This window comes from Cellulophaga sp. RHA19 (assembly GCF_002813425.1).
Classification (GTDB): Bacteria; Bacteroidota; Bacteroidia; order Flavobacteriales; family Flavobacteriaceae; genus Cellulophaga.
Map to the genome: position 1 here is coordinate 1,337,672 of NZ_PHUL01000001.1, position 57,671 is coordinate 1,395,342.

The window sequence follows — 57,671 nt, forward strand, 5'->3', positions numbered from 1 at the left end:
CACTTTCCGGAAAAAACGCATCATTTTTACCCCAAACAATTAACAATGGTGGTTGGTTGTCTCTTAAATATTGTTGCCATTTAGGATATAGTTTTACATTATTTTGATAATCATAAAACAAATCTAAGTTAACAGCATGTGCATTTGGTCTAGATAATCTAAGGTAATCTAAATGCCAGGTATCTGGATTTACATTTTCTGAATTTCTAGTACCGTGCGTGTATTGCCACTCCAAACCTTCTAGAGAAAAAGAAGGTAATAAAGCTTTTTCTGTAGTTTCATTTCTATTAGCCCAAAACTCTTTTGTAGACTTCCAAGCTTCGCCTAAACCTTCTTCGTAAGCATTACCATTTTGGTTAATTATAGCCGTTATTCTATCTGGGTGTGCAGTAGCAATTCTAAATCCAACAGGTGCTCCATAATCTTGTATCATAATGGCATAACTTGTTATAGCTTTTTGCTCTAAAAATGAATTTATAGTTTTAGCAATATTGTCAAAAGTATACTCATATTCTTTTTTAGAAAGAAAATCACTATTTCCAAAACCAGGATAATCTGGAGCTATTAAATGAAACTCATTAGATAGCTGGTTTAACACTTTTCTGTATTGATGAGAAGAAGACGGAAACCCGTGTAATAATACTACTGTTGGGCTGTTGCTGTCTCCTGCTTCTCTATAAGCAATTTTTACACCATTTACATTTTCCGTTTTGTATTTTATATTATTCATACTTTCAGTTGTTTATTACCGAACATTCGGTAAATTATTAATTTAATTTTTTTTATGGTTTTAAGTAACTGTTTTCTATGTTTTGCATTGTGTTTTCAAAAACTGACAAATCACCTAAGCCTTTTGTAACAATTAGGCAGCCTTGTACTTGTATTAATACTTGTAAAGCTTTTTTTTCTGCTTCTTCGGGTGTAAAATTCAGGGCAATACCTATTTCTTTAAAAGCAGACAACCACTGTGTCATACCTTTGTTTATTTGCTCTTCAAACAACTCTATACCAGCTTGCATAGATAGTGCTCTAAATATACAAATGGCTTCTCCACCATCATACAATTCACGTATAGCCAATAATCCTTTTTTTAAACGGACGGCAGGTGTTAAGTTGTCGTCTAAAAGAGTATGAAAAACATTGGTGTTAATCCATTCTTCTAAATGAACTAAAACAGCGTTTGCCATCTCTTGTTTGCCGTTAGGAAACCTATGGTAAAGACTTGCTTTTTTTAAACCAGTAGCATCAGATAATTCTTTTAAACTAGCACCTTCATAACCTCTAGATCTAAAAATTTTAGTTAAGCCGTTTAATATTTCTTTGTCTAATACTTTTTGTGGTCTCATAGGGCAAATATAATATATTTTTTTAATTACCGAACGATTGGTAAAATAATTAACATAGTTTTAAATATCATCAATATGTTTTTTTGCTTTTCTATTCAAGTATTGTTACTAATGATAAGAGCTAAAATTAATTTTATTGATATAATACATACCTTGGAGGTTTTAATCCGTTTAAGCGCATATAAACAAGCATTTGAGCTCTGTGGTGTGTTATGTGGTCAGTAAGTAATAATAAAATTTGTCTTTTGGTTCTGTTAGCACCAAAATAGTCTAATCTTTCATCTAGCTTTTTTATATCAAACTCAGAGATAAATGTACTAGTAACGTCAAATGTATTGCTAATTGTTGCAATCATTTCTTCTTTAGATTTGTTATCTACTTTTAGTTCTGTATCTGTTTCCCAATTTCTGGCATCTCTACCGCCCATTAAAGATTTGCTGTGCCAATCCATAGCCCAAGCAATATGCATTAAATGCTCTGCAAAACTCATAGACTCTGGTGTTGCTTTAAAAGTATATTTGTCTTTAGGCATAGTTTCTGCCACAAGAATTACATACTTTTTAGAAGTTTCTAAACGCTCTAAGTATTCTTTTATAAACGTGTTTTCCTGAGCCATAAGCGGAGTAGAGCATAAAGAAATTAGTAGTACTAAAGTTAGAATTTTACTTTTCTTCATCTTAAAACAAGTTAGTTGTTGTAGATAACAAGTTACTAAATTAATTGGTGTCTGTATATGCTAACACCCAAATTGTTCTTGTTTCCATACATATTATTACATACGTATAATCTATAATAAAGTCTATAAACCATGTATTCCAAGCAGTGGTAGATGTGTAATACCTAACGTAATCATAACTGTATTTTTCATAAAATAACTGAGAGCAAAATAGCTGTGCTTTTTCTTTAATCTGTTTAGGTTCTTTTTTGTACTTAGAGCCATATGCGCCTCCATGAAATAGTAGCGCAGCAAGTTCGCCATCAATTACAAAACCATCTTTAGTATTAAAATTTGGTGCGATATCAATTTTAAAAACCGTTGTGTCAGGGTTATTAGAGTCGCTAAAGGTTTTGAGGACTTTATCAGAAAGTAAAAATTTGTTATTAAAGTCAATTTCATCTAATCTTCCGCGAGAGCAAAACCAATCAAATATATCATTTTCCTGAAACCGAAACCCTTTAAAATAAATATTACCACCAAGGTTAGCTTTTAATAAGTTTATAAACTCAAATTCTTCATCAATAACATCAAAAACCAACTCTTGCCACATTTTTTCTATTTGGCTTTCATTGGGCAAATTTATTTTCCAGTTAACTGTAATTGGTTTCATCTTTTTAATTAAATACTACTTTGTTAATCCGTTTTTATAATCGGTTAGTGTAAAGTAAATTTTATTTTTAAATAATTTTAAATAGGCTTTTTTTGGTTCTAATAACAAGCCTAACTGTAAATGTTTGTAGTGATTAAAGCCCATATATTCCATACCAACAAACCTAACAGATGCATTTTTGTTTTGTTTATTATAGCTTAAAAGAGTAAAACTGTTTGAGCTAAATTTTGTAGAACCTAAGTTGTTTATAGTATCTAAAAAAGTTTTAAAAGAATTTATAGCGTTTAAATCTATTTTATATTCTTGTGTTATTTTTTTTACCCAGTTATCATTTTTAAGTGCTTTAAGAATGCTTTTTTCTGTAAAAATATCTAATATAGAAACTGGTTGTCTATTACTTAAATTTATTGTTTGTATCTCTAAAGAATTTCCTGGCGGACCACAGGCTATGGTGCCAGTTTCACCAGACTCATAACTGTAATAATTACCAACTAAAGAAAGTGGGTTGTAGTAAAATTGATAGTTAACATCACAGTCATCTGTTTTTTCTTGTTTGGTTAATTCTTTAAGGTCTTTAGCTGCATTGTATATTTCAGTGTCTTTATAATAGGCGCTGTCTTTAAATATAGTAACTTTTTGATTTTTAAAAAGAAAGGTATCTTTTTGACAAATTCCTTTTACAGAGAGTAAGCAAATTATAAAAAACAGGCTAATCTTCATTCTAATGTAGTATTTGTTAGTCTATAAGTTTTATTAAAAACAATAATAACTATAATCTAACAAATTTATATAGCTAAGCTTGGTAAAGTATAGTTTGTTGTTTTCTACAAATGGATTTATTTCTTCTATTAGAACCTCACACCTATTAAATAGGCTTTGTTTAGCTAAAGTATTTCCGTCTAAATTTTGTAGTTCTATGTAGGCTAATTTATGACCGTTTTGACTAGAAAAACCAAAGTGACTAAAGTTGTTTTGTACATAAATAACTACCTGTAAGTTTTTACCTCTTATTATTTCTGTTTTGTAATAAGAATAATTTGGTTTTAGCAGAAACCAAGCTGATACAACCGTAATTACAATTGAAAGTAATATATGTATAGTTTTTGATTTCATTTTTAAATTATGATTTTAAGCTTTATCCAGGTAATAAAATTCGTTTTAACTTCTTGCTGTGCATTTTAATAACTTCTTGTTCTATAAATTTTAAAAGCTCAGGACATTCTCTATCAAAATCTTCAGAAATTACTTTTTTTATTTGGTTGTTAAATTTAACCGTAACTGTTAAGTGGCTATTGCAAGTTGTATTGCTAGCATAAAAGTTTTTTAATTTGAAAAAACCATCATTAAGAATCTTTTTTACTAAGTTATTTCTAGTCTGTACGCTAATTACTTTTTCCGAAATTTGATTGTAATTACTGTTGTCTATACCTATACTTTCTTTAGGTGGATAAAAAGTGATTAAAGTGTCTTTAAGCACAAATTTATCATAATGAAAAGCACCACGTTCTACTGTAATTTCTATGCTTGACGAATCTATTTTAGATTGTTGTTCTAACACTACATCAACATTGGAATTGCCTGTATTTTTTTTGTTAGATTTATTGCAGGCAAACAAGCAAAATAACAATAAGAATAAAAGTAATTTAAGTGATTTCATTTCTAATAGTTTTATAAGCGTTACTTTTTTACCCAGCCAACAGTGTAGGAGCCATTTTGTTTAATAAAAACCAAAAGCCAATTGTTTTCTTGGTTTACAACTATTACGGACTCGTTTTTTAGTGTACCAATAGTGTTACCTACAATTTCTTCACCTGTACAAGGATCTTTTTTTATAACATCATCTATTACTGGTGTACTTCTTAAAATTCCGGATACTGTTTTAGCATATAATTTGTCTGATGCTGTAATAGTTGTTTTATCATGAAACGATATTGTATTTTTCTCTACTACAGATAAATTGTTTATGGTTACTTTAACTAAACTAGAATAATAGCTGCAACAGCAACTAGGATTGTAACTATTTATTTCTGTGCCGTTTGTAGTGCTTTTTATGGATAGTATTTTGCCAGGAGCATCATACACAAGCTGAAATCCTTTTTTGCTATTTAAAAATATGGCTGTTTGATGATACGGTTGGCACGGTCCAGTGAATATAAGATCTTTTAAACCATCATTATTTAGGTCTTGTACGTGCCAATTATTGTCTGTTTTGTTAGTGTTACAATAATACGTAGGTACTTGTATTTTAGAAACACCTGTAGAGTCTAACTTAAAATTAGAGGTAGTTTTTAATAAACCAATTCTAGTTTTAATACCACTAAAATCCTGACTAAATAAACTTAGAGACATTAAAAAAAATACGATTGCAATTGCATATTTCATAAAACTAAAATTATTAAGAGTCGTTAATATGTGATAGTGCTTCGGTTTAATTGTTGATAGTTTTATAAATCTATCTCATACAACTTTGGAAACTCTGGGTAATAAGACAGCCACTGTACTGTAGTTGTGCTTCCTTCAAAAGATTTATAAATTCCTATTACGGTTAATTCTTTACCATTAACTGTTTTATCTTCTATACTGTAAGCTAACTGTTCTTTGTCTTCTATTATTTTTTTAATCAATTCATTTTTAGAATTGACTATATAATTTTCAACCTCTAGATAAAGCTTATCTAAATAATCTTGCGTGTAGTTATTTGTATAAGTGTATTTTATTTCCTTTTTATATGCCTCTCTAAAGTTAGCAATTTTACCATTTTTAATTTTTTTAGTAGTAACAATAAAATCAGCAAGTTGTTTTCTGTCATCGTCACCAGCAATATAAACAACACCAGTTTCCCATTCAATTTCAATACTATCTCCTTTTAAATAGCTACGGCCTTCTTCATTATTAATAAAGCCGTAGAAAGATTTTCCTTTTGAGGCTCCTATAACGGGGTAATCAAAATTGTCATTATAATGAAGAAAAATAAACGTATCCTTTTGTTTTGGTTTGGATAAAAAACCACTAAAAACATAGCCGGTAAGCTCTATGTTACTGTCAGACTTACCGGTTACTTTGTACCATTGTCCTTTTATTTTTTTTCCGTCGTCAGTTACTTCAAAAAATAGGTCTGTTTTATGTAATACCGCTAATTTTTCGGCATAATTAAATTTCCCTATTTTTTTAGCATCCAAGCTAGAATTTTCCCTGACGTTTAAGCCACTCTTGGCAGTAACAAACAAATTGTTTTGAGCACAAAGAGATATAATTTGTATAAAAAGTATAAAAGTTAAGGCAATTTTTTTCATGTTTATTCTTCTATTAATTCTCCTTTGTAGTTGTATTTTACTTTACCGTAATCAAAACTATAAATTCTTTTTTTGTTTTCGTCCTCTGTTAAAAAGTCCAAATGATCTTCTTTAATATCTAGTAATACTTTTCCATTTGTGTCAATAAACTTATAAGTGTCATTAAATTCTACTACAGTAATTCCATTTTCAAAGTCTTTAGCATCATTATATTTAAAAGGAATTACCAACTTACCTTTGCTATTTATAAATCCTATTTTAGAGTTGGTATTACTAACCATAATTCTTTCATCAGCCAAGGTTTTATAGACATTATGTATACCAGGTAGTAGAGTGGCGTTAGCATTTTCATCTAACAGGTAGTATTTGTTATCATAAGTAATTCCAAATAACAAATTGCCAACCTCTTTCATTTGCCAGTATAATTTAGAGCCTATTGGTTTGTTATCTTGGGTAACAAGTGTGTAATTGTCACTTTCTTGTTCTGGTAGTATGCCAATAAGGCCATTACTAAAAGCCTCTACACTGTAAACTAAAAGTGTGTCTAATTTTTCTTCAGCTTTATTTAAGTGATAAAAGTGATTGTAATCTTCATAAAAGTTACCTCCAATATTTTCTAAACCTCCAGCTCCTGGTACTGTTATTTTTGGCTCTCCTATATTATTTATAAAAACAATTGCCTCCTCTGTTTGCATAGCAATTAGTGCATCATTTCCTTTAATTGGTTGGTAGTTGTATGCTGTAAATGATGTTTCCTCTGTTTTGGTATCTTTTTTAAAAAATAATTTTATGCTTTTTACAGTGCCATAATAGTAGTATTCCTTGTGAAAAATACCATCATTATCATTAAAAAAATCTACGTTAGATAGGTTGTCTTTTAAATACTCTTGAAGCTCTGGAGTATCTTTAAAATCATCATCGTTTAATTTTTTTTGTATTTTTTTAAAGAACCCTAACATTTCTGTAAGTATATCTTCCTGATCGTCAGGAGATACGCCGTTGTTAGAGTAGCCGCTGCGGTCTAAGACTTTACCTTCTTCATTATGGCCTTGTACTTTTATAGGAGCAGCAATTGTATCACTCAACGTAAAATAAACGTAATTGCCTTCTGCTTTTACAAAGTTAATTTCTCCTCCTTTATATTTTACTGTTGGGTTGTCTGAAGAGATTTCCACTACATCATAGTCTTTTATGTAATCTACTTTAAAAGAAATATCTATGCTGTCTATAGCTTTGGCTTTCCCCCAACTTTCATTAAAATTAAAATCTAACCCATAACCTTCAATACTATCTGTGCGTACTTCGCCATTATGGTAATATATTTTTTTAGGTGTGAATATTTGCGTAACACCTTGGCCAAGATTTATAGGGTCTTCATTATCATTATTAGTACCTATAAATTGCAAATCACTTTTATAGTTGGTATAAGTTTGTGAAAACGTCACATTTTTAAACTGATTAAGAGCTTTGTGTACCCCTGTAGTGTCTACTTTAAAAGGTTCTTCATACTTTTCATCCTCTTTATCAATTGTTTTAACATCATTAGAAAACGAGCCATCAAAGAATTTAGCCATAGACTCAAATTGTTTAATATTGGAGTTTACTTCTTCTTTAATTTCCTCTAACGGTTTATTGTCTAAAGAAGATATAAACTCATTTAACTCTGTCTGGTTTTTTGGTTGTGTTTTGTTACAACTAACAATAGCTAAAAGTGCCGTAATTATATATAATATTTTTTTCATTATCGTATTATTTTTAGCTCGTTAGACCCTTTAGGTTGGTATAAAAAATGATTAAAAGAATCATCGTAATTTTTGCCGGTTAAAATGAGCATATCAGATTTGTCTTTAGCGTAAGTGTAAATTAATTTGCCATCAGCATTAAATTCAACATCAAAATCCTTTGCTAACGTGTACTTATACGTATTTATTAAAATGGTTAAGTAGGCTTCCCACTTTGTACGTGCGGTTTCAAAATTAGTATCAAAATTTAGCTGTTGTACTTCAAAATCTTTTTGATAAAACAAGTCGTTAATAGCTTGCTCATCATATGTTAAAATGGCATTTCCTAGTTTGGTGTATAATGCAATTACTTTTTCTTTTAAATCCTTGCTGTTCCTTAAATCTGTACCATTTGTCCAAGCCTCTGGGTAGTATGGTAATGTGGAGTTAAAGTCTATTTTTAGGTTTACTGGGACATTATTTCTAATACTTGTTTTTTCTATAGTTTTAACAACTTCTTTTGTACTGTTATCTATAATTTGTATTGAAAAACTAGGATCTTCATAATACGTATTTGGTTCTTTTTTTATGGTTTTATCTTCTGTTTTAGCAGTTAATTTTATTGAAGAATTAGGACCAGTAATGTAGTTGTTTAAATTAAAAGAATCTGAGTCTGTACCTTCTGCAATACTAACATCATTTATACTAATATCAAAAACACTGTTGTAAGACTTAATATTTAGTACGTATTTAGGTGCCGTATCAAAAACCTTAACCTTACTGTGTATTTTTGCTAACGGTATGGTGTAAACAGGGTTGTATGTAATAGTTAACTTACCGTAATCTTTATTGCCAAAAGCAGCTAAATGTTTGCCATTTACAAAATTAACTTCCAGTTTTTTAGCTTCAATTTCATCTTTCCATTCAAACTCAACATCATCACTATAGCTGTTATTTAGGTTTGTTAGCCCTTTTTCGGCTTCCAAAACTTCAAGTAATTTTTTAGCAGAAAAATTAACAGTATCAGTTGTAAGTAAAGTATAATTGTCTGTAATTAAAGCACTTTTTATAGGAACGTCTGCGTAGTGCATTCCTTTTAAGTTAAGCTCTATATAACTAGATGTGCTGTCTATATCCTCATCTTTGTTTTCTAATATCATTTTAGCAATTAACGCCTTTGTTTGTGAGCTAGATTTAACTTCTGCGAAGTTGTACCTAGGAGTAGCAACGCTATCACAAGAAACAAATGTGGTATAAATTGATAAAATTAGAATTGTTATTGTGTTTTTCATTACGTGTAATTTTTTAATGGAATAATGTTACTACCAGTTCATCAAATTCTGTAAATAAGCCTTCTTCGGTATTAACTCTAAGCATTAAACTTTTGCTTTCCGTTTTCCACTCGTAATAAGTAGAGCTACTACGTTCGTTAACGTATGGATTACCATACAATTCTGTTAGTTTAGTTTTAAGTTTGTTGTAATCAGTTATTTCGTCAAAAAAATGCATAGTTATTCTTTTACCTCCATAGCTGGTGTTTATTTTTACTTTATCTACAAAAACCCCATAAAAACGTAAAAAACGTTCATCACTAAATTTAATTTCACCATATTCTTCAGTAAATGGTACGCCTTTAAAGTGAGTTTCTATATCGGTCTCGATTGTAATATCTTCTATATTTTTTACAAGTCCTTTATAGTCTACTTGTGCGTATCCAAATAGGCTAACAAGAAGTAGTAGTAAGGTTAGTTTTTTCATAGTAGTTGCATTATTCATTAATTTTTTTGTAAGCTTATTTTACCAGTGTTCTTTTTTAAGAGTTTTTTACCCAGCTACTTTAGGTAAAAATGATAAGTCTACTACATACTTTTTAGGATTATCGCGGTCTATTAAAACATCTATTTTTTCTGTTTTTATAAAATCTGTAGGGTCAAACCAAATATTGTCACTAGTAAAAATATGTAGTTCAGATGTTTTTGGGTTTAACCATTGTGATACCACAACAAAAGGATTTTTACCATTAACAGCAATAGAAGTATTTAGAGTTACGTTTTGAAAATCTGCCTCTACTTTAGTACCGTGTAGTTTTAAGTGGTTGTGCATTTTCTTTTTCTTAATGCCAGCTATTATAATACCAAAACCAATTAATGCAAAAATTAAACCTATACCACCAAGTATAGTTGCGCCTCCCCAAAGAGAGAAAAAACCTTTGATTTTAGCTTTGTTAGGAGATTCTGGATTGTAAATAACGTCTACCTTTTCATTAACACTATAACTAGGTGGGTTACTACTTGTAGATGATGCAAACTGAATTTCTGCTCCAGTTTCATCTGTAAATTCTACTAACGGCTTGTACATTATAGAATTGTCTGATGAGCTGCTAGAACGCGATTCTAGTAGTTCTACCACTACACCTTCAGTCTCCTCAGAATTTTTTATAAACTCACTAGTGCTTTTGTAAAGAAAAAATGCTCCTACTAACATTCCGGCTCCTATAAATGCAAATACGTATTTAATAATATTTATTACTTTCATTTTTGTAGTTTATTTAGTTATCTATGTGTAATTAATTGTTTTTTAGGCTGGTTGTAGCCTAGTAATACAAACATAGTATTAAGTGAAAGAGTTTAAATGTGCAAACCTATATTCGTACAGGTTTAGTATATATTTGAAAATAAGTAAACACTTACATTACATATTTGTAGTTGATAAAAAAGTTTTGTCTTATAAAAAAGTATAGATTAGCTAAGATTTAAGACATTAGAGTATGAAAACCTATAAAATTACAGATCCCAAAAAACTGAAAGAGTTAGCAGGCAAAACCAAGAGGAACACTATTATTTCTACAATAATAACGCTTGTAATAATAGCGTCTATTACTGTTTATTTGATAGTAAGTGGTGATAATAAGGTTCCGGTAGTACCCTTAACTTTAGTAGTGTTGTTATTTGTTGTGCTTTTTTCATTAATAATAAAACAAGTAAACGATTTGCTGTATAAATTAGCAAAGTATAAATATGTTAGGTTAGATAGTGCTTCTGTAACTATAGGTACAAGTGCAGAGTTTAAAGAAGGACTAAATTTTATACAAAAATACTTATTTAGCCGTGTTAATAGGTTTGGTGCTCATAACGATAAAACATTTTATGCCAATAAAATAAAGTCAATACAGGATAAGAAAAATGCAGTACAAATAAAAGTTTCTGGGGTAGTAGGTAATGTTGTTGCAATACCAAAAGAAATAGACAACCTATCTGAAATTAAAGAAGAAATTACAAGGATGATGCGAGCTTAGTGTTTCTGTTTTTATCAAAATTATTTTTCTGTACCTCTAATTTTATCAATCCAAGTAATTAGGTGTTCTGGCGGAATGTCATACCCAACAGCTTTTTTTCCGCTCCAGTTTATACCTACTAGTTGTTTGTGGGGCTTTAATATTTTTAGCCAGTAGTTGTAAAAAGTATTTAAATCTAGTTCTACGGGCTCAAAATCTTTATATGCTTTAACCGTTTTAATAATTATTTCTGCTCTAGATTTACTAGACCAAAATGGCATAGCTCTAATACCGTCTCCGTTTTTTGGCGCAGGAAACCCACCATTATCTTTTATAGTCCACACTTTGCCAGAAGATGCTACATCTTTATAAAATAGTGCGGCTTGTGAAGCAGATTGTGACATAATTAATTTTTGAAAGGTAATTTAAGTAAAAACTAAACTAAATTTTAACGCATTGGGACTATTATACAGGCAAAAACCAGTTTTTACTTTTCTATCCACCACTCAATTCCGTTTTTAAATTCATTTTTAACAAAATCATAAGCAACAAAGAATCCAGATTGTAGTGATGGATGCTCACTTTGCAGGAGTTCTCTTTCCTGATTTTTCATTCGCCAATGGGCATCAAGTCTTTTTAGTTTTTTGAGTTTTAAAATTGGTCTGTAATTTTTGTCTCTTATTGATGCGCAAGACATATCAAGTTCAATTAATTCACTTAAGTCTGTAAAAGGTTTTAGACTATTTAGCATTAAATTTTTTGGAGCAAATGTGTCTCCGCCAAGCTCTAAGGATTTTAACCATTTCATTTTTCCAATTAATTCATAATTAGCAACCTTAAAAGACGCAAGAATTGAAAGACTCTCTAATGATTTTAATTCAATTAATGGAGAAACATCTTTTAGCCGTGAAAAATTGCTGAAAGACAAGGCTCTTAGTTTTGTTAGCTTTTTAATTGAACTGATATCTGTAACGGTAGAAGACCAAATGTTTAAAACTTCTAAATTCTTCATTTTACATATAACATTAAAGTAATCTTGATCAACTTTATGTCTAAGGTCTAGTCTTTTTATATGACTAAGTTGTGGTAGTTTTTCTTTCCATTGTTCATCAATCTCCTTTCTTCTTTTTAAAGAAGTGTTTGGAGAAAAGTCCATAGCCAAAGTAGAGATAAAAATGTTGTTTGTTTCCAATATTTTATCTTCATACACCTGAAAAGCCTGCTCTTTACCCAATTCCTCTATTGTAGGGTAATAGGTATCTGCTATCTGGTCTTTTCCAACAATAGATGTATTCATTTAAAGTTTTTACTAATTTTGATTAACGTGTTTGTATATGGTTAGTGCGGAAATAGAAAATCAGTGAACTTTCGATTAAGCACTTAGCCAAAACTTTTTATTTTGTTTTAATTTTTCTCTTTTAATACCAAATCAAAAGATTTGGCGGACTTGGTTATTAGCTCTAAACTTTGGGTTAAGCACTAAAACTCTTATTAATTATAGCCATTGTTGGGTAGCGTTATTTTGTCATTCCCATTATCATATCGGCTCCTTGCTCTTTCACAGAAACAATTAATTTATTTTCTGATACTGAAATTAGTTTCTGGTCAACTTTTCCATCTAAATCGTCGGTACGTATTATTTTTTTCAGTTTGTCAAATTCCCATTTCCCAATATATTTACGTCCTTCTTCCATTCCTTCTTGTTTTCCATCAGAGTGAAAAATTACCCAGCTATTTTTCTGCATTTCTACAGGTAATTTCATTTTTTGTCCAGCCATTTCAACATATTCAAGATGCCATTTTCCAGATGTAATTAGGTCAAAGTCACTTTTTTTTTGAGCTGAAAGTATTTGAAATGATGTCAATATCAAGAATACTGCAAAAATTATTTTTTTCATATTTTTTATTTTATTAAGGTTTTTTTTAATGATACCCAACGTCTCCGTATATGAAACGTAGCGTGTTAAAAAACACTTTCGTTTCGGATTATACACGAGCCGAATTTTTAAATTTTTCTTTTATCTTTATTTTACTAAAAGCCAAATTTAAAAATTTGGCGGTCTTCACAAATACACAAAAACCTCTCAGAAAGCCTATAATAGCTATGTTTTATATACATTGTTGTGTGCAGTTATTTTAGACGGTTTTTTAATGTTTCGACAACTGTTAGTAACAAATTTTGGACAGGTTCTAATAACATTCTTTGATGTTCTTCAAGATTTTTATATCCGTGTACCAAGTTGCATCTAACATTATATATTACGCTTAATACTGCTTTTGCTCTGATTGAATTATCTTGTTCATTCACTAAATTTTTAGATAGCTGTTTGTCAAATTTTTCTTGACCAATTCCATCTTTTAAATTTATATGAAATATTTCTTTATCTATTAAATCCGAGATTGCCTTAATATCATCAATTCGACTATCTGCTTTTAAATCTTGAATTATTAAATCTGACCCAATAAAATCTCTTACAAAAACCGTTGCTTTTTCATAATCCGAAATTCTATTCAGTCCTTTATTTTTGGCTTTTTCATTTCTAAACGCATCGTTATAAAGTCGATTGTAAATTGGATATAAAGTTTGAAACCTATTAAAAAAATCGGACAGTTCATTTCCGTTGATTTTTTTGAGTTCTTTTTCCCAATTATTTATATAGTCTCTTGTTTCGTCAGTCATTATTTTTCGTCAAGATATTGTTTAAGGTCTTTTGCTAATATATCTCCAGTTATAAGTTTACCTATTAAATCGTCTGGTAATATGAACCAAGTAGAATATCCGTGTGAATTTGGTTCTCCCAAACATATATTTTTTCCGCTAATTTTATCTTTATCGTGAACCTCATTTTCGGTAATATTCCAACGAACACCAATTACGTCATTTCCATTCCATTTGAGTTTAGCCACAGAATATCCGCCTAGAACTGCTCCGCCATTATACAGCACAGTTACGTTTTTTACATTCTTTCTCGGACTTAAAACGGTCGCTGGATTGTTTATTCTATATGGCATTTCTTAAAATTTTAATGGTTAGCAGAATGTTTGTTTTAATTGCACACAACTAGTGAATAAACTCAATTTATTGCGTTTATTCCGCCAATATGGGTGTGTAAACGCACATATAGCTTTTTAGTTGCTAATTTTCCTACAATTTAAAACTATTTTTTATATCATAATTACGGAAATGTGTAATTGGTTCTTTTATTAGTATAATTGGCAATTGTAAACACAAAAATTTGGAGAAATAAGTAGCCTATTAATTTATTGGTTTGGTACTTTAGTGGTTTTGTAGCTAGGTGTACGTGTAAAAAAGGAGCTTGTTTTTTTAGATTACTATAGAGCAGCCTAGAGGTTCTATTTTAATTCAGCTTGTAATTTTTCAAAATTCCATACGGTTGCAAACTCTTCATTCAGATTAGCAAGAGTCGTCAAATGTATAGTTTCAGAATCGTATTTCTCTCCATTAATACCAATTCTATCGAAGGTTGCCGTAGCATCTGAAATCAAGTAAGTTTCATATCCAAAATTCCCAGCCATTCTAGTCGTGGTTGAAACACAGTGATTTGTTGTTATTCCGACAATAACGAGAGTTGTTATTCCTAAATTTTCTAATCTTTCTTTTAAATCTGTTCCAATAAAAGCACTATTTACATTCTTTGTTATTATTGGCTCATTTTCTTTAGGCAAAACATTTTCATTGAATTCAAATCCAGAATTTTTCCTATTTAGTTTTGAATTTGGATGTGTTGAACTATGTCTTATATGAAAAATAGGTAAATTTAATTCTCTCCATTTTTTCAATATTTTTCCACAAATAATTTCGGCATTTTTGTTATTTCTATTCCCTCCCCAATAGTCTTCATCAAGAAAGGCTTTTTGAACATCTACAAGAATTAACGCTGGTTTTTTTTCTCTTAAATTCATTTTAAAGTTAGATTGGTTTTAATAACACACAACGGTCTCGTATAAGATTAGTACGGGAATTAAAAAGCAATTAATTTCCGATTAAGCACTTAGCCAAATCTTTTTATTTTGTTTTAATTTTGGTGTTTTAAAGCCAAATTAAAAAGATTTGGCGGACTTAGTAAATATACCCCAAACTTTGGGTTAAACATTTAAACCCGTATTAACTATAGCCATTGTTAGCAGTAGTACCCTTTCGCAATTTGAGCTATGCTACTTTCAGGGAAATAAAAAAACTTTCAAGATTCGGTCGAATACTATCGATACTTACTTTTGCTATTGGAAGTTCTAAGAAATATGTCGATGACAATAATTCTGAAGGAAGAATTCGCTTAAGTTCATTGGTAGAGTACAAATCTTCTACTGAAAGGTCATTTTCGTCAGCATAGATTTTTAGGTATTTATTTATGTAATCAAAAAGCCATTCTTCTACAGATTCAAGAGAATTTTGATTCCAATCTTTTAGCTTTAAATATTCTTCATTATTAAATATAAATCCTCTAATTACTTTAATACAAAAACCAACACAAGTTGTAATATCGTGTTTCGCATTTAATAAAAAAGATTGTTTTGTGTTTGAGTCATAATATGAATCGTTAAAGACAAAACCATAAGATGGTTTTACTCCTTTATTTTTTAATTTTTCACAATGACCTAAAAATGATACTACATCATCCTCAACAATAATGTCTAAATTTTTAACGTATATTGATTCTAAAGATTCAATATTCTCTGTTATATTTTCTAATTTCACTTCAATTCCAGTAAAATGAAAATAATAAATATCTGTATCAAATGAAATTATTAATCCAGAATGTTTACAGAAACCATCTTCATTTATCTCACAACTGATTGCTACAAAATCATTTTCAAAATCACAATCTTTAACAGATACCAAATTGGCAGGAGTAAATAGTTCTAAATTCTCAGCCATACCTAATATACTTTTCCAATTTTAGTTGATAATAATTGCTCAACTTTATTTAAGATTTCAGAAAGATATTCATCGTTTTTAAATCCTTTAGATATTACCAATATGGTTCTTAAATATGTCGGTAAAGAATATTCGTTAAGAAAAAGTCTTATAAATTTTTTTGCTCCAGAATAATCTTGACTATCATACAACCCTTCTAATTTTTCACTAATAAAATGGAATGGTTCGGTACCAATTTTAGTTTTTAAATCTGAAAAGAAATCTTGAAAATCGATGAAATATTTTTCAGAATCACCAGTATATATATCACAAAATTGATATTCCATACCGTGTTTTTTTGCTTTTGCCCAAGTAGCTATTTTAACATCTTTATAGAGAAATGGATTAACTTTTTGTGCCTCTTTTCTAGAACATTGAATAGTAATTGGTTCGTCATTAGATATTAGGTGAAAATTTGGTTTCCTACCACCATTTAATTCTAAGTAACCAGTTATAAATTGAAGATTAAAGTTATTTTCTATCTTTTCTTTTTTTCTAGTTTTTCTAAACTTTTGACTGAACAAGGGTTTTATACTTTCTTTTGTACCAGTGTTCGAATTGTAATATATTTCCCAATCTTGAATGTCCTCAACGTTATTTCTGATTACATTTAATTGATTTACATAAATATTTTCTCTTGTAGGCTGGCATTCTGAAGCTTGAATTATTTTATTGTAAACGACCTTTAGATTTGTATGAGTACCGATTAACTTATGTGCAGCACTACCTTTTTCTAGACCTATTTTTAAGTTCAAATCTTTTTCATGTTCAGCAATCAAAATTAATGCATCAAGTATTTGTCTCAAAGACTTAGAAGCCTTCAAGGACATGTGATTTAAATTAATTTCATTACCCTCAGAGTCTTTCTTAAGGATTATTTCGATGCTTTCCATTTATAGGTTTTGAAAATCAAAAATAACATTAATTATCAAATTTTACTATTCAGATTGTTTTTTTTGTATTACTGCTAACTAGTGAATAAACTCAATTTATTGCGTTTATTCCGCCTATATGGGTGTGTAAACGCACATATAGCTTTTTAGTTGGTTTATTTTCTTACAATTTAAAACTATTTTTTATATCACAATTACGGAAATGTGTAATTGGTTCTTTTTTTAGTATAATTGGCAATTGTAAACACAAAAAATAGGAGAAATAAGCATCCTATAAATTTATTGGTTTGGTACTTTAGTGGTTTTGTAGCTAGGTGTACGTGTAAAAAAGGAGCTTGTTTTTTAGATTACTATAGAGCTGCCTAGAGGTTCTATTTTAATTCAAGTTTTATTTTGTCTCAAATGTTTGCTGACGTTAAACATATGGCAAGTTTGGCAGAAAATACACTATTACTTTTTAATTAGCTACAAGCCAAATCATAAGATTTGGCGGACTTTATAAATATGCCTAAACTTTGGGTTAAGCACCTAAACCCGTATTAATTTTAGCCATTGTTGCCATTTCGTTGTTTTTTTATTTCAAATTATACTTTACATTTTCTGCGTTTTCAGTAAATACAGTCTAAAAAATGTTAACAACCATAAGACAAGTTGATATTAATATATTTAATTTCTTTAGTACCATTACTATGATGTAACACTATTTTGAAAATAGTATCAGGGATAAAATGCACACAAGGTTTACCATTATAACTCATAGTAGCTGTTGTACCTCCCATTTCTCCTGAGTAATGAACCAATGTGTCTTTTAACTTTAAGTTTAGTTGTCTAGAAACTCCTATTTTTTCATATTCTATTTTTGGAAAGAGAGTCATTTGTCTTGTAAGCGATAGTTTTTTAAATGGGTTATTTCCCTTCCAAGTATAATACTTTTTAGAATTAATATTATCTGTTCCGTATTCCCAAACCTTTTCCTTAAAAGTATAGAACAATTCAACTTTATCTATTTTTGCTTTAGTATCAATATTAATTAATTTATCACTTAAATCATTAAATACACCTTCATAAGTATAAATTGTATCGTTTTTCACAACATTATGACCTTCATAACTATTCTCAGTTTCATAGAAATAAAAAGTAATATTAAAATTTTTAAAACTTAGCGTAGAATTTTCAGTTGTAATTGCGTCAGAAGGATTATAAGGTCTACTTTCATTCTTTAACAAATATCCACTAAACACATAACCTGTTAATACTGATTTTTTATCCCAACTATGGCTCATTCTTTTTACTTTAAGCCAATTTCCATTTATTGTTAAACCATCATCTACAATAGATAAAGATTTTCCTGTATCTTTTATTAGTTCTAAATGTTCTCCAGCAGGAAACTTTCCAGATCTTTCACTGTTAATAGAAGGTGCATTTCTAACTGTAAGTCCATTTTTAGCAGCAACAGTATAATAAGTCTTGCCATTTAATTCATTTTGAGACCATATACAATGATTACTAAAAATAAGGAATAATAGAATTATATACTGTTTTTTCATATTTGATGATTTCATTTCTTAATGAACTAAAGCTTTGCTACGATTTAATTCAATATTTGTAATTAATATATTCAGTTTTTTTAAATTTTGAGTACGTTCCGCCAATGAATGCTAACGACCTTGTGTATGAAACGTAGCGTGCAAAAAGACACTAACTTTTCTCTTTTTTAAAGCCAAATTAAAAATTTTGTGGACTTTCTAAATATACACAAACCTTTCGGCTTAGCACTTAATTAGCTATGTTTTATACACCGTGTTGGCAGTAGTTATTCTTGCACTGTAATTTCAAAATTATATTTGGTATTCAATTCATCGAAATTTGACATTAAGTCATTTAATTCTGATATGGTTTCATTTTCAATCCTTTTTTTGTCTTGATGATATTGTTCGTCACATATAATTGGGTCATAATAAGCTTGAGTTTCCATATTTGAGGCTCCAAATGGATATCCTTTTGGGATTTCTCGTTTATACCTTTTTAGATTATAAAACCTCTTTTCAAACATAGTGTCAAAAAGTTCTTTTTTTATAATCACTATTTTGATAGTCAGTTTTTTGTGTCTGTTGAAATAACTATTAATTCTATTGTCAAAATCAAGTAAACAATTTTTTTTACTATCAAATAAATTCAATGATTTTAAGATATCAAGCTTAAAGTCATCAATTCCATTATTTGCTTTTATTTTGAGTTTTTTTATATCCAAATTTGATATACTATTTTAGTGTGTTTTAATTACTGCCAACTAGTAAATAAACTCAATTTATTGCGTTTATTTCGCCAATATGGGTGTGTAAACGCACATTTAGCTTGCTAGCTGAGTTTTGTTGTTTTATTTTCTTACAATATATATTATTTTTTATACTTCTTAAGTTTGTAATTCATTAAATTAGAAATATAAACAGAAAGAATAAAAGAGAGAATTAAGGTTAATAAAATCTAACGTCTTAATTCCTTTGATCTGTATTTTTTAATACATAAACACCTCCTAAATATGTAATAGTTGAGTAATCTGAAATTATTTTAGCAAAACCAATTTGTTTGTTTTTGTAGTAAACACAAAAACTCAAAGAGTTTTTAATTAATGTTTTCAAAGTATTTAAAAGAATTCCGTTAGCGCAATCAGTTTGGTTAGTAAGAAATTTGTAAATGCTTAAAATATCTAACTTATCCTTATCTGTTTAAATGGTGTAAATAATAAAAAAAGCGGAATATCCAATAATAGATATTCCGCTTTTATAGTTGTTAATTTTAATTTGGTATTTATAGCTTTTTGTAAGTGCTATTTTTTAACAAATAAAGAACGTTTTTTAGATTTTGTACCTGTAATTTCTATAACATATGTTCCTGGTGAAATATCAGAAATATTTAATTTTAGCAACGTGCTATTATCTTGCTGACCAATTAATAGTTTCCCTTGTAAATCATAAACTTTAACAGATACTATTTTTTCATCTTCAGCACTCACAAAAATAGTTTCGTTTAAAGCAGGATTAGGAAAAAGCTTAAAATTAATACTAGAATCATCAGTAATTTTACTTATTTGGTTACTACGCATAACATTACAAATAGGAGCAGTAGTGTTGTTACTAAAGTATAGTGTAAAATTATTAGTTTTAGATACCATCACAAAATTACCGTTATCTGATGTTACCCAGTAATCACCATCAAAATTAGGAATTAAGCTATTGCTAATAGATATTTCTGGATTCGCATTTTTAAACTGGAAGGTGATATTAGATTTTAAATTTATATAATAATCAGGAACACCGTTATTTGTATTTATTGAAAATTGATATAATCCATTGTTTTGCGAATTCCAATTAATAGTAAATGTTTTTAAATTACTTAAAGAGGGTCCGCCAGTCCCTAATACAAAAACGTTAGAAAACTTTTTAATGTCAAAATCTTCTAAACCAGTTTGTGAAGGTGTATTAAAGTTACAATTATCAGACGGACTTTGTTCTGCTATTACAGTTAACGTAAATTGTGTTTCAGTAGAAGCTCCATCGTTATCTGTAGCAACAGCTTTAAACGTATAAGTACCTTCTAAAAGACCATTAAGTTCATCTGTGTTTGGAGATTCTGAATGTCCCCATTTATATGAGGTAGAATTTATTTGTCTCACTAAATTGTTATCTATAAACAGTTTTACATTATCAATAGTTCCATCAGTATCGTTTGCAACAACTTCAACTTGTAAATTATAACCTTCAGTTAAAGTAATATTGTTATCTGGTGATTGGAAACTTACGGTAGGTGCCTCATTGGTATCATCTACAGGATTACAAGGTTCTATATTCCAAACTGGGCAGAATTGATTTACTAGACTTTCTGTACCATCACTTGTTGGAAAATCTAGAGAATTAGGGTTTCTAATATTACCCCAAACGTGAGTTTGCTCTGGAGAGCCTTGCTTTTTACGAGCAGTTGAAATTTCGGAAGCTCTACTACCAAGATTATATATATTTTCAAAAATAGCATTTCTAAAACCTGTATTAAAACCAGTACCTCTATCTAAAAAGTCTACTCCAGTATTTATAACTTCAGAACCATCAACGTTAAACGTGTTTCTGTATACAAAACCATAGGCTCCTTTTAAATCAATAAAAGCATCTGAGCTATTTACTCCTGAAATTCCTTCTGCAGAAAAAATACAGTTTCTTATAATAGTGTTCATTGTACCTTCTTTAACATCTACGCCTTCTGCTGTTACATTAGGTCCAACAGTACAGTTTTCTATAGTATTATCGTTACAAGCTCTTTCATAAGTGTCATGTTGTCCTTTGTCTGAGCCTACATACAAACCTTCTCCAAAACCAGGTTTAGTTCTACCTGTATTGTATATATTACAACCATTTACTGTGTTATTACTAGAACCATCACGCAGGTGTATAGCTTCTTCTCCAATATCATGTACAATAAGGTTTTTTAATGTACTACCATTAGAATTATCTAGAACAATACCTTTAGAGCCTGTTTTAAACTCTATGTTTTCAATATTCCAATAATCTCCTTCAATACTTAAAAGGTAACCATTGTTATAATCTAGTCCTGTAAATACAGGAGGGTTTGTAGCGCTTTCACCTTTTAGTGTAATTGGATTTGCACTGTTACCATTAGCACTACCATAAAGGTAAACACTACGGTTAAAGGCACCTTGTATCTTATCTTGAAAATTGTAGTTTCCAGAAGCAATTATAATTTCATCACCAGCTTGTGCTGTTTCCATTGCAGCCCTAATACATTCTATAGTACTACATTGTGTTGTTTTTGGTCCTGTAGTGGTATCAGTATCCCAATTTTGGATGATGTTTTTTACAATTTCACCAGAGGTAGTAAGTTTGTTGTTAAGTAAGCCAGATACACCTTGCCCTGCCTGAACTACAGATCCTGTTTCAGGAAAAGCTTTATCACTTAAAGACCAATTAGCGTGGCTTATACCTTTTTCTTTTAAAAAGGCCATCCAAGTATTAGTACTTTCTTGGTCTGGTTCTCCTTGTCCTGTATTTAAAATTGTACCCCATTCTGTAACAAATAAAGCAACATTATTATCTAGTGCAGTTTGTGCTACATTTCTTAAGTTATCATGTGGATTATATGCAGCATAAAAATGTAGTGTATATGCCACATTATTATCAGAGATTGGGTTTGCAGAAGCAACATCTACTTGTTGAGAATAATTGCTAGTACCTACTATTATTAAATTATCTGGATCTTTAGAACGTATACCAGCAATTACTTGCTCTGCATAATTTTTAATAACAGGCCAACTTTGGTATGTAGGTTCGTTATAAATTTCATACATCACATTAGGAGTATCTCCATAAAGGTCTGCCATTCTGGTAAAAAAATCAACAGCTTCATCTGTGTATAATTCTGCTTCGTGAGTATGCCAGTCTATTATTACATATATGCCATTGGCAATAGCAGCGTCAATTACTTTTCTAACTTTAGTTTCTTGCTGCTGCGGACTATCAATATAGCCATTTCCGCCATCCCAATTTTCTTTTACGCCCATTGCAATTCTAATAAGTGAGCTATTCCAGTTTTCTGCTAAAAAATCAACAGTTTCTGCATTATAAAAATCGGAGGTATCTCCAGCATTACTCCAAAATAGACTGTTACCAGCTAGACTTGTAATTTCTCCAGACTCATTAAGAATACGGTTTCCGTTAACTTGTAAACGACCATGTTTTTCTACAGGAGATTGCGCTACCGAACTTAAGGAGAAGAGCAAAAAAAATAAAGGTAGATACATTAATTTTTTGAACATTTGTAGGTTTGTTTTCATAATTTATTGTATTTGGGTTTTGTGAGTAATATTACAATATTTATACGATTTTTAATGTTAAATATGTTTTTTCAGCAAAAATTTTACGTTTAAAATCCTATAAGTAGCTAAACTAGTTATGCTTTTTAATTATAAGTTTTAGTAAATTGATTTTTTTATTTTGATGAGGTTTGTATTTTGTATAACCACCTTTTTTAAAGGTTGTTATTAGTTTAAATACAGTGTTTTAGTCTTTAAAAGTTTTATAATTATTAAACCAAAACAATTAAAACAAGTTGCATATAGGAGCTATTTAAAAAAGTCCATACATTTTCCAGATTTGTAAGTAGGTGAGACCAGGCAATAAATTTTATACTTTGAGTATTGCAAATGTTTGTGATACCAAAAAATTCTGCCAAGGTTTTTATGTTCTGTTTTAAATTAAAAAGAATTGTATGTTTTTATTTCCTTTAGGAACTTATCGGCTTCCTTTTCATATCTTTTTGGTACAGGAAATGTTTGTGTTATAGTGTAAACAGAATCTATGTCATCTGTGTTAGGCATTAACTCACTTAATGTAAACACTATTTCTTGTAATACTTTGTCATATTTTATATGAACTAATTTTTTAAGTTTTATATTAAAAGGACAAGTAAATGAATCTGAAACAACAATACCTTCTGTTGAAAAAATTACAACAATATTTTCTGCTTTTAATGCTTGCCTAAAACTATTAAAATCTCTTGTAGACAGCAATATTATAAGAGTAAAAACGGTTAGATCAACAATAACGTCAAAAAATATATCAAGACTGTTTAAACCTGCGGCAAAAAATATAACAAGCATACCTAAAATAAATAAGCCAATGTATTTTACGTTTTTTTTAAAGCCATCCTTTAAGTAATTATTATAATCCTTTCTAAAATTAGAAGATTCATCTTTAGTATATACCCATTTGGCAATATATTTATTTTGGCTTAAAATTATATTTTTTACGCGGTATGTGGCACTATACATTAAAAGTCTATAAAGCCTGAAGAAAAAATAAGAAAAATAGACTGCTAGTAAATAACTAAAAAGGTTAAAAAAACTTTTTTCTTCTAAAAACTGGCAAAATAAGAAACTAGAGTATATGTAAATTATAATACTTAAAAATACCCCAACAACAACTATGCTTACTTTAATGGGGAAGCTTTTTATATTTAATATTCCTTTATAAATAAAATTCATTTATATCCTATGTTAGCTAACTTTTTTATTTCATTTTTTTATTGATGGCTAGCAAATGAATATCCCATTAATAGACCAAAGCAAAGGCTAAAGATTGTAATGTAAATTGGTTTTATATTTTTCATATAAAGCTGAAATTTTAATGTGCAGATTTACAAAAGTAATTACCATCTAATTCATAATTTAAGCTACAAGCAACCGTTTAAAAAAACAAGTCTATTAATAGTATTATTGCAGACAGTGATAGTTTTCTGGTTGTCTGTTTTTCTAAAAATGAAAAATATAATTATGTATTTTTATTAATATACTTTATAACTTTCATCTGTAATTGTATTTAAAGACAAACTACCAAACCTATGTAAATCTGTATGGTTGGTATCTAAAAAATTTGTTAAATGAGTTAAAGCATCATCTAGTAAAACACCCATAGCTGCGGTTTGGTGTTCTTTCACAGATTTTTCTTTAGAACCACCAAAAAACTGACTAAGTTTTGAGGTAGGTACAATGTTAGAAGACATATATTCTAACACCAATTTAATTTGATTGGGTTGTACACTTGGGCTAGGGTATAAGTGAGGATGAATATGCAGAATATATTCTTTTCTGTTTCTTTTAAACGAAACAGAAAAATTCCAAGAATTGTTATCAACTATGTCAGAATCGTTTTGGTTTTCTGGTGTAGCCTTAGTCAGCAAATCATACCAATTAATACTTTTAAATTGTTCTATTACTCCTTTAGATGAAGAAACTGTAGTGTCAATTTTCTTTTCATTAGACATAAAGTTCTCAAAACAAATGATGTATTTTTCCATAATAACTTACTTAAATTTTATTAGTTCATGTAACTGCATTCTACTAGCTTTTGCATTATTGCCCTATTACCAGTTTTCCTTGGTTAAACCAGCAATAATATCCCATTTCCCATATTTTAAAGTAAGGCTCAAAAACATCAAACTTTATTTTTTGTTGGTAAGACGGGTACTGAAAATAATAAGAGAGGTTATAATCACAATTTATTGCGTAATACGCCTCACTTAGCACCTCTATGGTTGCTTCGTAATCTGTATTGTCTATAAACCAATCAGAAATTGATTCATAAACTATTACGTTGGTATTGTTTTTATTTGTTCTAACATCAAGATCTAAAATTTCTACAGTTTTAATTTGAGACATAGTGTCTATAAACTCTTGGTCGCCTGTAATTTTAGAGAACAATGTTAAGTTTGAAATATATTTTTCTCCGTTTAAAATTAATAACTCTTTGTTTTGTGTAGGAGCCGGACAAAAATAAGCAGGTGATTTTCCTTCTGCAGCTAATTGATTAAAGATGCCTTTAGTGGCGTTAAAAATTTTTATCAATCGTTTGTAATAAAGGTCTCCTTCTTTAATAGGTTTAAACACTTTTTCAAGATTAGTTCCGTTGGGCATAAATGCCTGAAAATAACCATAAAATTGATGCCTTAAATCATCAGATTCAACATCTAAATCTATAACTTCACCTATAATATCTCCTAAATACTTTGCGTATTCTTTTTTTGTCATTTTTAATGTAGTTTGGGTTGTATAAATTTAGTTGGCTAATAATTTTATCTCTAGGTTATATTTTTTTTAAAATTAAAGGAATTGGTGTGTTTTTGTGCTAGCAAATATATTTTCACCTAAAAGCAGTTTATATCCGTAAGGTTTAATCTTACTTTTTATAAAAAAAATAGGGTTTACTGCTTATACTTTTCACTAGAAAAATACAAACAAGTAAACCCAAATTATTTTTGTTAAACGCTAAGTAATGCTACTTACGTAGGTTTAGAAATTGCTTTTTGCTAAAATTAGTTTAGTACGTTAGTAGTAACATTAAGTTTAGCTTGTTCTATAACATCGTTAGTAGCCTCATGATTAGCAAATTTTGTGTAAAAAACGGCTGTAGATTTGTATTCGCCTTTTGGTAAATCTTTTATCACTGTTACATTTATATCTGCACTCTCTTTTGGAGCAAGCCCCATTGATGTAAAATTTCTTCTTGCTGTAATAAAATTTAAATCAGAGTTAGGTACTTTATTTTCATAGGTAGTTGCAGACCTAAAGCTTAATACATGATTGCCTACATTTTTCCATGATGTAATACCTCTAAAAGTAGATGAGCTTGCAGTAGATGTAATATCTGGAGTAGTAATATCTGTATTTTTTATTTCTACAGGATTTTTTACATCAACAAAAACATCTACCCATTTTACTCTATTACTTGTGTTGTCTTTTAAAACAATTATAAATCTTTTTGGGTAAGTAAAATCAAAACTAGTTTCTGTACTAGGATATACTGTATTAACATCTACAATAGGCACAGAGGACTCTTGTGTATAAAACACTTCTTCGGCATCAAAAGTAGCGGTTGGTGTTAAGTTAGAAAAATCTGTACCAGTAGGCACAAATAAATAAATTGTTTGTTTGTCTAAATCATCAACTCGTTTTTCTATAGTAACATCGTTGGTCAATTGTGCGTTTTTACTAGCCTCAAACCTAAAATCAGTAATTGTTAAAGTAGTAGGTGTAGGTACAATCTCATGTTTAATATTTACAATATAATGCAATAATTCTTCAGATTCATTTAAAGCATTTACTATGGTATAAATATGGTTTTGTGTTTCGTAATTTAGTAATGATAGGTCATTAGGTAAAATAGAAAATTTACTTAAATTTAGTTCGGTAGATGTAGTAATAGAAGCAATTTCTTTTAACGATACTGTGCTTGGAACTACAATGTTAATTTCGCCAAATACAATTTCTTCATTATCTACAATGGTAGGTTGTTTAATATTTATAGAAACCGGTGTAATACCAACTAAAGGAAAATCGGTTAGTATAGCATCCTCAAGCTTAATTATATGTTCATTAGTGTTATCATCTTTAGTACAGCCAGTAAATATTGTTGTAAATACGGTAAGGATTAGGGCAATTGTTATTCTAGTTTTTGTCATTTTTTAATTGTGGTTCTATAATTATTTTTAAATTTTTAAATTTTCAAATAACGGATAACAGTTTTGTACAACCGTAGGTTGTGTAGTTAAATTAGCGTTAACTTTTAGTGTAATGCAGAGGTTAGCAATTGTAGGTGTATTACTATTATTGTCTTTTAAAAGTATTGTTAAACGCTTATGTTGCTAAACAGGAGTTAAGTAGGTATTATTATTATTATTATTATCTATAGTATTTAATTAGCAAGGCGAATCTTTTAGTTTTATTTAAGTCTTAAAAATATAGATATACATTAACGTAATGTTTTATGTATGGGTTTAAGTATTTTATGGTCTATATAAAATGTGCCAAAAGGAATGATACAAGCAATTAAAACTTTCCAAGTATTTTTTTTAAACTTCCAATTATATTCAGTTCCTACACTAATTGTATTAAATACAAAAAGCAAAAATATAATGCCGTGAGTGGGTCCTAAAATTGAAGTTAACGCAGTAACTCTGTAAAAATATTTTAGCGGAAGAGATACAAAAACTAAAACGAGTAGAGATAGGCCTTCTAAAAATGCCAATAAACGAAGTCTGCCAATATTTGAGTTGAAAAATGAAATCATTTAAAATGTTCTTATAAATGGGCGATTAGTTAAGGGCGAAAAAGGCCAAGGAATAGCTATAAATATGATAAAAAGTGCAATTGAAAAATAAACAAGAATTGTTTTAAATTTATCAGCATCTAATTGTTTTCGTTTTGCTTTGGCAGAGCCTATTGTAATAATAACAATTGCCGTAATCATAAGCACAAAATGAAACAAACCAAAAAAAGATACATCCCAATGACTGACTAAATTTTTAAAGTCTGAAAAAAAATATTTTACAATAGGACTTTTAATATATACAAGCATACCTATTGTAAGTTGAATATGTGCAATAGTTGCAGTCCAATGGCGCACTTTATTGTCAAAGCATGAGAATTTGGTTTGCCGTCTATAGCCATTATATGCTCTAAAAATAGCATAAACTAAAGATAGTAGTACAAGCCACCTAAATATTGAATGAAATACCAGAACAATTGAATACATTAGCCTTAATTTATTGTCTGTACAAAGGTCTAATTTAATACAAAATTGTAGTAGAAATATTTATGCAACAGTTAGGACTTTTCAATCATTTTCCTAAATTCAGTGGGCGATATTTTTTCGCGTTTTTTAAAAAATCGAGTAAAATATGAAGGGTCTAAATAACCCATTTCATAAGAGATTTCACTTATAGATAAGGTAGATTGATAGAGTAAGTATTTGACCTCAATAAGTTTAATCTCTTCAAGAATTTCTGATGCAGATTTTAAAGTAGATACTTTAACAGATTTGTTTAAATGATTTGGGCTAATATTCATCATTCTTGCAAAGTCGGCAACCTTTAAGTTTTCCTTTACCTTTTGGTTTGCTAACATTCTAAATCTAGATGTAATTTGAAAAGAAGCATTTTGAGGTTGAAAATTACTTAGTCCGTACAGTATTTTTAATTCAGTTAGTAATGTGTATATGTATGAATGTATTATATCTGAATTTGGTTTAGTATTACTTTTAAATTCGGTAACTAATCTTTCTAAAATGTTAATAATTTCAGATCTGGACTGTTTGTTTATATTTATAATAGGATAATTACCATTGTTTAAAAACTGAAAATCAGATACAAGTGAGCGGTTTCCAAACTTGCCAATAAGTATATTTGGATGAAAATGACAAGTAAACCCTTTTACATTTTTTGAAACCTGCTCTGTAGAAAATACTGCGCCAGCCTGGAGTATTACAATATTATTAGGTGTAATTATATATTCTTTAAACCCTATTTTAGTTTTAAAAGAGCCTTTTGTTACAAAAATAATTGTGTGACTTTCTTCTCTTGACGGAGTTATAGGTTTAAGAACTTTTTTAGTTAAATCCTCAATTTTTAAACAGAAAAAATCTTCAACACTTTTTTTAAAAAGTTTATCTAGTTTAGGACTTTTGTTAAAGTATTCTTTTCGGAAGTCCTCAGAATTATATGTTTTTATTTTAGACACTTTCCTTTAAGTTTATCAAGAGGTTTCTTTAGCTTGTGGCTAACAGTTTAGTAATTTATTTTTTAATTAAATTCAATTCCAACAGATAAGGAAATAGAACCATTTTTTGTTTTAAAATTATATGAAGATTCAATATCTTTATTTCTTATTGATAATGGTATTACATATCTAAAGTCAGGATTATGTAGGTCAGATATTGATATTTTAAAATCCGAATATGAATAAACTCCTATTCCTTTATTTGGATTATCTCCATACCAAAAAATATCACTTGGTAAAATGATGCCTTTTTTAAATTTCAATTTTTCTGGACTTTCACTTTCAGGAACAACAATTATATCTGGATTTTCATTCAGTATAAATTTAGCCTTTTTTCTGAAAGCCATATTGCAATTCCAAGTAATAATTTTCAATTTAAGTTCTGATTTTTAATGTGTGGCAACGGTCTTGTATATGAAAAGTAGGCGATTTGAAAGCACGAAAATTTCTGTTAAGCATAAAGTTTTGCATGAGCCAAAAGTCCTGATTTTACTTCTGTTTCGCCTATTTTTTATATACATTGTTGTGGTTTGTATTATTTAGTTGCCCCTTCGCAATTATTGAAAGGTCTATCATCTTCCATTAAATAAAAATTTATTGTAATCTCATCTTCTTCAGCTAAATTAATGAAATCAGTTTCTACACTTTTATATCCAATTGAGCCTGTTTTTACAAAAAAAGTTTTAGAAGAGTTGTCTAATATGATTGAATATTTTCCATTAAGTGAAGTCTTAGATTTAAGACACCCAATAATTACTTCGCTATGACTTAACGGCTTTCCGTTTGTTACATCAAAAACTTGCCCAACTATATTTATCTTAGAGGCATTCTGTTTCGTATTAGACAAATTAATATTATACCCTCCTTTATTATAAGTTGGTGTTAAGTTTTTATTAGTAGAACAGCTAATTATTATTAAAAAGCAGCCAAAAATTAATATTATTTTTATTTTCATAATCTAAATTTATTTAACATCCTGCATTTTTCCCTTTTTGGGTTTTGTTATTTATCTTTTCTCGTTTTAAATATACCAACTTTAAAAGTTTGGCGACTTTCCAAAAAAAAACCAAACCATAGTGTTAGCAATGACTTGCGCTATTTTTTATATATATTGTTAGCACGCGTTTTTTATCTCTGTTAAATTAATACCTTACCAATCCTTTAGGTTCATTACTACCTTTTTTGACAAACCAAAATTGACTTTTTTGAATTTGGCCTATTACATTAAGTTCAATAATTGTATCATTTTCATTGCAACTATCCACAAATTCAGATAGAATATTAATTCTTTTGGGAACATCATATTTTTGGATAATATTTAATGGATATTTTTTTTCGCTCTCTATTATAAATTTTTTATTATCATTTAGTAAAGATGAGTATACTTTGTTTTTTGCGTCATAAGTTAACTCTTGGGTTTTCATATATCGTTGCGATAAACTAAACGAAAAGGCAAAAAACAATAAAATAATTACTGAACCAATAATTTTAAATGTAATTCTTTTGAATAGAAAATAATTGGCTAACAATATTATAATGGTAAATATTCCAAACATATGATGTAGTTTTTATTTAACTAGAATTACCGTTTCCAGATTATTTTTATTCAATAACCAAAACTCATAATCATACCAAGCCTTTTCATATTTTATGTAGGTTACTTTTGTATTCGGATTGCAGTTTACGCTTTCATAAAAAAACTTGAAATTATCATTAAACTCTGAAGCCAATTTTTGAGATAAAATGTCAGGTTTACCAAATTCAGAAATAATATCTTTTTTATTATACCCAATATATTCATCGCCAAATTTGTCGGATTTTTTAATTTCTCGTCCAAATTTCCATCCACATATACTTGTAAGAGTAATCAATAATATAAATGCTAAAATCTTTAAAAATATTCTCATAGTTTTTTTCAAATGTGTGGCAAGGGTTCGGCTAAGCGTAGTGCGGGTAGTAAGGAAACTTTTCGTTTCCGTCTGCCGACGCAGCTAAAGCTTATTGTTTTGCTTTTTCTTTTTTTGTTCCAAAGCTAAACTTGAATATTTCGCTGACGCGTAATTTTCAATTTAGCGACAATATAAATATACACAGACCTTTTGATTAAGCCCTAAAGTCCGCATTACGTTTAGGCTTTGTTGTACACAGTTATTTTTCGAGAGTTTGTTTGAATTCCAGCACTTCAGAGATGTAAATTTCGTTCAAATATTCGTTGTAATAATCATCTCGTTTTGAGACTATATTTTTTTCCGCTTTCATAATATTTTCCTTTGCTTTTTCAATTTTCCCTAGTTTTTGGTATGCTCTAGCCATTCCAAAAAAAGATTCAGGTACGCTTTCGTATTGCTTTAATGCTCTTTGAAATTCAATAATTGATTTTTCATAATTCCCAAGTTCATATTCGCAAAGTCCGAGATAGACAAACGAGTGAATATCTGCCCAATCTTCATCTTGGTTTACTATACTTTGATTGAAAGCTTTAATTGCGTTCTGATAGTTTTTGTTACCGTAATGACACTCTCCTCGCAGAAAGTCAATATCTTCTCCCCAAGGCGCGTCGATAACGTTTGGTGTCAAGCTATCAAGTCGGTCAAAGTCCATCAATGCTTTGTCATAATCTCGTATTTTTCTTAATCTTATCCAGCCTCGGTAGCCCAAATGTTTAACTGGTTCAAGTTCTACTGCCTTGTCTAAATATTTAAAACCTTTGTTAAAATCTCCTGATTTATTTATACTAACGGAATAGTCAAAATAGTCTTCGCTAAGATTAGATTCAAAATTGATGACTTTTTCATTTTTCTGCTGAATGCTTTTATTTACCTTTTGGTAGGTGTAATATATGTAACCTAGGTATGCAAAAAAAGATAATAATATAACCCCAAAAATGATTGCTAGTATTTTAAAAAATTTCTTCAATTTTCCCTCCTTTTATTTTAAATCTAATGAGATAAAATGTTTTTGTTTCTGTATCATTTGTCCAACCTAAAAGTCCATTTGAGATACTCTTTAATTTTTTTATCAACTCTCCATTATTGAATTTTGTTGGTTGATACTCATTGTCAATTTCAAAAGATTCTTGATTACAGAAATTTCCATTTTTATCAAGGTGGAGCCTCAGGGTAATATGTCCATTTTTCGGGCTAATTTCTGTTTCGGTATTCATAATTTCTTGAAATGCCTTTCGAATGACTATGTTTTCTCCTTTTATTTTTGTGTTGTGGTGTTTCTCCTTTAAACCAATATCATACGTAAAGCTATAATAGGGTTTTGAATGTTCATCACAATCGGAATCCTTCTCGTTGCATGAGAATAGCAGAAGTATTAAAATGATTGTGAAATGTTTTTTCATAATTGTGTACAACTACATATAAACGCAACTCATTGCGTTTATTCCACCAATATGGTTGTGTAAACGCACATTTGGCTTTATAGTTTATTTTGGTCGTTAAATTTTCCTACAATGTAAAACTATTTTTTGTACTACAATTACGGAAATGTGTAATTGGTCAATTTTTTAGTATTGTTGGTGTTCTTTTTTGGAAGTAAAAGCAGTATTAATTATTGCCATTGTTGTGTGTTCTTTTTATTAACTAATATGTTTCTGGGTTTTTTATAAATTCAAGTCGTTTATTGTAAAAATCAAACAGAAAAGTTCCTTTGTTCTTATGAATTATCCTTGGTAACAATTTGTGTGGGCAAATCATTGTTCCGATTGGCGTTTTAATTGAAGGTAAATTGTAATAATAACTTGATTCGTCATCAATATCTAAGAACCAAGTACTTTCAGGTAGGTTCCTTAATAGTGTTTCAGCATAATAAGATATAGTCGCATCAATTTGCATTTTACATTTTTCATCAGACAACGAGTCTTTAGTGAAATTACTCAAAATATAATCCTCTATTATGATAAGCGAATCAGGCGAATAGTTCAATTTATTTGATAAATCAACTTTAATAGATTTAGACCATTCATCAACTCTGTCCTCAATGAATGTTGTCCACTCTATAAAATTCCCTTTTTTGGTTTCTTTCTCTTCTTCAGTCATTATAGTTTTCTGTTCTCTATTTTATTTCCATCTTCATCATATCCAGGCGGCCACACTCCGTATTTAGATTTAAATTGAGAAGGAGTTTCAGGTTCTCCCATATTCCCATAAAATTTTGACCTTTCCTTTTGATTTATTAACCTATTCCAAGTTTCGTTATCCATTGATTTTTTTCCAAAAGAAGCTAACTTTTCAGTTTTAGAATAATTTAGGTTTTCTATTTTTTTATTAATCCTTACCTTTTGTTCTGAGGTTAACTTTTTTGAGATTTTTTTCCACAAATCAGATATTGGATTTTTAATATTTAAAATAGCTAATTTTTCGACGTCGAGATTGGTCAAGTTTTTTGGAAATTCATCAGGATTAAATTCAATCATTGAATAAAAATTTTAAGCGTAATTTTTAATGAAACACAACGTTCAGTATAAGAAACGTAGGGCAGGTGATAAGCACATTCGTTTCGGTTTATTACTTAGCTAAATGTAAATATTTTGCTTTTATCTTTTCTACTATAAACGCCAAATTTTATATTTAGCGGACTTTATTAATATTCACAGACCTTACGGTTAAACACAAATGCCCTATGTTTTTTATACCTTGTTAGCACCTGGCTATTTTGTACTTGTCACTTAATTTATTAGTTAATTCCTCAATATCTTTTTTTCTTGCAATTTTTCCAATCCATTCTTTAGGTATTGAGTTAATGCCATAAAAAAGTCCAGCTAATCCACCAACTACAGCTCCAGTTGTATCTGTGTCTTCTCCTAGATTTATTGCTTTCAAAACAGCTTCTTTATATGATTTTGTTGTCAATAAACACCAAATTGAAGCCTCAAGTGTATGAATTACATAACCCGAAGATTGAATAGAATTTTCTTGCAATTCGGCTAAATTACCTCCCGTTATTCTATCAAATAATTCTATTTCTTTAGGATTTATATCCAGTTCTTCTGTTAGTTTTAGTAGAGAATGGTTTGCAACTTTGTAAGCGTCTGTTATTGGATATTTAATCTCAGAACTAAGAAAAGAGGCAATTTCAAGGTAATAAAAACAAGCTAAGCAAGACCTAATATGTCCGTGGGTAATACTTGAAACCTTTTTAATTAAATCATATTTTTCTTTTCTACCTTTAATTTCCTGCACTTCAAAAAGTAACGGTAGAATTCTCATTAATGAGCCATTCCCATTTGAATTTTCTTCCCAATTTCCCGCTAGTTCAGCTTTTTCTCCTTTTTTTAACCTAATTATGGCTTCTCTTGTTGAAATTCCAATATCGAATACTTTTCCGTGAGGTGTCCAATGATTTTCATAAAACCATCTAACAAAGCTATTCCCGATTTCTTGAAGGTTTAGTTCTTTTGTTAATTCATCTGCAAGGCAAAATGCCAAAGAACTATCATCAGACCAAGTCCCTTCTGGTTGATTGTAAGTTCCAAACCCAATCATATCGGTTAATGGATTTTGTTTTAGATAATCTCTGCTTTTGAATTCTACAGGAACGCCAAGTGCATCACCAATAACTAAACCCCAAAGTCCATTCTTTACAGGGTTATTTATTTCTCTGTTTGAGAGATATTCAATGTGATTTTTGAAATTGTAAATATTTCTTTCATCATCTGCTTCTTTGTACTTTTCAAGATTTTGTTCAACCCTAAATTCGTTTATTTCACAACCATTTTCATTAAGATTCAGTTTTGCTTTGAAAATTTCGTAACCTGTCCAAGAACGGTTAAAATAGATATTATCATTATTGAAATAAACAAACCATTTATCTTCCATTTGGTTTGGAACTAACCCTAATTTTAGTTTATTTAATTGCTCAAAATTTAAAAATATAGATACATCCAGTCTTTTTGGATTATCCATTGGAATAGTTTTCCATTTGTCTTTAGTTGCTATTTCCATTTTTTTTCTGCTTGCTGCCAACTACATATAAACGCAACTCATTGCGTTTATTCCGCCAATATGGTTGTGTAAACGCACATTTGGCTTTGTAGTTTATTTTGGTCGTTAAATTTTCCTACAATGTAAAACTATTTTTTGTGCTACAATTACAGAAATGTATAATTGGGTAATTTTTTAGTATTGTTGGTGTTCTTTTTTGGAAGTAAAAGCAGTACTAAGGTTTTCTTTTTGTTTTAATTTTCTCTTTTAAAGCCAAACCAGAAGATTGGCGGACTTCGTAAATAAGCACAAACCTTTCAATTCTGCACTTACTAGCTATGTTTTATACACGTTGTTAGGCAACGTTATTTCTTTCTAATAAATTCCCAATCAAATTCACTACATATTCCAATAATTGTTCTCTTATTATCTTCATTTTTATGATTCATCGGTAGCTCATCAAATAAAATAGGTGGTTTTCCAATGACCTCAATTATCAAATGAGAAGAATGTCCTTGCCATAAGTTTGCGTGAAAAATATCTCTATAATTATAAGCGTATTTTACAACTGTCTTTTGTTTCCAAAATCTCTCTTTATTATTTATATCAAAAATAATTTCATAAGATTTTGGTAAATTCATATCAGCATATGATTTATACATTCCAACTGAATATAAATTAGGATTCTTATTTTCTCTAATGAAAGATTCAAACTCTTGTTTAATCAATTCAAATTCTTCATCAGTTTCTGGATAACGATTCCTATTTAACTCATCTACAGATTTCGGAAATTCGAATGAATATAAAGAATCGATTATCAAAAACCGTTCCTCAGATTGGACTAGTTCCTCATTTACGTTTATTATTAAACTCACTATTTAAATTCGTTTGTTATTCGGTTTTTTGTTATGTTGCCTAACGGTTTTGTATAAGATTAGTTGCGTGGTTTAGCAACGAATTTAGCCAATACAAACCGAATAGAAAATCCGATAGGATTTTTGTAAGTAGGCTAGAACTAGCAATTAATTATACACGGCTTAAGTTTGTAATTCATTAAATTAGAGTATTAATCAGAAAAGACAAAAGAGAGGAATAAGGTTATTATATACGGAGAGACTACAGATCTCGTCAACATTGAAAATCCCCTCTCTTTTCTACACAGATTTCGTACAGTTCTATGAGGCAATTAGACCTCGATTTTAAGTCGTTGAAACTCGCGTAGGTTGTCCTTTCAAAAAAAACATTTTCTTATGAATAAAGATATTAAATATTTTGGAATAGACATTAGTCATTTGGTTTTTGATGTCACAGATTCAGATGGTAAATACTATCAGTTTAAAAACACTATTTCAGGCTTTAAAAAGTTCGAAAAATTATTAGATCTCTCGAGCCATTGTGTAATGGAAGCTACAGGATATTATCACTATCAATTAGCTTATTATTTGCTTGAATCTGGTATTAAAGTATCTGTAGAAAATCCATTAGCGGTAAAGCGATTTATACAAATGAAGCTGTCTAAAATAAAGACAGATAAGAGTGATTCTAAACTTATTTGTGAGTATGCCAGTCAGGTAGATTTAAAGTTGTGGAAAGGTAGTTCTAAACATCAAATAGAATGCTTACAAATGACCAGACTCCTTTCTGTGTATACAAAACAAAGCACAATGTTAAAAAACAAGCTACACGGCGAAGCAGTTTTAGGAAACCCAAGTAAAACGGTTTTAGGTTCTTTAAATCGAAGTTTAAAACAGTTAGAAAAAGAAATAAACAACTTAGAAGTTAAATTGTTGTTATTGGTAAAAGAGGCGCACCAAGATGTTTTAACACGATTAAAAACTATACCAGGAATAGGAGCTAAAACAGCCTTAATGTTAGTAGTTTTAACAGACGGTTTTGAGCGTTTTAATAGTGGTGGTGAATTATGCAGTTATGCTGGGTTAACACCCTTGATAAGAAAGAGTGGAACAAGCGTAAATGGACGAAGTAGAATTAGTAAGATAGGAAATCAAAAACTGCGTAATCTCTTATTTATGTGCAGTTTTAATGCCTGTAAATACAATAAAGCTTGTCGTGATATTTATGAGCGTATCGTTGCCAAAGGAAAGAGTAAAAAGTTAGCGCTAATAGCTGTATGTAATAAACTATTAAAGCAAGCTTTTGCTATTGCAAAATCAGGATTAATATATGATGATTCTTATAGAAGTACTTTAGCTAAAAATTAGTGAATTTTTACTTGGTTTTTACCACAGTACTTTGTTGTAAGGCGTTATTTATTCGATTCTTAAATTCAACTTTATTATCCACGTACAAAGCTAAATTTTTATAACTCTTTTTTATACCATAAAGTCCTATTAATTCATTTTCTTCTTTTAAATGAATAATTATATTATGGCTTTCTAACTCTCCTAAAAATGAAAATTTTAGAGTTTCTTTATTTGTTTCAATGTCTTTTGATGAAACTTCTATATTATCAATATTTCTAATGTCAATAGTTGTTTCGTTCATAATCCCATATCGAAGAAATAATTTGTCTTTCTCAATTGTTATTGGTCTTTTAAGCATTGATTTTAAAAATCCAAAAAGTTGAACTCCAGAATAAATACTCACAAAAGTCAAAATCCAAGCTACAAGACTGCTCCATTCTGTTAATAGTATATGTAACACGATTGTTTCAATTGCGATGATAAATATAATTACAACTAGCAATGCTATTGTTCCACTATCTTTATGGTATGAAAATTCGTTTTCTTTTAACTTCCTTTTTTTCCAATAAATGAATCCGTAATACAAAACAGCAATTTCTGTTACTACAGGAATTACAACATTTTTGGGCAGTATCTCATAGCAAGTCTGTTTTAAGGTGGTAAAAAAATCAAAGGAAAATTCTTTTTTTTGCTTATAAGATTTTATTCCTTTTCTAACATTATAAATTACATACGATAAAACTGATATTTCAATAACTGGAAGAATCCAAGTTTTAAAAAGTCTTAAATACTGTTGGTTTTCTGATGGAAGTATTATTGAACAAATTACTATTCCCAAAATTAAAAATGGTAAGACTGTTGTTTTTGGAATTTTGGTTTTTCTTATCAGTAAGAAGTATATAAAGGGAACTGTCAGTAAGAGGTCAAATGTAATTCCAAATGATAAGCTTTCAGGATTAATTGTAAACAATGAAGATTTGGTAATAAAAACCATTAAAGATATGATCAATAAAGGAATTCCAAATATTATTAAGTTTTTCTGAATGTTTATTGTTTTGTTCATAGTTTTTAATGACTTACAACTACATATAAACGCAACTCATTGCGTTTATTCCGCCAAAATGGTTGTGTAAACGCATATTTGGCTTTCTAGTTTTTTTAATTGTTAAATTTTCCTACAATGTAAAACTATTTTTTGTACTACAATTACAGAAATGTGTAATTGGTCAATTTTTTAGTATTGTTGGTGTTCTTTTTTGGAAGTAAAAGCGGTACTAAGGTTTTCTTTTTGTTTTGCCTTATTTTTAAAGCCAAGCCAAAAGATTTAGCGACAATATAAATATACACAGACCTTTTGATTAAGCCCTAAAGTCCGCATTACGTTTAGGTATTGTTGGCAACAATATTTTTATTCATTAATAAACTTTATAGCTCTTTCTAGTATTTGGTCTTTTCCGGCAATAACTCCTTCAATTGTTGGCTTTACTTTAATGTCTATTTTTACTCCTTTTCGTTGCGTTTCTGTCCCATCAGGGTAAAATATACCTACTCCAGATATTTGTGTTTTGTATCCACCCACCATGTTAAATATGACCACATTTCCATCTGCTCCAGAAGTTTGACTACCAATGGTAGTAACATTATCTCCAGTTTGTAGGCACATTGCAGTAAACTCAAGTTGACTTTGACAGCTTTCATCAACTAGCAAAATCACTTTTCCTGTATATTTTAATCTGTCGTTACCACTTTTAAAAGTCTCAGACCAAATATACCTACCTGGATAATCTAAATCAGTTACTATTGCTTTATAAAAGTCTTTTTTTTGCGAAGTAATATAGTTAGCAAAATAGTATGGTGTGGAGGTTTTATATTTTCTAATATCAAAAATAATAGCTTTTGTGTTTTTTAAAGCTTCCATTATTTTAGGGACTTCTTTAACTTCTTTGACCTTGCCAATGTTGATATAGCCTATATTATTTTCTAAAATTTTATATTTATCAGATTTAGATTCGGCTTTATACTTGAAGTCCTTAAACAGGTATCTTTTTATAGATTTTATCGAGGTTTTTCCATTTCTGATAAACTCAATTTTTACTGAGTCAGTTGCCCCATTTAGAGTGTAATAACTAGCATTGAATTTTTTTCTTGAAATATTTGAAGCGTTAATATATTTTTCTTGCTCCTCTAATATTGTTTCAATTTTTTTATCATTTGATTTTGTAATAATATCTCCTAATTGTAAATCATTTAATTTTGCCAGCGAATCGTTATAGAATCCTGTAATTACTGCTTTTTTGTTTATTACCTTGAAATTTACGGGCAGATAGTAGCGACCAAAAAAAGAATATGTTTTTTCGTTAAAATATGTTGCATGACTATCATCGCAACTAACTATTAATTCCAGTATTGCAAGATGTAAATCTAATTCTGTTTGGGGGTTTAAAAATTTTGGCATCATTTTAGCCAAAACAACATCCCAATTCGTATCTGTTTGATATTTTGCAGGAAAGAAATACTCAATTTGGTTCCAGTAACGGAATAATGTCAAAAGTCTTAAATTTTCATTTTGCCAATCAAAGTTTTCATATTCAACCTCATTAGTGAAATCTGGAATTTTAAGTTTATTACTATAATAATTAACATAATGCTTTTTTCCTTGATGCCTGTTTAACTCTATATATTTGAGTTTCTCAGAGAGTTTGGTTGTAAATATTTGCTTGTTATTTATCCAATTTAAGTCGAAGTTTTTATCAAAATATTGAATATCTTTTTCAATATCACATTTTTTGCAGGGTTTAATTTCTCCTAAACTTTTAATCCAGTCAATATAAACCTGTGATAGCTGTATGTTATTTGTTGCTGTTTCAACCTTTGGCAAAACCTTGAATAGTTCTTTATCCCAGTTATATTTTCCGTTGGCTACTTCGGGGTGATAGTATTTTAAAAACCCCCATATTTTAGCTGTAGTTGCTAGCTTTTCAATTTTGCTAAGTTCATTTTGAGCATATATTGAGTTTGTGAAAATCAATAAAAGTATTGGAAAGCATAATATTTTTTTCATATGATTTTTTAGTTGGAGTTGCTATCAAAAGAATATAATATTTAACGATAAGAGTGTTAAATTTTCTCCAATTGGGAAAGTTTTAAATAAATGAACTTGGTTAATCAATATTGTTGGCAACGGTCTCGGCTATGATTTCGTTGTGGAATCATCCGCAGGATTATTCCGCCGAAATCCAGATGTTTGATTAATACTTTTATTTTGGTGTGGCACAAAACCACAATGAATTATAGCCATTGTTGTACACCGTTTTTTATTCAACATTTTTTGATTTTTCGTCATACCAAACATCTTCGTATCCGTTTTTGTCAATTAAAAATCGATATCCAATATCGAGTCCGAAATATTTAATTAATTCAGGTCGGATTTGAAGTAAATGTTCAGCGCACATTGGTTGAAAAAAGTCATCGGATTCTGAATATTCTCCTGTCCAAATGTACCAACCTGTTGTACCTTTTTCCTTTGGATGTCTCAATCCGTGAATTGGGTCAGTATTCAAGTCAGAACCAATTCCGATTTTCAGTTTTTTATTAATTGGATTCCAATTAGATTCATATTTTTCGCAAATCTTTTTTTGTCGGTCTATATGTGCATTCCACAAATTATAATCCGCTAATAAATTCTCGTCAGTCTCCAATTGATGTTTCCAAAGTCGTATGTTTTGTTTGGTAATCGGAAAGTTGATTTCTGGACTGTCCCATTGATAAATAATATCAGATATTACATCATCACCCCAATCAATATGCTCTTCGTTTATTAAATTCCACGCATAAGTTTCAAAATCCTTTTCTTGAATTTCTCCATTCAGATATTGGTCGCATTTTGCGATTAAGTCCGAACGTGATATTTTGATTTCTTGATTCAATTCTGCGTTTTCTTAAATGGTGTACAACGGTCTCGGCTATGTCAAGTAGAGCAGGCAAGGAAACTTTTCGTTTCCGTCTGGTCTGCGAGTCAGAGCTTTTTTTTTGCCTTATTTTTAAAGCCAAACCAAAAGATTTTGTGGACTTTATTATTTAAACAAGCTTTTGATTTTATACCAAAAACTCATATTAATTATAGCTATTGTAGAACCTAGTTTTTTATTTTTATTAATTCAATTTCTGTTTTTAGAATTTTTTGGTTCAATTCTAATTTTACAGGTTCAAATAAGGTCTGCTTTTCATTCATTTTGTTAAACTTTTCTATGTAATCTTCAGATTTCGTTTCCAAAAATGTTGAAAAAGGATTTATTCCAATTTTAAAATTTAAATTCACAATTGAGTCATATTTGTCTATAGTACTGAAATAGGCAAATTGTTGCTGAAAACTTTGTGGTCCATAATATCCAAGAGTGTCATTATTTCTATTTGTAATGTAGCAGTTAAGTTCGTAAGGTCTTTTTTGTAGAAAGTTCCATTCAGGCGCTATAAACTCTGCACATAAAGAGTCTTTCCAAGATATTGAATATCCGCCATTAAAATCTTCTGGAACTATTTCTATTTCCAATTTCATTTGGTTAATATTCAATTTTTTGGGTTTGTCAGCACAACCAATTAAAACTCCAAAAATCAGTATGTATATTATTCTTTTCAAGGATTTTCTAAAATTAGGTAAAAACAGTATTAAGTTATATGCGGTGTTGTTAGAAGTATTTTTTATTCGCAAACATTTTTTCTTCCAACTTTTACAATTTCTTCAATTCCGAATTTGTCAAATTTCTCAAGTAAATCACTTGCGCTATTTTGTTTTTTAAATTCAAGTTCTTCTTTGTAAAGTGGAATTAAAGTATAAATGTCAATTACTTTATTAGTATCAAGTTCAATTTCGGTAAAATCAGCCGATAATTCCATTGAGTTGGCTAACATTACTGAATTAAATCCAATTCCTTCAGCAAGTTCATCATCATCTTCGTGTCCAAAAGTGTGTCCAAAACCTAACCAAGTTTTATTCGGATGTGGTAACATCATCAATTCCTTCATTATTCTAATTGGCCAATAATTTCGTTCGTCACTAAAAGACTCATATTCTAAGTTCCATTCCTTTGGCAACAATATCATAACTTCTGCAAATTCAGATGAGTCAATATCTTCAGGTACTTTCATTGGTAAAGCACTCATTCCACAGCTCAACAAAATGTGATAAGGTCTATCTTCTGTAGCTTTTATTAAGAAAATGTCTCTGTGAATTATTTCAGATTCTATTTCGTCAAATACAACAATGTCTGCATCTTCATCAAAGAATTGGTCTAAATGGCTGTCAACAATTTCAACACTATTAGGTACTTTATCACTCATATTTTTTTCGATATTTTGGGAATACGCAATTGTTGAAACAAAAATCAGAAAGATAGTTTTATAGTTCATTATTTTCATTTGATTTTCTCATATTACTTGGCAACGTTGTTGTATATGGTTTGTTGCGTGGATTAACACGTAATTTAGCAAATAAAAACTGAATAGAAAATCTGCGAGGATTTTCTTAAGTGGGCGAGAACAAGCAATTACTTATAGCCATTGTTGTGCGTAGTTTTTTCTTCTTGCGTTAATATCAATTCTTTTAATTTTTCAAGTTGCGTATCCGATAGCCAAAGAACCTGATTGAGGTCTCTTTCAATTTTTATGTCGGGTTCTGTTCCGTAACCGTCCAAAATTTCCCCATTCTTTTGAAAAGAAACCATTGTACTTATTTTTCCAAATAGTTTTGAGTTTGGCAAGTCAACCCATTCGCTGTTTCCACTTGAGCCGTCTGTTGTTACTCCTGCAATCTTGATGTTAGGTAAGTCCTTGAAAGCAGAAACGAAAACAGATGCTGCACTAAATGTTTTTTCATTGGCTAAAATATAGACAGGTTTGTTATAGTGAAAAGTTGTTTTACCTAACTTCTTTCCATTCAACAATCCAAAATAATATTCGCTGTATTTGTTTTCATCCAATTCATAGATTGGCTTAAAATTTTTTAAAAATTCTGTTGCCTTTTTTTGTTCTTCATCGTCTAATTCGTATAAGGTATATAAAAAACGATTGTTTAAACTTTTTTTATAATCTTCTGGTAATGGAAGCGGACCTCTTTGTTTAGTAGCATTTACAACATATATAGAATCTGGATGTATTAAGTATTTTGAGAATTCATACAATAAATCACGGGTTCCGCCACTGTTGGCTCTTACATCAATAATCAAGGCTTCGCTATCATTTTGGATTGATTGCATAAATGAATTGACTTTATCAAAAAGAAGAGGTGCTTCATCTTTATTAACCATTTCGGGAATTTTGATATATGCGATTTTTTCTTTTATCTTAAAGAGCTTTTCGATTATTACAGGTTTATTATAATCTTCATCTTTTACTCTAAAAAAATCTACCTCAAATCTTTCATCCCAAGGTCTTTGCCTTTGTGACTTATTAATTGGTTTAACAGTCAAAATAGTGTCATTGTTGAAAGTAGAATCTGAAAGTGTCAATTCTATTTCTTTAGAAAGTGTTTTATTGAGAAGTATATAATTTTTTTCAATGTCTCGAATATCTCTTACAGCATATGTAAAATAGGTTTCTTGCGGTGCTTTTATGTCTTCTGGTCGTGTTTTTTGTAGGAAATTATTAATATCAATTCCGTCAATTTTTTTGAGATAAGGAAATTTAGGATTGAGTATTTCTAACTCTTTATTTTGATTTTTATTTAAAACAACAACTCTATCATTTAAAGGAGCGTAAATAAATGGTAAAAACAGCGACTCCTTTAAATCATAACCTCTTATTCCACTTAAGGAAGAATGTCTGTCTCCAATTTTTGCTAAAGTATTGGTAATAAACATTCCAAAGTTCTCAAGTCGGGTGGAATCGCTTAAAGTTTTTAAATAGTTTTCAAAATCGGTATTGAAATCATACTCATTTAGGTAAACATAGGAAGACTTTTCATTTAAAGTCTTTGTCAGAAATTCAATGTCTTCAGTTATCTGTTTTTTACTGAGTAAATTCTGCGCTTGTGAAATGGCGACATTGAGAGTTAATATAATTGTAAAAAGGATTTTTAATTTCATTTATTATGTTTTCTCAAATTACGCACAACGTTTAGTATATGAAAAGTAGGCGTTTTCGAAACACCAAATTTTCGGTTAAGCACAATGTTTGATACGAGGCGAAACCCATGAATTTAGCACTATACTGCCTATTTTTTATATACATTGTTGGCACCTGTTTTTTTCTTTAATTTCTTATATGTCCAATTGAGAATTCTATCGGTCTCACTGTCTTTTTCAAGTTGCTTTTCATCACATTTTATGACTGCTTCTTCAATTTGGTGATATTTCCCATATTTTATTTCAAAGCAATTTCTGATTCGAATAACTGTCGAGGTAAAGTCATCTAAGGCAGTTTTATGACCGAAATAGTCATTGCCGAACACTCTATATTTTTTAGAGTCTATAAAATCTTGTTCTAAGATCTCGTTGGACTGTCCATTTGGGTTTGGAGGTGGTGGCGGGTCAAGTGAGAAGCTATTGATATAAACTGATTCATTTTGGATTGGTAGTTCTCCTTCATTTCCACCACTCATTGAATTTAGTTTACCGTTGTAGTTTTTTAAAAACAGAAATAATCGTTGTCCTACTTTATAATCAGTCCAACGGTGAGCACAAGGCCAATTCTCAAATCGCTGAATTACTAATTCAGTTTCGTCTCCCGTGAGATTTCTTTCCACTTTCAATGTAAAGGTCAAAGAGTCCAATTCAATTATTTCACCGTAAACAATTTTCTCTGCACCCAAAATCATTTCATAAAGGTCAAGCGGTCGGTATTCGGCTCTAAGTCCAATTACCGAAAAAAGTAATATGATTGTCGTTAGTATTGTCTTCATTTTAAATAGGTGCCAACTACATATAAACGCAACTCATTGCGTTTATTCCGCCAAAATGGTTGTGTAAACGCATATTTGGCTTTCTAGTTTTTTTAATTGTTAAATTTTCCTACAATGTAAAACTATTTTTTGTGCTACAATTACGGAAATGTGTAAATGGTCAATTTTTTAGTATTGTTGGTGTTCGTTTGTTTTAATTTAGAAGTAAAAGTAGCGCTAAGGCTTACTTTTTTTTTGCCTTATTTTTAAAGCCAAATCAAAAGATTTGGCGGACTCTATAAAAAAAACACTAAACTTTGGATTAAGCACCAAAACCCGTATTAATTATAGCCATTGTTGTATAGCGTTTTTATATTTCATATTCTATTGTTCCTAGGTACTCAAGAGTAAATCCATTTCCGTTAACCGAATTTGGTTTTTCAATTTGATTTTCATTAATAAATATCAAAGTATTATTTTCGAGTTGGGTTAATTTCGAACATCTTTTTTCGAGTTCTTTTCCCCAGTTATAAGCGTAAGAATATTTGTCAAATTGTATTTTTATGTCCTTGTTTGGTTTTTCAAATCCAGACTCCATAAAGTCGTGGTCAATCCATATTTCTCCTTGAGATTTAGCAAATTTAGAAACAGGGACATCATCATAATCATCCAATTCATATCGACTATCATCTTCTCCAACAAAATCAAAGTATAAATCTTCAGAATCAAATTTACCTATCCAAAAATGGCTTTTTTCTGTTCTCATTATCAGTTTTTTAATGCTATACAACGTTGAGTGTATGGTTAGTGCGGAAATAGAAAGTCAATAGACTTTCAGTTTAGCACTTAGTCAAAGCTTTTTATTTTGTTTTATCTTTTTTTGTTCTAAAGCCAAATCAAAAGATTTGGCGGACTTAGTAAAAGTACACAAAATATTGGCTTAAACACTAAGCCCGCATTAATTATACACATTGTTATGCCTTGTTTTTTACGTCTTTGACTTTTTTTGAAATGATTGTTAATCTTATTCCAAAAGCTATTATTAATAATAAAAGACCAAAGCTATATTTAAAACCTTTCCAGAAATTATCATTGGTTTCAGTTATTAATACGTCTCGCCTTTCAATATTTTTGTTGATTTCAATTAAGCTTCTTTCTATTTCTTTAAAAGCGAACTCTTTCTCTTTTTCAGAAACCAGTAATTCCGGTGTGTTTTCAATTTTGGTGTATCCTTTTTCGGTTGATTCTTTTACCACCAATCCAACTTTTTTAACCCAACAACAAATAGAATCTGAATGAGATTGCTTTCTATCAAATTCTTCTTGTGAAAATAAGCCTGTGTTGTTATATTGAAAGCAATGCATTTGGTTGTTTGTGAAGTTTAGTAACGATTTAGAATCGTTTTTAATCCAGATTTCAACTTTTTCTAATTCACTTTTATTAAATTGTTTTCTATTCTCATCTACTAAAGTTAGGACTCCTAATAGACCAATACCTATCCAAATATATTCTAACCTAGTCCAAGTAACAGCTGTAAGATTTGAAATTTTCACTAGAAGAAATCGAAAAATAATCCAAACTATTAATACACCAAGAAAAGTCCAAAGCGGAATAGTTATTAAATTTCTAAGGAATTCAAACATTGTATTTATCTTGTTTTATTTGTCCACTTTCTTTGGACAAGTTGTTCTTTTTTAACTAATCTTTTCCTCCAAAGAAGGTCAGTCAATAATATCGCAATTGTAAAATTAAATTTACTTCTGTTTGTTCTCTTTATTGAGTCATCAATTGGACCTAACCAATCAAGTTTATTACACTCTTTCTCGATTTTGGTTGACTCAAAATTCACACCTTTCCAACTATGACCAAATTCATTCCTTATTTTTCTTATAATGTTTATTTCCTCGTATTCTTTTTTCTCAATTAGACCAAGAGAATAGGCAACTTTAGTTTTTGCAGAGAATGTCCCTAATGGTGCTCCAAATCCTAATAGCAATTCTTTTGATACCTTATCTTTAATTAAATATGATTCTATAATTTCCAAAAGCCATTCATCCAATATGGAACCAGCTAATAATACTGCTCCTCTGTCACTTTCCTTGTTGAATGAATTTAAAAATTCTCCTAATTCCTTCATTTCAGGTTCGGGTTCTATTCTATCCATAGTTTTTTTTAAATAAGGCATAACTACATATAAACGCAACTCATTGTGTTTATTCCGCCAATATTGTTGTGTAAACGCACATTTAGCTTGCTAGTTGGTTTTTTTGTTGTTAAATTTTCCTATAATTTAAAACTATTTTTTATACTACAATTACAAAAATGTATAATTGGGTAATTTTTAGTATAGTTGGTGTTCTTTTTTGGAAGTAAAAGCAGTATTAATTATTGCCATTGTTGTGTGTCCGTTTTTTAGTCCCACCATAAGAATAGTCGCTTTTCTTCTTTAATGATTCTTTCAAGCTCACTTATTTGGCCAACTCCTTGGTCTACTGAATCTGGGCAAAAGTCGTATACTTCTGCTGCGAAGGCCGCAATATCAATAATGTCTGTATTAAATGTTAAGTCAACCCAGTCATAATCAGCTCCTAATATTTCAATTCCATATTTCTTGTCCCAAACTTTGAGCTTTTCTATAACATCTTTGTTCTCAATACCGAAATTAATTCCATCGGTTTTTTGAGTTTTAAGAATATCAAATTTGTCCATTGATTTAATAACAGAAACGGTTGAAGGACTTTCGTATCCGCTTTCTGATAAAAACAATTGATAACCTTTACTTTTCAATTCCACTCTATTTTCTAGAATAATTTCATACGCCCTATTTTCGGATGTTTTAAATGAAATCCCGTTTAACTTTTCGATTTCAGTTTTACTTTGCGTTCCATTTTTGTCAATAATATATCCAGGTTCGGATATTTCTAATTGAAAAAATTCTTCAGCAGCTGCTTTTTTTAAGTCAGACAAAATCTCTTTGTCAAAGCCTACATTTTCAAATAATAATATTTCAGATTTTGAGAAATTTACTGAAGTCTGTCCGCAACTAAGGAAAGCAAATAATAATAGTCCGTAAATCAGTTGTTTCATAATTTTATCAATGATGTTTTTAAATGGCACACAACGGTCTCGTATAAACGTCAGTTACAGGTAAATTAGCCATAAATTTAGATTAAGCACAGACGTTAGCAATTCCGAGTGGATTCGGCCAAAATCGAATTCGCCGTAATTGCGTTTAAAAATTGTAGGTACTAGTTATTTTTCAATAACATATTTTTCAATCAGTTTGTCTCGTTCTTTTCTTCTTTTCTTTGTTGATTTAAAAAAAGGAATTGAAATGCCTCCGCTAACAATTCCGGTTCCTACAAACATTCCTCCTATAAATCCTTGAATAGCTTTTCCTTCATCATTTCCAGATTTATTAGATAATATCAGAACTCCAAAGCTTGTAGTTAATGCACCTAATGAGGTAAAAATTATTCCAGCAGTTTTATTTTTCCTTCTTTTTCTTTCTTTCTTCAAAATTGTGTTAAGATCAAAATTATAACTTTCATTCATTTGATTGTCTAAATCCAATTCGATTCCAAACGAATTTAATCTTTTAATTTCGAAATGCTTAAAATCTTGTGAAAAGCAGTTTGAAAATACAAATATTACCAATAAAGTTACTAGTGTCTTCATATATTTGCTAACGTGTTTATATAAGGTTAGTACAGAAAATAAAAGTAGTTTATTTCTGGTTAATTATTTAGCGTAACTTTTTATCTTAAGGTTATCTTTTCTCTTTTAAAGCCAAATAAAAAGATTTGGCGGACTCTATAAAAAAAACACTAAACTTTGGATTAAGCACCAAAACCCGTATTAATTATAGCCATTGTTGTGCTTAGTTTTTATTTCGTTTCGTACCAGTTTTTATATTCCAAATGCTTATCAAATTCTTCCTCATTCATTTTAAACAGAATCTTTGAAAAATTCCGACTTTCCGTAATATTTCTCTCTTCAAAGAAATCAGTTATCAGAAAGAGGATATAAGGATTCTCAATATCATCCATTTTTAGAGTTGAATATCTTTTTCGGGATTTAGGATACTGTTTCCAAAACCGCTTGTAATCACTATAAATTCTGTCCGTAACTTTTGAAATTATTTCATTCAGCAATTTCATTGGGATTTGATTGTCAGCAATTCCAATATAATACTCTTTAATTTTCGAGTAAAATTCCCTTTTGGGTTCAATTCTATTTTTAGTTTTCCAGAATAGCATTTATGTCAATTGTAATTCAACATTTTCGTATTCTTTAATTATCTCTATTATTCGGTCAAAGTATTTCAATTCCGATTTGCTTTTTTCACTTCGATGCCATTTTAAAATATATTTTTCGTCCACGTCATGAACTCCAAAACCACCATACAAAACGTCACTAAAAGCGTCTAGATTTCGTCCAATTTTCCAATTTAGACCAGAAGTCATTTTCTTTTCTACTTCTCGATAAAAACCCTTTTGATTTGAGAATTTATTCCCATTTATCTCAATAATTCTCATTTCGGTAAATTAAGCACAACGGTCTTGTGTATGAAACGTAGCGTGTAAAATGACGCTAATTTTTGGGACTAACACAGAGCCGAATTTTTATGTTTTGTTTTTAATTTTTCTATTCTAAAAGCCAAATTTAAAAATTTGGAGGTCTTTGCAAATAAGCACAAATCGTAGGATTTAGCACTTACTAGCTATGTTTTATACACCTTGTTAGGTACAGTCTTTTATCCGCTGTTTTATATATTCAACACTTAAATCCGCAACATAATCCATTTCTATTATTTTCCATTTAGTTTTATCAGATACGTTTTGTATTTCAATAATCTGTTCACGTCTTTTCTTAAATTCCGTTTCCCATTTTTCAATTATTTCCAAGCCATATTTATCAATCAATTGTTTTTCTTTTGGATTTTCAAAATGTTCTTTCATAAATAGATTTGGTTCACGTTGTTTAAAATACCAGATGTTTTCAAACTCAATGTTGTCATTTTTCAAGACTTTTCTTAATCCATCATATTGTTCCAAAGTTCTTGGGTATTCAAGTAGTATTATATCTCCATTGATTGTCTTTAAATTTCTTGAGATAAACCTCCCGATAATTTCCGTTGTAAGTAATTCTCCACCTTCTAACAATTTCATCATTTCTTTCCCCAAATCGTCATTATTCCTCAATTGTTCCTTTAATAATTTAGTTAAATTAAAAACTGAAGAATTCAATTCAGAGGACAATGCACTTTCCGTTAAACTTCTTGAAAGTCTCCAGTCGAGGAAAAGGATATTTAGTTTTCGCATTGTGATTTTTCAGATTATGCCTAACTAGTGTATAAACGCACACTTGCTAGTTGTTTTATTTTTTTTAAAAGCCAAATCAAAAAGATTTGGCGGACATTCTAAATAAACACAGCCCTTAGCTTAAAGCCTAAAAACCGTATAATTATAGCCATTGCTGCCCACAGTTATTTTTCAGGAGTTAGTTTAAATTCAGTTCGTTTATTTCCACCCATTCCCATAAGCGAAAAATTAGTTTCAACGTCCATAATTCCGTCATATGATATCCAATATCCTTTTTCTAAATCAAATTCAGCTATTGCTTTGTGGGACATTCTCATAAATGTTTTTTTATCAGCTTTATTTTTAGAAAACATATTCATAATTCTATTTCCGAAATCTCCAGAAACGAATTCTTCAATATCATATTCGACAACAGCAATCTTTTTTCCATTATCGCTTTTAATGTCTTTAAGTTTTACCACGTTTTTTTTGGAAAGTGTATCCGCTTTAAAGTTTTGGTCCATCGAAATCATATCAACTTTCACTTCCCATTGGTCTCCAATTGAAACTGGTTTAGTCGGAAGTTCAAACAATATCGAAATCAAGTTGTTTTGAGCACTTTTGTAGTAGAAACTCAACAATTCTCCGTCAGGACTTACTTTCCCTCTTAAAACTACATTTCCATTCATTTTAGCCATTCCTGAAAATAAAGTTTTGGTTGTGTCTGCTTTCTCTTTTTTAAGCATCATAGCAATGTCCACATTTCCGTTTTTGTCAGGAAATAGTTTTGTTTCGTATTTCAAGTTAGATAATTGTTCTTGCATTGCTTTAAACATTCCGCTCATTTTTTTTGAAATAGAATCGTTCTCGGTTTGTTCTTCGCTTTTCTCTAGAACTATATTTCGCATTACTGTTTTATAAGTCAGCGTATCGCTTATTTTCCACTTTAAATCCACAGTTTCTTTTTGCTGTGCGTTTAATGATAATGCGATTAGTATAAATGGAAGTAATAGTTTTTTCATAATTATATACAGCGTTTATGTATAAGAATAGTTGCGGGTTTGTATTCTCGAGGATTCTCCGAAAGGAAATAAGACGTTACAAACACGCAACGCCCCTTGATTAAGCACTAAATCGCAATTATTTTTATAAGGTGTTGGCAATAGTTATTTTATTTTCTTTCCGTTTCGATATTCTTTTTTGGTTTCAGTTCCGTCGTCATTCAGGCAGTATTCCGTTCCGTTTTTCTTTCCGTTAATAAATTCACATCGATATGTCATTTTCTCTCCGTTTTCTCCATAACAAAACTGAAGTCCGTGTTTCTTTTTTCCTAAATATTGACAACTATAAGTCAGTTTTCCGTTTTTAAATTGTTCAACAAGGATTTTTATTCCGTCATCATTATAAGTTGTAGTTTCAAAAATTTCGCCATCCAAATGATATTTAATTTCTTTTGAAAGGGCTAATGGTTTATTCGGATTATATATCGTTTTATTGGAAACTCTTATTTCTTTTCCATTATAATATAAATTACTCGACAGAATAACTCCATTTTTATATTCCTCTTCATAAACTAAATGTCCGTTTTTCCGTTTGCTTTGAGCAATTCCAGAAAACAGTTGGTCAGTAGCGTTTTTATAAACCAAATTAATCTCAATGTAGGCTTCTTTCATTCCGATTATTTCTTGCGAAATCAGTTCGTTGAAAGTAAAAAACATTAATAAAATTAGTAGGTTTCTCATTTGGTTTTAATTACTGCTAACGGTTTTGTATATGATTGTTGAGTGGCTAAGCACCTAATTTAGCAAATAAATCACAGATAGAATATTCCGCAAGTCCCGACACGTTGGAGTTCTTAAACAGACAGAAAAAACAAGCCTTTGCTATCGCAAAATCAGGACTAGTATATGACGATACTTACAGAGGTACTTTAGCTTAAAATTAATGGGTTTTTTACCACAGTACTTTGTTGTAGCCAGTACTTCTTATTGCTTAATATTAAAAGTAGTCCCTGACTCAGACTACTTTTTAGTAAGAACTCAGCTATAGAGTTTACTTACACCGTTTGTGTGTGTTGCTATTGCTAGCTGTCAGTTACGGTATAACTTAATATACTTCTTGACTTCTTTTTGCTTGAAGCTCTAGACCAAAATCAAAATCAGTCCATTTGGTAAACCAATATTTTTCTTGTTCAATAAGTGCTACCCTATTCTTGTATATTCCGACTTCTTTCAGAAGCTTTAGTTTATATTCGTATTTGTTGATATTATTATCAAAATTATCTTTGAATGATATAATAGAATTGACAAATTTAGTCTCTAGATTGTAAATATTTTGTCTCTGCCAAATAGATTTTTGTAATTCGTCTACATATTTTTCGTAATTTCCAATAACTCTAAATATAATATTTTTTTCTATTTTATGTAATGATTTATTTGTTTTAAACTGTTCTAAACTTTTTTTCAATGCAAATAAATAATCTTCTTGATTATGCATAGGTAAAATTGCGGAATTATAAACACTAGAAATGTCAGAGTTTAAACTATCTTTTTCTTCTTTATTTAATTTATGATTTAAAAAAGGACAAGCTAATATATCCATTAATAATAAAACTAATTCTGTTTTATCTCTCCATCCTGTTATTTTACAAACTTTATATGTTTCCAGTATTGTTTTTTTTAACTCTTTCAATATAGGTTGATAGACTTTAATATCTCTTATATAGAATAATAGGACTGTAATCGAGAAATAATTTAATTCATTGAGAAATTCCAGTGAATTATTTTTATTAATTTTAATATTTAGATAAGAGCAAAGTACCTTAAAATTTAAGCGATATTCTCTTCCAAGTTGACTTAAAGCAATCAGTAAATAAAGTGTTTCAATTTGTGTTTCTTTTTTTGTTTTGTTCTTTTGAAGTATTAAGTTAATTTCATCTGATATTTTCTTTAAAATATTATGTTTAGAGTTAGAAGTGAAAGGTTCTTTGTATTCGTTTGTTTTATTTTTTTTAAGAAAGCTGGTAGTCTTATCAATTATTAGACAAACTTTTATTGTAGAATTAACTTTAGGTGAAACCGAATAAAGGAAAAATGTTACGTCCAAAATTTCTAAAAACCCTGTCTCGAATTCTTTTTGAATTTTCTTTGAAATTTCTTCTTCTTCCTCTTCAAGCTTTTTGAATTTCTTGATTAATTTATTCGTTTTGTTATCAAGAACAGCTAAAGTATAATTCATTATATCTTTATAATCAACTTCAGATTGTTTTATAATTGATTTAAAGCGTGTAATTACGTTGTTTGAACTGAAATATAAAATTGCTTTTATTTGCTCATCGTCTTCTTGTTTATCCTTTTCTTTTAAGAGTAAATGGTTATTAAACAGGTCATTTATTTGTTGTTTTGCAATACTGATTTCTGTTATAATTGGTTTAGAATATTGAATTGACTTTTTATCATTGAGATACATTTTATATTTCTTTAATGATAATTTGAAAGTTTCCGATATTCTATCTAAATCGGATTCTAAGTTGTAAAAAATAAAATAATCATCTACATATCTAAAAACTTCATAATCAACTTTATGTATTAATTCTTTTCCGTTTTTATCACGTATTTTTAAATTTTCATAAATGTCAATATCAATTTGTTGAAGGATTAATTCAGAGAAGATACGTGAAAATTCAGGACCTATAATTATACCATTTGTTTCATTTGCGTTTAGGTCTTGCATTAAACGGTCAAATTCTCCTCCAAAAGTTGAAAGTGAAGATTCAATGTTTGTTTTTACAATATTTTTATTAAAAACTGCCCAAGATATAGTATGTGTATATATACTGTCAAAGCATTTTGTAACATCAATTTTTAAAAGCTTATTATATTTTTTTTCACTTCTGTGGAATTGATAAGACTCGTAAAACTTATGAATATTGCTATATTTTCTATAACTGAAAAATGATTTTAAGTTTTCGTATTCACTATCATCTTGCTCGATTTGAGAATGTTGTAAATCTTTGTCTTCATTTTTTTTATGAAGAACATCGTTATAAAAAGTAAAATTAGCAACTTTCGAAGGTCTACGAATTGAAAAAGGGCTTAAAGAACAATAGTAAATTATGAGTTCTTTATACTTGTCATAAAATTCAATCATATTCCTTTGATTGGATGGATGAATTACGCACAGTTCTCTAAAGTCATTTTTTTTATGTGTAATGTTAAAACTAAAAGGTGTAGTTTTTTCTTTAACATTGAATAAAATCCACTCTATTTCTGAATAGGCTTTATTGTGTCTATCTTTAAACCTTAAATTAGATTCACTTTTTTTATGTTTTAGTAAATATTTGTAGAAATATCTATTTGAAAATGTTACAGGTGTTTCATAAGGTAAAACATCTGATAATACGACTCTTTCTTTTGAGTATGAAATTGGAACTTTTTTTCGCATAAGTTATAGTTCTTTCCAGATTTTAATCATTTTTCCATTTTTAAAAGAGTCAATATTGAAACGAACAATTCTCTTTGTTCTGAAACCCTTTTCAAATGATAAGGAACCTAGTTTTGCTCGAATTTTTGAATTAGGCGATACAGGTAGAGTAGATATTTTTTGTTTTAAATATTTATCCAATTCTATTAAATCAGGATAGGGTTCAGTTAGGAATTCATTTGAAAAATAAATCCCTATAAATACATTACTCTTTCGTCTAAATAATTGATGGTTTTTGGTTAAAAATTTAAGTCTTTTATATAACAATCTTTCTGTTGTATTTTTCGCACTAGCATATTTTATTATGTCAGAACTATAATCAGAAAAAGATGCGTTTATTTTATTTTTATAACGAGTAAGTTTATCATCAGACATAAACACTTGAAGTTTGTCTTTTGTTATTTTTGTTACGGTTTTATTGTATTTTGTTTCTGTTTTTTTAGTGTAACTCAATTTGAATTTATAACCTAAATATGTTAAGTCATAACTCTGTGAGATTTTCCTTTCTCTATTCTCTTTTGTTAGATTTAAAACTTCAGTTTTGTTCGTGTTAAGTTCTAATTTAGTAGAACTCAATAAAATGTTTTTAATGTTATTTATGTATGATGTTTTACTTCTAATTTCTTTTCTGTGACTTGGCGTAAATATAATAATAATGTCATCTACATATCTTGTATAGTAGGTTACATTGCTCAGAGATTTAATTTTTTTGTCAAAGCCTCTTAAATATAGTTCAGACAAATAGGCACTAAAACCGATTCCTCTTGGTATACCTTGTCGTTCATCTGTTTTTGATTTTGTTCCGTCTGCAATTAAGATATTCCAATATTGATTTAAAACACGTTTAATTATTTTTTTTGAAGGATAACTTAATAAGCTGTTCTCTTCAATTATTGCTAATAGTTCTTTGTGAGGAATAGATTCGTAAAACTTTTTAATATCTGTTCTAATAATTATTTTAGGGAATCCATCATTCAATAAAAGTGATAATTGACCAATAATAGTTTTGCGACTGGCTTGTTTAACTTTAAAAGTCTTATAAATATTTCGCTGTAACTGTTTGGTTACAAAATAATTTTCGGGATTACGCTCAATTTCGTATAGCTGACTTCCCCATTTTATTTGTCCTTTTTTTATTTTGAGTTCATAATCTTCAATATCCGTTTTTTGAGCAATTTCAATTAGTATCTCTTGAAGAATTTTTTCTCTTGTTTTTTTTAGCTCCTGTTTTTCTTCTTTTAGTATGTCTAGTTTGGTGTAATTTCTATTCTTGATGATTTTTATTGAAAATACCTTGAAAGATTCATCCCTAATTTCTTGGTTTTTATCAATGATTAAGTTTGAAATATCTCTTGATTTTTTAAAAAAATCCGAATTAAAAAAGGCTTTATCTTCTAGGTAGCGCCCTTTTCTATTCTCTACATCAAGTAAGATTCTGAAATTTTCGTAAGAGAAGGATTGGTCTAACATTTATTGGTTTTCTGTATGTTGGTTGTATTGGCTACAACTAGTGGATAAACGCAACTCATTGCGTTTATTCCGCCAATATGGTTGTATAAACGCACATTTGGCTTGCCAGTTGTTTTTTTTGGTTGTTAAATTTTCCTACAATGTAAAACTATTTTTTATACCCTAATTACGGAAATGTGTAATTGGGTAATTTTTTAGTATAGTTGGTATTAGTTTTTTTATTTTGGTAGTAAAAGCAGCACTAAGGCTTGTTTTTTGTTAATTTCTTTCTGTACCAACCCTAAAAAAAACCACCAATAAAAACCTATTTTTGTTTTTAGTTATGAAAGTATGTATTGCAGAAAAACCAAGTGTTGCCCGTGAAATTGCCGCCGTATTAGGTGCTAATGCCAAACATGATGGCTATTACCAGGGCAATGGCTATGCAGTTACCTATACTTTTGGCCATTTATGTACCTTGTTTGAGCCTAACGACTACAAACCACACTGGAAAAGTTGGGACCTTAACAACTTGCCAATGCTACCTAATAAGTTTAAAACTAAGGTGGTAGACAATGCCGGAATTCAGAAACAATTTGGCATTGTAAAAAAATTATTTGACAAAGCTAGTGTTGTAATTAACTGTGGTGATGCCGGGCAAGAAGGGGAGCTTATACAACGTTGGGTTATAGACCAGGCAGAGTACAAAGGTGAGGTACAGCGTTTATGGATATCGTCTTTAACTACAGAGGCCATAAAAGAGGGGTTTACTAAATTACAACCCGCTACACAGTATGATAATTTATACTACGCAGGTTTTTCTAGAGCCATTGGGGATTGGCTTTTAGGGATGAACGCCACACGCTTGTACACCGTTAAGCACGGTGGTTACAAACAAATGCTTTCTGTAGGGCGTGTGCAAACGCCTACTTTAGCAATGATTGTAAATAGGTTTAAAGAAATTGAAAATTTTAAACCACAACCATATTGGGAGCTGCAAACCTTGTATAGAGATACCTTGTTTAATTGTGAGGAAGGTAGGTTTTTAAAGAAAGAAGAAGGAGAGGCTTTTGCTAAAAAAGTACAAGAAAACGATTTTGAAATTGCATCTATAACCAAGAAAAAAGGAAAAGAGTATGCGCCTAAGTTGTTTGATCTTACTGGGCTGCAGGTGTATTGCAATACCAAGTTTGGGTTTTCTGCAGATGAGACTTTAAAAATAGTTCAGAAATTATACGAGCAAAAAGTGGTAACATACCCAAGAGTAGATACTACTTTTTTACCTAATGACGTGTACCCAAAAGTAGCCGGAATTTTAAAAAAGCTAACCAAATATCAAAATTTAACAACCACTGTATTAGCGGGTAAAATAAGAAAATCTGCTAAGGTTTTTAACGATAAAAAAGTAACAGACCACCACGCTATTATACCTACAGGTGTAGAAATGAACCTGCAATACAGTCAGCAACAGGTGTATGATATTATTACCAAACGTTTTATTGCTGTTTTTTATCCAGATTGTGA

General features: G+C 29.6%; 63 protein-coding genes (2 of these 63 running past the window's edge). 3 read left to right on the forward strand and 60 right to left on the reverse strand.

Annotated elements, in window-relative coordinates:
- From AX016_RS05840 to AX016_RS05900, 13 genes are all read right to left on the reverse strand, one after another.
- A protein-coding gene (locus AX016_RS05840) for an alpha/beta fold hydrolase (protein ID WP_100894721.1) crosses the window boundary here: on the reverse strand, positions 1-730 show its 5' portion. The gene continues 134 nt to the left of window position 1, outside the view; the window shows 730 of its 864 coding nt (coding positions 1-730); it begins with the start codon at positions 728-730; its stop codon lies off the left edge, out of view.
- Between the two features lie 52 nt (positions 731-782).
- On the reverse strand, positions 783-1,346 hold the full coding sequence (locus AX016_RS05845; RefSeq protein ID WP_100894722.1) for a TetR/AcrR family transcriptional regulator: 564 nt from the start codon (positions 1,344-1,346) through the stop codon (positions 783-785).
- 133 nt (positions 1,347-1,479) lie between these two features.
- Positions 1,480-2,022: a DinB family protein gene (locus AX016_RS05850; RefSeq protein WP_100894723.1), complete on the reverse strand. Its 543-nt coding sequence runs from the start codon at positions 2,020-2,022 to the stop codon at positions 1,480-1,482.
- A 40-nt stretch (positions 2,023-2,062) separates the two neighbouring features.
- On the reverse strand, positions 2,063-2,674 hold the full coding sequence (locus tag AX016_RS05855) for a hypothetical protein (RefSeq protein ID WP_100894724.1): 612 nt from the start codon (positions 2,672-2,674) through the stop codon (positions 2,063-2,065).
- A gap of 15 nt (positions 2,675-2,689) precedes the next feature.
- Positions 2,690-3,394, reverse strand: a complete 705-nt coding sequence (locus AX016_RS05860) for a hypothetical protein (protein WP_100894725.1) — start codon at positions 3,392-3,394, stop codon at positions 2,690-2,692.
- A gap of 33 nt (positions 3,395-3,427) precedes the next feature.
- Positions 3,428-3,787, reverse strand: a complete 360-nt coding sequence (locus AX016_RS05865) for a hypothetical protein (protein WP_100894726.1) — start codon at positions 3,785-3,787, stop codon at positions 3,428-3,430.
- A gap of 22 nt (positions 3,788-3,809) precedes the next feature.
- Entirely contained in the window at positions 3,810-4,331 is a 522-nt protein-coding gene (locus tag AX016_RS05870; protein WP_157811091.1) for a hypothetical protein, read from the reverse strand.
- Positions 4,332-4,351: 20 nt separating this feature from the next.
- Positions 4,352-5,056 (reverse strand): hypothetical protein, encoded by a 705-nt coding sequence (locus tag AX016_RS05875; protein ID WP_157811092.1) that lies wholly within the window; start codon positions 5,054-5,056, stop codon positions 4,352-4,354.
- A 62-nt stretch (positions 5,057-5,118) separates the two neighbouring features.
- Entirely contained in the window at positions 5,119-5,967 is an 849-nt protein-coding gene (locus AX016_RS05880; RefSeq protein WP_100894729.1) for an SH3 domain-containing protein, read from the reverse strand.
- A gap of 2 nt (positions 5,968-5,969) precedes the next feature.
- Positions 5,970-7,709, reverse strand: a complete 1,740-nt coding sequence (locus AX016_RS05885) for a WG repeat-containing protein (protein ID WP_100894730.1) — start codon at positions 7,707-7,709, stop codon at positions 5,970-5,972.
- A complete protein-coding gene (locus AX016_RS05890; protein WP_100894731.1) occupies positions 7,709-8,980 on the reverse strand; it encodes a hypothetical protein in 1,272 nt (423 codons plus the stop codon). The genes AX016_RS05885 and AX016_RS05890 overlap by 1 nt, the downstream gene beginning before the upstream one ends.
- Before the next feature lie 13 nt (positions 8,981-8,993).
- On the reverse strand, positions 8,994-9,446 hold the full coding sequence (locus tag AX016_RS05895; protein ID WP_157811093.1) for a hypothetical protein: 453 nt from the start codon (positions 9,444-9,446) through the stop codon (positions 8,994-8,996).
- Between the two features lie 66 nt (positions 9,447-9,512).
- A complete protein-coding gene (locus AX016_RS05900; protein WP_100894733.1) occupies positions 9,513-10,223 on the reverse strand; it encodes a DUF3592 domain-containing protein in 711 nt (236 codons plus the stop codon).
- 232 nt (positions 10,224-10,455) lie between these two features.
- On the opposite strand from AX016_RS05900, the gene AX016_RS05905 reads away from it, so the two are divergent.
- Positions 10,456-10,983: a hypothetical protein gene (locus AX016_RS05905; RefSeq protein WP_100894734.1), complete on the forward strand. Its 528-nt coding sequence runs from the start codon at positions 10,456-10,458 to the stop codon at positions 10,981-10,983.
- Positions 10,984-11,003: 20 nt separating this feature from the next.
- Here AX016_RS05905 and AX016_RS05910 read toward each other — a convergent pair whose 3' ends face one another.
- The 28 genes from AX016_RS05910 to AX016_RS06050 all read right to left on the reverse strand — a co-directional run bounded on the left by AX016_RS05910 (position 11,004) and on the right by AX016_RS06050 (position 35,711).
- Positions 11,004-11,366 carry a DUF2750 domain-containing protein gene (locus AX016_RS05910; RefSeq protein ID WP_100894735.1) on the reverse strand — a complete coding sequence of 121 codons (363 nt, stop codon included), beginning with the start codon at positions 11,364-11,366 and terminating at the stop codon, positions 11,004-11,006.
- An 83-nt stretch (positions 11,367-11,449) separates the two neighbouring features.
- On the reverse strand, positions 11,450-12,259 hold the full coding sequence (locus AX016_RS05915) for a leucine-rich repeat domain-containing protein (protein WP_100894736.1): 810 nt from the start codon (positions 12,257-12,259) through the stop codon (positions 11,450-11,452).
- A 220-nt stretch (positions 12,260-12,479) separates the two neighbouring features.
- Positions 12,480-12,860 (reverse strand): hypothetical protein, encoded by a 381-nt coding sequence (locus AX016_RS05920; RefSeq protein WP_157811094.1) that lies wholly within the window; start codon positions 12,858-12,860, stop codon positions 12,480-12,482.
- Between the two features lie 233 nt (positions 12,861-13,093).
- The gene (locus AX016_RS05925) at positions 13,094-13,642 is read right to left on the reverse strand and encodes a hypothetical protein (RefSeq protein ID WP_100894738.1); all 549 of its coding nucleotides are present in this window, start codon (positions 13,640-13,642) and stop codon (positions 13,094-13,096) included.
- Entirely contained in the window at positions 13,642-13,908 is a 267-nt protein-coding gene (locus AX016_RS05930) for a hypothetical protein (protein ID WP_157811095.1), read from the reverse strand. Before AX016_RS05930 ends, AX016_RS05925 begins: the two co-directional genes overlap by 1 nt.
- A gap of 408 nt (positions 13,909-14,316) precedes the next feature.
- Complete coding sequence (locus tag AX016_RS05935) at positions 14,317-14,886, reverse strand: cysteine hydrolase family protein (RefSeq protein WP_100894740.1); 570 nt, start codon at positions 14,884-14,886, stop codon at positions 14,317-14,319.
- Between the two features lie 247 nt (positions 14,887-15,133).
- Positions 15,134-15,859, reverse strand: coding sequence for a hypothetical protein (locus AX016_RS05940; RefSeq protein ID WP_100894741.1), 726 nt, complete (start codon positions 15,857-15,859; stop codon positions 15,134-15,136).
- Positions 15,860-15,861: 2 nt separating this feature from the next.
- The gene (locus tag AX016_RS05945; protein WP_100894742.1) at positions 15,862-16,791 is read right to left on the reverse strand and encodes a hypothetical protein; all 930 of its coding nucleotides are present in this window, start codon (positions 16,789-16,791) and stop codon (positions 15,862-15,864) included.
- A gap of 632 nt (positions 16,792-17,423) precedes the next feature.
- Positions 17,424-18,353 (reverse strand): SH3 domain-containing protein, encoded by a 930-nt coding sequence (locus AX016_RS05950; RefSeq protein WP_100894743.1) that lies wholly within the window; start codon positions 18,351-18,353, stop codon positions 17,424-17,426.
- A 251-nt stretch (positions 18,354-18,604) separates the two neighbouring features.
- Positions 18,605-19,042: a hypothetical protein gene (locus AX016_RS05955; protein WP_100894744.1), complete on the reverse strand. Its 438-nt coding sequence runs from the start codon at positions 19,040-19,042 to the stop codon at positions 18,605-18,607.
- A 576-nt stretch (positions 19,043-19,618) separates the two neighbouring features.
- The gene (locus tag AX016_RS05965; RefSeq protein WP_100894745.1) at positions 19,619-22,630 is read right to left on the reverse strand and encodes a cellulase family glycosylhydrolase; all 3,012 of its coding nucleotides are present in this window, start codon (positions 22,628-22,630) and stop codon (positions 19,619-19,621) included.
- Between the two features lie 420 nt (positions 22,631-23,050).
- Complete coding sequence (locus AX016_RS05970) at positions 23,051-23,626, reverse strand: hypothetical protein (RefSeq protein ID WP_157811097.1); 576 nt, start codon at positions 23,624-23,626, stop codon at positions 23,051-23,053.
- A 512-nt stretch (positions 23,627-24,138) separates the two neighbouring features.
- The gene (locus tag AX016_RS05975) at positions 24,139-24,651 is read right to left on the reverse strand and encodes a hypothetical protein (RefSeq protein WP_157811098.1); all 513 of its coding nucleotides are present in this window, start codon (positions 24,649-24,651) and stop codon (positions 24,139-24,141) included.
- Between the two features lie 55 nt (positions 24,652-24,706).
- Entirely contained in the window at positions 24,707-25,381 is a 675-nt protein-coding gene (locus tag AX016_RS05980) for a hypothetical protein (protein ID WP_100894748.1), read from the reverse strand.
- Between the two features lie 284 nt (positions 25,382-25,665).
- Positions 25,666-26,811 carry a hypothetical protein gene (locus AX016_RS05985; protein WP_100894749.1) on the reverse strand — a complete coding sequence of 382 codons (1,146 nt, stop codon included), beginning with the start codon at positions 26,809-26,811 and terminating at the stop codon, positions 25,666-25,668.
- 290 nt (positions 26,812-27,101) lie between these two features.
- Complete coding sequence (locus tag AX016_RS05990; protein ID WP_100894750.1) at positions 27,102-27,419, reverse strand: DUF3817 domain-containing protein; 318 nt, start codon at positions 27,417-27,419, stop codon at positions 27,102-27,104.
- Positions 27,420-27,884 carry a hypothetical protein gene (locus AX016_RS05995; protein WP_100894751.1) on the reverse strand — a complete coding sequence of 155 codons (465 nt, stop codon included), beginning with the start codon at positions 27,882-27,884 and terminating at the stop codon, positions 27,420-27,422.
- A gap of 71 nt (positions 27,885-27,955) precedes the next feature.
- The gene (locus AX016_RS06000) at positions 27,956-28,867 is read right to left on the reverse strand and encodes a helix-turn-helix domain-containing protein (RefSeq protein ID WP_100894752.1); all 912 of its coding nucleotides are present in this window, start codon (positions 28,865-28,867) and stop codon (positions 27,956-27,958) included.
- 62 nt (positions 28,868-28,929) lie between these two features.
- On the reverse strand, positions 28,930-29,280 hold the full coding sequence (locus AX016_RS06005; protein WP_157811099.1) for a hypothetical protein: 351 nt from the start codon (positions 29,278-29,280) through the stop codon (positions 28,930-28,932).
- A 161-nt stretch (positions 29,281-29,441) separates the two neighbouring features.
- A complete protein-coding gene (locus tag AX016_RS06010; protein ID WP_100894754.1) occupies positions 29,442-29,861 on the reverse strand; it encodes a hypothetical protein in 420 nt (139 codons plus the stop codon).
- A gap of 187 nt (positions 29,862-30,048) precedes the next feature.
- Positions 30,049-30,462 (reverse strand): hypothetical protein, encoded by a 414-nt coding sequence (locus tag AX016_RS06015; protein ID WP_157811100.1) that lies wholly within the window; start codon positions 30,460-30,462, stop codon positions 30,049-30,051.
- Positions 30,463-30,474: 12 nt separating this feature from the next.
- On the reverse strand, positions 30,475-30,813 hold the full coding sequence (locus AX016_RS06020; protein ID WP_100894756.1) for a hypothetical protein: 339 nt from the start codon (positions 30,811-30,813) through the stop codon (positions 30,475-30,477).
- Between the two features lie 241 nt (positions 30,814-31,054).
- Positions 31,055-31,822: a tetratricopeptide repeat protein gene (locus tag AX016_RS06025; RefSeq protein WP_100894757.1), complete on the reverse strand. Its 768-nt coding sequence runs from the start codon at positions 31,820-31,822 to the stop codon at positions 31,055-31,057.
- Positions 31,806-32,255 (reverse strand): hypothetical protein, encoded by a 450-nt coding sequence (locus AX016_RS06030; protein ID WP_100894758.1) that lies wholly within the window; start codon positions 32,253-32,255, stop codon positions 31,806-31,808. The genes AX016_RS06025 and AX016_RS06030 overlap by 17 nt, the downstream gene beginning before the upstream one ends.
- A gap of 241 nt (positions 32,256-32,496) precedes the next feature.
- Entirely contained in the window at positions 32,497-32,952 is a 456-nt protein-coding gene (locus tag AX016_RS06035) for a hypothetical protein (protein ID WP_100894759.1), read from the reverse strand.
- Positions 32,952-33,329 carry a hypothetical protein gene (locus tag AX016_RS06040; protein WP_100894760.1) on the reverse strand — a complete coding sequence of 126 codons (378 nt, stop codon included), beginning with the start codon at positions 33,327-33,329 and terminating at the stop codon, positions 32,952-32,954. Before AX016_RS06040 ends, AX016_RS06035 begins: the two co-directional genes overlap by 1 nt.
- A 223-nt stretch (positions 33,330-33,552) precedes the next feature.
- Entirely contained in the window at positions 33,553-34,857 is a 1,305-nt protein-coding gene (locus AX016_RS06045; protein WP_232732600.1) for an ADP-ribosylglycohydrolase family protein, read from the reverse strand.
- A gap of 344 nt (positions 34,858-35,201) precedes the next feature.
- Complete coding sequence (locus AX016_RS06050) at positions 35,202-35,711, reverse strand: hypothetical protein (RefSeq protein WP_100894761.1); 510 nt, start codon at positions 35,709-35,711, stop codon at positions 35,202-35,204.
- Positions 35,712-36,086: 375 nt separating this feature from the next.
- Here AX016_RS06050 and AX016_RS06055 point away from each other — a divergent pair, with 375 nt between their 5' ends.
- A complete protein-coding gene (locus tag AX016_RS06055; protein WP_100894240.1) occupies positions 36,087-37,058 on the forward strand; it encodes an IS110 family transposase in 972 nt (323 codons plus the stop codon).
- Between the two features lie 7 nt (positions 37,059-37,065).
- Here the strand turns inward: AX016_RS06055 and AX016_RS06060 are convergent, their stop codons facing one another.
- From AX016_RS06060 to drt3a, 19 genes are all read right to left on the reverse strand, one after another.
- Positions 37,066-38,103 carry a hypothetical protein gene (locus AX016_RS06060; RefSeq protein WP_100894762.1) on the reverse strand — a complete coding sequence of 346 codons (1,038 nt, stop codon included), beginning with the start codon at positions 38,101-38,103 and terminating at the stop codon, positions 37,066-37,068.
- Between the two features lie 345 nt (positions 38,104-38,448).
- A complete protein-coding gene (locus AX016_RS06065) occupies positions 38,449-40,101 on the reverse strand; it encodes a S41 family peptidase (protein WP_100894763.1) in 1,653 nt (550 codons plus the stop codon).
- A gap of 253 nt (positions 40,102-40,354) precedes the next feature.
- Complete coding sequence (locus tag AX016_RS06070; RefSeq protein WP_100894764.1) at positions 40,355-40,966, reverse strand: immunity protein Imm33 domain-containing protein; 612 nt, start codon at positions 40,964-40,966, stop codon at positions 40,355-40,357.
- Between the two features lie 209 nt (positions 40,967-41,175).
- Positions 41,176-41,595 carry a hypothetical protein gene (locus AX016_RS06075; protein ID WP_100894765.1) on the reverse strand — a complete coding sequence of 140 codons (420 nt, stop codon included), beginning with the start codon at positions 41,593-41,595 and terminating at the stop codon, positions 41,176-41,178.
- Between the two features lie 143 nt (positions 41,596-41,738).
- Positions 41,739-42,377, reverse strand: coding sequence for a suppressor of fused domain protein (locus AX016_RS06080; protein ID WP_198519407.1), 639 nt, complete (start codon positions 42,375-42,377; stop codon positions 41,739-41,741).
- A gap of 206 nt (positions 42,378-42,583) precedes the next feature.
- Entirely contained in the window at positions 42,584-44,119 is a 1,536-nt protein-coding gene (locus tag AX016_RS06085; protein ID WP_100894767.1) for a S41 family peptidase, read from the reverse strand.
- A gap of 128 nt (positions 44,120-44,247) precedes the next feature.
- On the reverse strand, positions 44,248-44,934 hold the full coding sequence (locus AX016_RS06090; protein ID WP_100894768.1) for a hypothetical protein: 687 nt from the start codon (positions 44,932-44,934) through the stop codon (positions 44,248-44,250).
- 349 nt (positions 44,935-45,283) lie between these two features.
- The gene (locus AX016_RS06095; protein ID WP_100894769.1) at positions 45,284-45,679 is read right to left on the reverse strand and encodes an immunity 22 family protein; all 396 of its coding nucleotides are present in this window, start codon (positions 45,677-45,679) and stop codon (positions 45,284-45,286) included.
- Positions 45,680-45,887: 208 nt separating this feature from the next.
- Positions 45,888-46,556, reverse strand: coding sequence for a hypothetical protein (locus AX016_RS06100; RefSeq protein ID WP_100894770.1), 669 nt, complete (start codon positions 46,554-46,556; stop codon positions 45,888-45,890).
- A gap of 5 nt (positions 46,557-46,561) precedes the next feature.
- Positions 46,562-47,077, reverse strand: a complete 516-nt coding sequence (locus tag AX016_RS06105) for an MltR family transcriptional regulator (protein WP_100896812.1) — start codon at positions 47,075-47,077, stop codon at positions 46,562-46,564.
- A 248-nt stretch (positions 47,078-47,325) separates the two neighbouring features.
- Positions 47,326-48,000 (reverse strand): DUF4253 domain-containing protein, encoded by a 675-nt coding sequence (locus AX016_RS06110; protein WP_100894771.1) that lies wholly within the window; start codon positions 47,998-48,000, stop codon positions 47,326-47,328.
- A gap of 165 nt (positions 48,001-48,165) precedes the next feature.
- Positions 48,166-48,591 (reverse strand): hypothetical protein, encoded by a 426-nt coding sequence (locus tag AX016_RS06115; protein ID WP_100894772.1) that lies wholly within the window; start codon positions 48,589-48,591, stop codon positions 48,166-48,168.
- Positions 48,592-48,800: 209 nt separating this feature from the next.
- Complete coding sequence (locus tag AX016_RS06120; protein ID WP_100894773.1) at positions 48,801-49,172, reverse strand: hypothetical protein; 372 nt, start codon at positions 49,170-49,172, stop codon at positions 48,801-48,803.
- Positions 49,173-49,451 carry a barstar family protein gene (locus tag AX016_RS06125; protein ID WP_100894774.1) on the reverse strand — a complete coding sequence of 93 codons (279 nt, stop codon included), beginning with the start codon at positions 49,449-49,451 and terminating at the stop codon, positions 49,173-49,175.
- A gap of 204 nt (positions 49,452-49,655) precedes the next feature.
- Complete coding sequence (locus AX016_RS06130; RefSeq protein WP_100894775.1) at positions 49,656-50,237, reverse strand: nucleoside monophosphate kinase; 582 nt, start codon at positions 50,235-50,237, stop codon at positions 49,656-49,658.
- A gap of 164 nt (positions 50,238-50,401) precedes the next feature.
- Positions 50,402-51,238 carry a hypothetical protein gene (locus AX016_RS06135; RefSeq protein ID WP_100894776.1) on the reverse strand — a complete coding sequence of 279 codons (837 nt, stop codon included), beginning with the start codon at positions 51,236-51,238 and terminating at the stop codon, positions 50,402-50,404.
- Positions 51,239-51,382: 144 nt separating this feature from the next.
- Positions 51,383-51,889, reverse strand: a complete 507-nt coding sequence (locus AX016_RS06140; protein WP_157811102.1) for a hypothetical protein — start codon at positions 51,887-51,889, stop codon at positions 51,383-51,385.
- A gap of 433 nt (positions 51,890-52,322) precedes the next feature.
- Positions 52,323-54,659 (reverse strand): antiviral reverse transcriptase Drt3b, encoded by a 2,337-nt coding sequence (drt3b, locus tag AX016_RS06145; protein ID WP_100894778.1) that lies wholly within the window; start codon positions 54,657-54,659, stop codon positions 52,323-52,325.
- Between the two features lie 3 nt (positions 54,660-54,662).
- On the reverse strand, positions 54,663-56,168 hold the full coding sequence (drt3a, locus tag AX016_RS06150; protein ID WP_100894779.1) for an antiviral reverse transcriptase Drt3a: 1,506 nt from the start codon (positions 56,166-56,168) through the stop codon (positions 54,663-54,665).
- Between the two features lie 322 nt (positions 56,169-56,490).
- Here drt3a and AX016_RS06155 point away from each other — a divergent pair, with 322 nt between their 5' ends.
- Positions 56,491-57,671 carry the 5' portion of a DNA topoisomerase 3 gene (locus AX016_RS06155; protein WP_100894780.1) on the forward strand. Its footprint extends 1,132 nt past the window's final position, so the window shows 1,181 of its 2,313 coding nt (coding positions 1-1,181); the start codon lies at positions 56,491-56,493; its stop codon lies off the right edge, out of view.

What these genes read in the sequence shown, in the direction of transcription:
- AX016_RS05845 (WP_100894722.1), bottom strand. Translation starts at nt 1,346, where the DNA reads ATGAGACCACAAAAAGTATTAGACAAAGAAATATTAAACGGCTTAACT.
- AX016_RS05850 (WP_100894723.1), bottom strand. Translation starts at nt 2,022, where the DNA reads ATGAAGAAAAGTAAAATTCTAACTTTAGTACTACTAATTTCTTTATGC.
- AX016_RS05855 (WP_100894724.1), bottom strand. Translation starts at nt 2,674, where the DNA reads ATGAAACCAATTACAGTTAACTGGAAAATAAATTTGCCCAATGAAAGC.
- AX016_RS05860 (WP_100894725.1), bottom strand. Translation starts at nt 3,394, where the DNA reads ATGAAGATTAGCCTGTTTTTTATAATTTGCTTACTCTCTGTAAAAGGA.
- AX016_RS05865 (WP_100894726.1), bottom strand. Translation starts at nt 3,787, where the DNA reads ATGAAATCAAAAACTATACATATATTACTTTCAATTGTAATTACGGTT.
- AX016_RS05870 (WP_157811091.1), bottom strand. Translation starts at nt 4,331, where the DNA reads ATGAAATCACTTAAATTACTTTTATTCTTATTGTTATTTTGCTTGTTT.
- AX016_RS05875 (WP_157811092.1), bottom strand. Translation starts at nt 5,056, where the DNA reads ATGAAATATGCAATTGCAATCGTATTTTTTTTAATGTCTCTAAGTTTA.
- AX016_RS05880 (WP_100894729.1), bottom strand. Translation starts at nt 5,967, where the DNA reads ATGAAAAAAATTGCCTTAACTTTTATACTTTTTATACAAATTATATCT.
- AX016_RS05885 (WP_100894730.1), bottom strand. Translation starts at nt 7,709, where the DNA reads ATGAAAAAAATATTATATATAATTACGGCACTTTTAGCTATTGTTAGT.
- AX016_RS05890 (WP_100894731.1), bottom strand. Translation starts at nt 8,980, where the DNA reads ATGAAAAACACAATAACAATTCTAATTTTATCAATTTATACCACATTT.
- AX016_RS05895 (WP_157811093.1), bottom strand. Translation starts at nt 9,446, where the DNA reads ATGAAAAAACTAACCTTACTACTACTTCTTGTTAGCCTATTTGGATAC.
- AX016_RS05900 (WP_100894733.1), bottom strand. Translation starts at nt 10,223, where the DNA reads ATGAAAGTAATAAATATTATTAAATACGTATTTGCATTTATAGGAGCC.
- AX016_RS05905 (WP_100894734.1), top strand. Translation starts at nt 10,456, where the DNA reads ATGAAAACCTATAAAATTACAGATCCCAAAAAACTGAAAGAGTTAGCA.
- AX016_RS05910 (WP_100894735.1), bottom strand. Translation starts at nt 11,366, where the DNA reads ATGTCACAATCTGCTTCACAAGCCGCACTATTTTATAAAGATGTAGCA.
- AX016_RS05915 (WP_100894736.1), bottom strand. Translation starts at nt 12,259, where the DNA reads ATGAATACATCTATTGTTGGAAAAGACCAGATAGCAGATACCTATTAC.
- AX016_RS05920 (WP_157811094.1), bottom strand. Translation starts at nt 12,860, where the DNA reads ATGAAAAAAATAATTTTTGCAGTATTCTTGATATTGACATCATTTCAA.
- AX016_RS05925 (WP_100894738.1), bottom strand. Translation starts at nt 13,642, where the DNA reads ATGACTGACGAAACAAGAGACTATATAAATAATTGGGAAAAAGAACTC.
- AX016_RS05935 (WP_100894740.1), bottom strand. Translation starts at nt 14,886, where the DNA reads ATGAATTTAAGAGAAAAAAAACCAGCGTTAATTCTTGTAGATGTTCAA.
- AX016_RS05940 (WP_100894741.1), bottom strand. Translation starts at nt 15,859, where the DNA reads ATGGCTGAGAATTTAGAACTATTTACTCCTGCCAATTTGGTATCTGTT.
- AX016_RS05945 (WP_100894742.1), bottom strand. Translation starts at nt 16,791, where the DNA reads ATGGAAAGCATCGAAATAATCCTTAAGAAAGACTCTGAGGGTAATGAA.
- AX016_RS05950 (WP_100894743.1), bottom strand. Translation starts at nt 18,353, where the DNA reads ATGAAATCATCAAATATGAAAAAACAGTATATAATTCTATTATTCCTT.
- AX016_RS05965 (WP_100894745.1), bottom strand. Translation starts at nt 22,630, where the DNA reads ATGAAAACAAACCTACAAATGTTCAAAAAATTAATGTATCTACCTTTA.
- AX016_RS05970 (WP_157811097.1), bottom strand. Translation starts at nt 23,626, where the DNA reads ATGTATAGTGCCACATACCGCGTAAAAAATATAATTTTAAGCCAAAAT.
- AX016_RS05975 (WP_157811098.1), bottom strand. Translation starts at nt 24,651, where the DNA reads ATGGAAAAATACATCATTTGTTTTGAGAACTTTATGTCTAATGAAAAG.
- AX016_RS05980 (WP_100894748.1), bottom strand. Translation starts at nt 25,381, where the DNA reads ATGACAAAAAAAGAATACGCAAAGTATTTAGGAGATATTATAGGTGAA.
- AX016_RS05985 (WP_100894749.1), bottom strand. Translation starts at nt 26,811, where the DNA reads ATGACAAAAACTAGAATAACAATTGCCCTAATCCTTACCGTATTTACA.
- AX016_RS05990 (WP_100894750.1), bottom strand. Translation starts at nt 27,419, where the DNA reads ATGATTTCATTTTTCAACTCAAATATTGGCAGACTTCGTTTATTGGCA.
- AX016_RS05995 (WP_100894751.1), bottom strand. Translation starts at nt 27,884, where the DNA reads ATGTATTCAATTGTTCTGGTATTTCATTCAATATTTAGGTGGCTTGTA.
- AX016_RS06010 (WP_100894754.1), bottom strand. Translation starts at nt 29,861, where the DNA reads ATGAAAATAAAAATAATATTAATTTTTGGCTGCTTTTTAATAATAATT.
- AX016_RS06015 (WP_157811100.1), bottom strand. Translation starts at nt 30,462, where the DNA reads ATGTTTGGAATATTTACCATTATAATATTGTTAGCCAATTATTTTCTA.
- AX016_RS06020 (WP_100894756.1), bottom strand. Translation starts at nt 30,813, where the DNA reads ATGAGAATATTTTTAAAGATTTTAGCATTTATATTATTGATTACTCTT.
- AX016_RS06030 (WP_100894758.1), bottom strand. Translation starts at nt 32,255, where the DNA reads ATGAAAAAACATTTCACAATCATTTTAATACTTCTGCTATTCTCATGC.
- AX016_RS06035 (WP_100894759.1), bottom strand. Translation starts at nt 32,952, where the DNA reads ATGACTGAAGAAGAGAAAGAAACCAAAAAAGGGAATTTTATAGAGTGG.
- AX016_RS06040 (WP_100894760.1), bottom strand. Translation starts at nt 33,329, where the DNA reads ATGATTGAATTTAATCCTGATGAATTTCCAAAAAACTTGACCAATCTC.
- AX016_RS06045 (WP_232732600.1), bottom strand. Translation starts at nt 34,857, where the DNA reads ATGGAAATAGCAACTAAAGACAAATGGAAAACTATTCCAATGGATAAT.
- AX016_RS06055 (WP_100894240.1), top strand. Translation starts at nt 36,087, where the DNA reads ATGAATAAAGATATTAAATATTTTGGAATAGACATTAGTCATTTGGTT.
- AX016_RS06060 (WP_100894762.1), bottom strand. Translation starts at nt 38,103, where the DNA reads ATGAACAAAACAATAAACATTCAGAAAAACTTAATAATATTTGGAATT.
- AX016_RS06065 (WP_100894763.1), bottom strand. Translation starts at nt 40,101, where the DNA reads ATGAAAAAAATATTATGCTTTCCAATACTTTTATTGATTTTCACAAAC.
- AX016_RS06075 (WP_100894765.1), bottom strand. Translation starts at nt 41,595, where the DNA reads ATGAAATTGGAAATAGAAATAGTTCCAGAAGATTTTAATGGCGGATAT.
- AX016_RS06080 (WP_198519407.1), bottom strand. Translation starts at nt 42,377, where the DNA reads ATGAGTGATAAAGTACCTAATAGTGTTGAAATTGTTGACAGCCATTTA.
- AX016_RS06085 (WP_100894767.1), bottom strand. Translation starts at nt 44,119, where the DNA reads ATGAAATTAAAAATCCTTTTTACAATTATATTAACTCTCAATGTCGCC.
- AX016_RS06090 (WP_100894768.1), bottom strand. Translation starts at nt 44,934, where the DNA reads ATGAAGACAATACTAACGACAATCATATTACTTTTTTCGGTAATTGGA.
- AX016_RS06095 (WP_100894769.1), bottom strand. Translation starts at nt 45,679, where the DNA reads ATGAGAACAGAAAAAAGCCATTTTTGGATAGGTAAATTTGATTCTGAA.
- AX016_RS06100 (WP_100894770.1), bottom strand. Translation starts at nt 46,556, where the DNA reads ATGTTTGAATTCCTTAGAAATTTAATAACTATTCCGCTTTGGACTTTT.
- AX016_RS06105 (WP_100896812.1), bottom strand. Translation starts at nt 47,077, where the DNA reads ATGGATAGAATAGAACCCGAACCTGAAATGAAGGAATTAGGAGAATTT.
- AX016_RS06110 (WP_100894771.1), bottom strand. Translation starts at nt 48,000, where the DNA reads ATGAAACAACTGATTTACGGACTATTATTATTTGCTTTCCTTAGTTGC.
- AX016_RS06115 (WP_100894772.1), bottom strand. Translation starts at nt 48,591, where the DNA reads ATGAAGACACTAGTAACTTTATTGGTAATATTTGTATTTTCAAACTGC.
- AX016_RS06120 (WP_100894773.1), bottom strand. Translation starts at nt 49,172, where the DNA reads ATGCTATTCTGGAAAACTAAAAATAGAATTGAACCCAAAAGGGAATTT.
- AX016_RS06125 (WP_100894774.1), bottom strand. Translation starts at nt 49,451, where the DNA reads ATGAGAATTATTGAGATAAATGGGAATAAATTCTCAAATCAAAAGGGT.
- AX016_RS06130 (WP_100894775.1), bottom strand. Translation starts at nt 50,237, where the DNA reads ATGCGAAAACTAAATATCCTTTTCCTCGACTGGAGACTTTCAAGAAGT.
- AX016_RS06135 (WP_100894776.1), bottom strand. Translation starts at nt 51,238, where the DNA reads ATGAAAAAACTATTACTTCCATTTATACTAATCGCATTATCATTAAAC.
- AX016_RS06140 (WP_157811102.1), bottom strand. Translation starts at nt 51,889, where the DNA reads ATGAAAGAAGCCTACATTGAGATTAATTTGGTTTATAAAAACGCTACT.
- drt3b (WP_100894778.1), bottom strand. Translation starts at nt 54,659, where the DNA reads ATGCGAAAAAAAGTTCCAATTTCATACTCAAAAGAAAGAGTCGTATTA.
- drt3a (WP_100894779.1), bottom strand. Translation starts at nt 56,168, where the DNA reads ATGTTAGACCAATCCTTCTCTTACGAAAATTTCAGAATCTTACTTGAT.